This is a genomic window from Chryseobacterium sp. MYb264 (assembly GCF_035974275.1).
Taxonomy (GTDB): Bacteria; Bacteroidota; Bacteroidia; order Flavobacteriales; family Weeksellaceae; genus Chryseobacterium.
Map to the genome: position 1 here is coordinate 5186368 of NZ_CP142422.1, position 48000 is coordinate 5234367.

The following is a 48000-nucleotide window of genomic DNA, read 5'->3' on the forward strand; positions in this document are numbered from 1 at the left end:
GTGGGCGATCATGGCTGTGAATATATGACCGGTGGTACAGTGCTTGTTCTCGGAAGTGTAGGACGAAATTTCGGAGCTGGAATGAGCGGTGGAATAGCATATGTATGGGATATTGATAAAGCGCTGGAGGCTAACTTTAATTCCGATATGGCTGATCTTGAGGAAATAACAAAAGATGATGAAGCTATAATTGCAGATTTAATTAGTGAGCATTTTGAAAATACGGGAAGTGCAGTGGCAAAATACCTCTTAAGTGATCGTGAAAATGTCTTTAAATATTTTATTAAAGTGTATCCCCGAGAGTATAAAAAAGTAATTGAAACAAATGCAAATGTTATTAAATAATGGGTAAGACAGACGGCTTTTTATTATATGGCAGAGTGCTTCCTTCAAAACTGAAAACGGAGGATAGAATAAAAAATTTTGAAGAGTTTGTTCACAGGCCTTCAGAAGAACAGCTCAATTGCCAGGCGGCAAGGTGTATGGACTGCGGGATTCCTTTTTGTCAGAATGGATGTCCGTTGGGAAATGTTATTCCTGAATTTAATGATGCTGTTTATCATAAGCATTGGGAGCGGGCTTACCGTATTCTGATATCGACAAATAATTTTCCGGAATTCACAGGCCGTGTTTGTCCGGCACCGTGTGAGAGTGCCTGCGTGCTGGGGATCAACAGTGAGCCGGTTACTATTGAGGAGGTAGAAAAAAATATCATGGAAATCGCATTTGAGCTTGGATTTGTACAGCCCAAAATTCCGCATTACAGAACAGGGAAAAAGGTGGCGGTGGTAGGTTCCGGTCCTGCGGGCTTGGCGGCAGCCTGTCAGCTTAATCAGGAGGGGCATTCAGTGACAGTTTTTGAGAAAGATGAGAAAATAGGTGGCTTACTGAGATTTGGAATCCCTGATTTTAAACTGGATAAATCTATTGTAGAGCGCCGTGTTGAATGGATGCGTGCTGAAGGTATTGAATTTAGAACCTCCGTTAATGTAGGCGTTAATTATTCTGCAGAACAGCTTCACCGAAGTTTTGATGCGATTGTTCTGGCAATGGGAAGTACAGTTCCTAAAAAGCTGCGGATTCCTAACTCTGATGCTAAAGGAATTTATTATGCTATGGATTTTCTTAAGCAAAGCAATAAAAAAGTAAGTGGAATTCCATTCAGTGAAGAAGAGATTGATGTTAAAGGGAAGAAGGTTGTTGTTATTGGTGGTGGAGATACGGGATCTGATTGTATTGGAAACAGCAATCGTCAGGGAGCCTCGGTTATCCATCAGATTTATTACAAACCTATGCAGCCTACGGCAAGAGATAAAACAATGCCCTGGCCCGATTATCCTGCTTTGTTGCAGATTACTTCGTCTCATGAAGAGGGGTGCGATCGCAGATGGTCTGTCAATTCAAAAGAGTTTATAAAAGATGCAGAAGGCAATCTGAAAGGGGTTCGATTGGTAGAAGCAGAATGGACTAAAAATGAAGATTCAGGAGCATGGGAGCTGTATACGGAAAAGCCTGGTTCCGAATTTGTAATTGAATGTGATATTGCATTTATAGCACTGGGATACACGCATGTAGAGCACCGCGGACTGGTAGAGGCTCTTGATATTCATCTGGATCCTAAAGGAAACTTAATAGGAACCAATAAAGAATACAAAACAAACCAAACCAAAATTTTTTCATGCGGTGATGCCAGAAAAGGACAAAGTCTGGTGGTTTGGGCTATTGCAGAAGGGAGAGAGTGTGCTGAAAAGGTTGATGAATTCTTAAAACAGATTTAAAATTAAAACAGAATTCTGATCAGGAAAAAATATTTATAATGATAAACAAATTATTACTCATTATAAAGATCTTATCAATAGAGGCGGACCTGAGTCCGCCTTATTCATATCTCTATTTAGTTAGGTTCTAGCCAAAACATACAATATTCTCTCGCTGATTTTGCCGGTAGCGAAGATTTTTTATAGAAAAATAACAATATTTAAAATTCATGTATTTGTGGCATAAAATAGATGTTTTTATATTTTACGGCAGATAAAATCTTTGCGTCTTTGTGATTAACCAACAATACCAATTATTTGCCTAAGTTATTTTCTCTGTTTGCTAAATGATGCCATTAAATAAAACAGAAACGGCAATATAAACAAAGATCCCAATAGTAGAGCCCATCCCAGTGCTGAAATGGTTTTAGGGGCTGCCACGTGTTCTAATAATGAAAGATGCTGGCCGTTACCGAATAATATAATATTCGGATTATGCTGATAAGTAGCTGCTACCAAAATCATAATCACCTGAAATCCAGCTAATGCTCTTACAGGAAGTAGTTTTCGGGTATTCATCGCTTTTAAAATAAGAAATAGACAAATAGTTGCAAAAACCGTAGCCATAATTCCTAAAGGTTTCGAGAAAACCCACATTAACAAAGGAATATCTGAAATATAAGCGGTTAAAAATACCAAAAGACCAGTGATTACAACGAAAATCATCGTTTGTTTTGATTTTTTGATCATTAAACCTAATTCCAAGCGGTCGGTTGTTTCTCTCAAAGCAAATACAGAAGCGAGATAGGCACAAATTGAAATGGTAAATAATCCTACGGCAACGCCGAACCAATTCAGCCAGCTGAAAATATATAAGTCTAAAAATCCAGTAGCATCCGGATTGATGGAATGAGAAACCGTTGCGGCCGCAATTAATCCCAAGAAAAATGGAGTCAGCAAACTTGAAAAATAGAAGATCTGTGCATAAACATGTTGCCAGTCGTCTTTCACCGCATCATAATGTCTGAAAGTGAAAGCGGTTCCTCTGGCAATAATTCCAACTAACATTAAAACCAAAGGAATATGTAAATAGGTTGAAAGAGTCGTATAAATCTCAGGAAAACCGACAAACAGAATGACGATCGCTATGATCAGCCACATGTGATTAGCCTCCCAAACCGGGGCAATGGATTCGTACATAATCTCCTTTGTCTTGTCACGGGCCCTTTTTTTCGTAAAAAGTTCCACAATTCCTGCTCCGAAATCTGCTCCGCCCAAGATCACATAAAGACAAATGGATAACCAGAGAAAACCTATAACTACGTAAATCATGATTTTTTGTTTTTAGGGTTAAACTGAGAGTCCGTAGGATCGTATAATCTCGGAACCATCTGGATCTGTCGTCTTAGTAAGAAAATAATAACGATTGATAAGGAAACGAAAATAGCCGTGAAAAAGTAAAATGAATACTGAATTCCCGGCATTGGAGTTACCGCGTCTGCCGTTCTCATAATTCCGTAAATAATCCAGGGCTGTCTTCCCACCTCTGTGACGGTCCAGCCTGCTTCCAGTGCAATATATCCAAATGGGGTTGCGATTAAAAAGGTTTTCAGCAACCAGTTTTTTGTGAGCCATTCTTTCTTAAAATAGGTGGCATATAAGAAAATAGCACCTATCATGATCATAACAACACCAAAAAAGATCATGATCTGAAAAGCGTAATGTACCACAGGCACCGGTGGCCATTCATCTTTTGGAAAATCATTCAGCCCCTTTACTTCATGGTCAAAATCATTGGCCACTAAGAAACTCAGCACTTTTGGAATTTTTAGTGCGTATTTTATTTCCCCTTTTTCTTCGTCAGGAATTCCGCCGATTACAAAAGAAGCGCCTTTTTCGGTTTCGAAATGGGCTTCCATGGCCGCTAGTTTAATCGGTTGTCTTTCCGCCACAGATTTTGCCGCAACATCACCGCTCAAAGGAGCCCCAAACGCTCCGATTAAAGCAAATCCGGCTGCTATTTTAAATGCTTTGGTGTGAAATTCTACATTCTTTTTTCTCATAATTAGATAAGCGTGAACTCCTGCAACGGCAAAACCGGTCGCACAAAATGCAGCAACGGTCATGTGCAGGGCCTGTGGAAACCAGGCCTCATTAAACATCGCTTTCATAGGATCTATATTTAAGTATTGCCCATCTGCATAATCAAATCCGGCAGGGGAATTCATCCACGCATTGGCGGCAACCACTAAAATCCCGGAAGCCAAACCGCTTAAACCCACTAAAAAACCACAAAACCAGTGGAACCATTTATTAAATCTGTCCCATCCGTATAGAAAAAAGCCGATGGCGATGGCTTCAATAAAGAAAGCGGTGCCTTCCAAAGAAAAAGGCATTCCGAAAATCGGACCGGCATGTTTCATAAATTCCGGCCAGAGAAGTCCGAGTTCAAAAGAAAGCATCGTTCCTGAAACAGCTCCCACGGCGAAGAGAATAGCAACACCTTTGCTCCAGGCTTTGGTAAGCCCCTTGTAGACTTCATTGTTTGTTTTTAAGTATTTCCAGTGTGCAAACGCCATTAGAAAGGGCATTACCATCCCTACACACGAAAATATGATATGAAACCCCAACGACATTGCCATCTGCGCGCGGGCTGCTAGAAAATCATCCATAATATCAACTTTTGAGTAAATAAATGTAAGCATAAATTAGAGATTTCAGCATGATTTACAACAGTTATGATTTAAATAATAGGTTTTAACTTTGTTATCTTTTAAAATGAATGGCTTCACTTTTTTGCCTGAAAAAACACTGTTTTTTTGACATATTTTAACTTTCATACCTCGAAAAAAATCACGATATTTGTGAGTCTTTGCTTTACGCAGGATTTTTAATATTTGATATGAGTCAGAAACAATATACAGCTAGTAGTATTCAGGCATTGGAAGGAATGGAGCACGTTCGTATGCGTCCTTCAATGTACATTGGTGATGTGGGAGTTAGAGGTCTCCATCATTTGGTTTATGAAGTAGTAGATAACTCTATTGACGAGGCGTTGGCAGGATACTGCGACACGATCTTTGTCAGCATTAAAGAAGGAAACGGAATCGAGGTTAGCGATAACGGTAGAGGTATCCCGGTTGACTTCCACGAAAAGGAACAAAAATCTGCTCTTGAGGTTGTCATGACAAAAATCGGAGCCGGAGGTAAGTTCGATAAAGATTCTTATAAGGTTTCCGGTGGTCTTCACGGAGTTGGGGTATCGTGTGTGAACGCGCTTTCCAATGAAATGATCACTACGGTTTACAGAGACGGTAACGTTTATCAGCAGATATATTCAAAAGGTAAAGCACAAACAGGTGTTGAAGAGATTGGCCACAGCGAGAACAGAGGAACCAAGCAGTTTTTCCAGCCGGATGATACAATCTTCACAGAGTTGGTGTATAATTATGATACATTGGCAAACCGTTTAAGAGAGCTTTCTTACCTTAATAAAGGAATTACAATTACACTTACAGACGAAAGAGAAAAATTGGAAGATGATACTTTCAAAACAGAAGTTTTCCATTCTGAAGGTGGTTTAAAAGAATTCGTTGCTTATATCGACGGAAACCGTGAATCGATCATGGAACACGTAATTTTCATGGAAGGTGAAAGAGACGATATTCCGGTTGAGGTGGCGATGCGTTACAACACATCATTCAACGAAAATCTTCACTCTTACGTTAATAATATCAATACTCACGAAGGAGGTACTCACCTGGCAGGTTTCAGACGTGCTTTAACGAGAACGCTTAAGAAATACGCAGATGAACTAGGACTTCCTGCAAAAGAAAAAGTGGAAATTACCGGGGATGACTTCCGTGAAGGTTTAACAGCAGTAGTTTCTGTAAAAGTAATGGAACCTCAGTTTGAAGGACAGACCAAAACAAAATTAGGAAACTCTGAAGTTTCTGGTGCTGTAGATAAGATTGTAGGGGAGATGCTGACGAACTTCTTAGAAGAAAACCCTAACGAAGCGAAGCTGATTGTACAAAAGGTTGTGTTGGCTGCAAAGGCTAGACAGGCTGCGAAAAAAGCTCGTGAAATGGTTCAGAGAAAATCTCCGCTGGGAGGTTCCGGGCTTCCGGGAAAATTGTCTGACTGTTCATCAAAAAATCCGGCAGAATCTGAGATATTCCTTGTAGAGGGAGATTCCGCGGGTGGAACGGCAAAACAAGGTCGTGACCGATTTTTCCAGGCAATTCTTCCGTTAAGAGGTAAAATTTTGAACGTTGAGAAATCAATGCTTCACAAAGTTTATGACAACGAAGAGATCAAGAATATTTATACTGCTTTAGGTGTTTCTGTTGGTACAGAAGAAGATAGCAAAGCATTGAATATGGCGAAGTTGAGATATCACAAGATCGTAATCATGACCGATGCTGATATTGATGGTTCTCACATTTCTACGTTGATCTTAACATTCTTCTTCAGATATATGAAGGAATTGATTGAGAACGGATATATCTATATCGCTCAACCGCCTTTATATCTATTGAAAAGAGGTAATAAAAAACAATATGCTTACAACGAAAAAGAACGTGAGCAATTTACTTTAGAGATGTCTCCGGATGGAAAAGGTGTTGAAATTCAACGTTATAAAGGTCTTGGAGAGATGAACCCGGAGCAGCTTTGGGAAACTACTCTAAACCCTGAACACAGAATTTTGAAGCAGGTTACCATTGATAATGCTGTAGAAGCAGACAGTGTATTCTCTATGTTGATGGGGGATGAGGTTCCACCAAGAAGAGAGTTTATCGAGAAAAATGCTAAATATGCTAAGATTGATGCATAATTAAAATGCTTTCAATATAAAATTAAAAAGACTTCAGAAATGGAGTCTTTTTTTATGGGATTTGTTGAACAATTAATTTTAAACATATCATAAATTTATTATTTTTGTCCAATTATATTAACCATGATGAAAATGTTTTTTCTCGGGGCACTTTCTACAGCCTCACTTTATTTCGCTCAGACTTATCCTGCATCAGCCATTCCGGAAAATTTAAAGAAAAATGCTAATGTTGTGGTCAGAAAAGATTTTACCACCATTAATATTAATAAAATTGATGAAGTAAAATATCAGATCAATACCGTAACAACCGTTTTAAATAAAGATGGAAACTCCAAGGCCATTGCGTATATTCCTTATGAAAAAGGCGATCATATTTCTGATATTAAAGCCACTGTCTATGATGAGCAGGGGAAAAAAGTAAAGAGTTTTTCGAAGTCCGATTTTGGTGATTTTGCCAATAATACACAAGGTGTTTTTTATTCGAACAGTAGAGTGTTAGCTTTGTCTTACACACCGACTCAATATCCTTATACTATTGATTTTTCGTATCAGATAACGAATGAAAATACGGTTTTCATACCTGATTTTGTACCTTTTTCATCTACCAATACTTCGTTGGAAGATGCTCAGTTTAAAATTATTAATAAATCAGGAATTGAACTGAAAACGAAAACCTATCCTTCAAAATATAATTACACTTCGGTAACAGAAAGTGATAATGCAGGAGAAAAAACTTTCAGTTATAAAAATGTACCTGCGATCGTTGATGCTTTGATGTTGCCAAAGCCTGTAAAAATTTTACCTAAAGTAAGTTTTGCTTTAACGAAATTCAACCTAGAAGGAAAACAGGGAAATGTCAGCAGCTGGAAAGATTTCGGATCTTGGTATTACAACAGTATTTTACAGCCGGTATCGGTCTCCACTCCTGCAATTAAGGCGGAAGTAGCAGCTTTAAATCTACAGGGAACTACAGAAGAGAAAGTAAAGAAGATTTACCAACACATGCAGGCAAAAACACGATATATTTTTGTGGCATTAGGAATTGGCGGATGGCAGCCGATGCTTCCAGATGAGGTTCAGAAAAAGGGTTATGGAGATTGTAAAGGTCTTACCAATTATATGAAAACTTTGTTAGATGAAGCGGGAATTCCATCAAATTATTGTGTCATCAATTCGAATGCTTCAGAAGTTTCTTTTGATCCTGAATTTCCGAAAATGGGTGGAAATCACGTTATTTTGATGGTTCCGACCGATAAAGGAAGTATTTGGCTGGAAAATACGTCTCAGCAAATGGCTTTCAATCATTTAAGTTACAGCACGACAGATCGAAACGTGCTTTCGGTGACTAAAAACGGAATTGATATTATCGAAACACCTTCTTATAAAGCCGAGCAAAATAAAGAATCTCAGAAACTGAATATTAAGCTGAATGAAGATAACAGCATAAATGGTGACGGAAAATTTGCTTATACCGGAAGTCAGTATGATTATAGTTTAGGCTTTGCTTATATGTCTCCGAAGGAAAAAAATGACGCTTTTAAAGACAGAATAGATATTCTGAATTTTGAAAAAGTGGAGATGAAAAACTACACGAACGACAGGGATAAAGCCGTTTCGAATTTTGATATTGATTTTAAAGCAAATAATTATTCAAAAAGTATGGGAAGTAGTTTGATGTTCAGAGCGGTTCCTATTTATGCGAATAATTTTTATAAATCTGATGAAAGCCGCGAACTTCCTTTTGAGATCCGTCAGTCATTTAACGATGAATATGAAATTAATTATGCGCTTCCAAAAAACTATAAAGTTGATGAAGTTCCTGAAGATGTGATGATTAATTCTGAATTCGGAACTTATAAATTAAGTTTTGTAAAAAATGATGAAGGAGTAAAAGTCACAAGAAGCATTAAAGTAAATAAAGGAATTTTCCCTAAAGAAAAATATAATGACTATGTGAGCTTCAGAAAGAAGACTTTAAACAACGATAACTCGAAAATTTTAATTACGAAAATATAAAGATGAAAAAAATAATAGTAGGTGCTTTCTGTTCATTAAATGTATTATTGGTGGAGGCTCAGAAGCATGAATTCTTAGATTTTCCGAAGTTCAATGAGGCAGATCTTTCAAAAACCAAATCGGAACTTGATGAAAATGCTCCAGCTGAGATTTTATATAAATCTGTTCATTTTAATGTTGATACCAATACCGGAAATCTTAGAAAAACAGCTTTTTACCGAGTTAAAATTTATGATAAAGACAAGGTTGAGGACTGGTTGAACCTTGAAATTCCTTTATATCAGAACAAAAGCAATAGAGAAACTTTGGAAAAAGTGAAAGCTTTTACCTATAACCTCGAAAACGGAGCCGCAGTTTCCACAAAAGTAGATAGAAGCTCCAAATATAAAAGCCGGGAAAGTAAGAACGTTACGGTAACCAAATTTGCTTTTCCTAATGTGAAAAACGGATCGGTAATTGAGTACCAATACGAGGTTGTTTCCCCCTTTTTATATGCCATTCCGCAGATCTTGATAGAATCTGATACACCGTCTCTTTACACTGAATATGTTCTGGATGCACCAACTAATATTTCTTATAACGTAAATTACACAGGTTCTTTGAATCCGAAATACAGAATGGTGGAAGAAAAAATGCTGTATGGGATGAGCCACAGAACCTACCGGTTCGGCTATGAGAATCTGAAAGGCTTTAAAACGGAAAGGTTTGTAAAAAACGACAGGAATTTCAGGACTAAGATCAGTGCTGAGCTTCATTCCACCAATTTCAGAGAGCTTAAACTGTACTCTTCTTCGTGGGAAAAGATCAAGGATAAATTATATGAAGATGAAGATTTCGGTGGTGAGCTGAAGAAGACTAAACTGGCAAAGGAAAATATGCCGACTCTTTCAGGACTGACTACCGATATTGAAAAAGCAAATGCTATTTTTAAATATGTAAAAAATACCTTCACCTGGAATAAAGACCGAGGAATTTATACCGAGGACGGAATAAAAAAACTATTGGAAACAAAAACAGGAAATGCCGCAGAAATCAATCTTTTTCTGGTGATGTTGCTAAGGGAAGCTGGCTTGAAAGCGGATCCGGTCATTATTTCTACCGTAGATAATGGGTTGATCAATCTGGTATCTCCAAGTGTTACCAGCACTAACTTTGTGATTGCTGCCATCAATACAAATGAAGGTATTCACGTATTTGATGCTACCTCGAAGCAGTCGAATATCGATGATCTGCCTCCGAGAGACTGGAATGAATACGGAATTCTGATCGCGAAAGACAAAGTACAGCAAATGCAGCTGGTGAATGCTACGTCAAGCTTTACACATCTTACAACAAAGGCAAAGATTAATGAGGATGGAAGCATTTCGGGAACTTATGCAGATCGTGATACGGGAGCTTTTGCGATGTTTGCCAAAGAAAGCTACGATGAAAATACGGATAAATACAAAAAGCAGTATAAAGAAAATTTTTCCATTGATTTTAATAATATTGATTCAAAAGTACTTGAAAACGGAGATTTTGAAAGTACCATGACTTTTTCTTCAGATCATCTGATTGATAGAGTCGGAAAGAAAATGATTATTAATCCGATGCTTTTCATGAATAAAAACTCCAATGAGTTTGACCAGGCCGACGCCCGTAAATTTAAGATTGATTTTATCGCACCTTACACAAAAGTGAAAAAGGTGATTCTCGAAATTCCTGAGGGATATGCGATTGAAGAAATGCCTAAAAGCAAAAAAATAGTAACCGATGATAAAGAAATAGAGTACAGCTATGTGGCGGAGCAGAAAGGTAATACACTGGAAGTTATTTCTACGGTGAAAGTGGCGAGTGCAGATTATCCGAAAGAATATTATCCTGCATTCAAACAGATCTGGGGAGTAGCTTCGAAAAGTGAAAACCAGGTGATCAGTCTTGTTAAAAAATAAGTTGGGAACCTACTTTTTTAATATAATTTAGAAAATATTTCAAAACCATTCATTTTTTGAATGGTTTTTGCTTATGTAATGAAAATTAAAAATTATGAAAAATACAGTTGCGGTTATCGCACTATCTTCCTTCTTTATTTTTTCAGCTTGTAAGAAAACGGAAAACCAAAATACCGCTATTGAAACGGCCGAAGCAAAACCGGAGCAATTTGTAGTAGATTCTGTAAGCATCAATGATTCTATCAATATAAGTGATTCCCTTCAATTGAAGTTCAGTTCTAAAATGTTGGTTTTTCCTTCAATTAATGATAAAAGTTTGTTAGACAGTATTTATATGAAGAAAAATGTGAGTGATTTTTCCAAAACTGGACTTCAAAACTTACTTCAGGGAGAGAAAAACAGTTATTTTGAAAGTGTAAGAAAAGATTCTAAAGATTGGCTTTCAGATATTACTTTTCGGGAGGAGTGGTATGAAGATAACAGGATGAAACTTGTTTCTCATGCTAATGATTATCTTCATATCCGGTATTATGGAGGTTCTTATTCAGGTGGTGCACATGATAATTACGCCTATATGGAAAGGGTTTTTGATTTAAAAAATTCTAAAAAACTGGAATTAAAAGATATTACCTCAATGCCTTCAGTTAAAATTGAAGAATTATTAAAGAAAAATATCAATAAGATAAACAGTGGAACGACTGATGAAAATGGAGGAGTCAATAATTCTGAGATGTTGTTAGTAGATAAAATTCCGGCGACGGCGAATTTTTATTTTGATGATAAAAATCTGTATTTCCATTACAGTCCTTATGAAATTGCGGCTTTTGCAGCAGGTGATATCGAAATTCCTATTTCATGGGAAGAGCTGAAAGGTACGCTGAATACTGAATTTAAAGAAAGAATGAAAATTAAATAAACTTTAATGCTTCCAATCAGGGAGCATTTTTTATTTTTGTGGCAATGGAAAAAGTAGCTTTTATCATCAATCCTTTTTCGGCGAAAAAAAACTATCAGCCGTTTTTAAACGAACTTAAAAACAAGGTTGATCGTCCTTTATATTATATCTCAGAATCGATTCCCGGAACGGATGAGTTTATTAAAGAACATTTTGATCATACCGATATTTTTGTGGCGATTGGAGGCGATGGAACGATTTCTACCGTAGCGAAAAGTTTAATTAATACCGATAAAATTCTGGCTATTTTTCCGGCAGGTTCAGGAAACGGATTTTCTAATGAAACCCAGTTCAGTAAAAACCTGGATGAACTTTTAGAAAAGTTAAAGGCAAAAAAATCCAGAAAGATCGATACGTTTACGGTAAATCACCGACTTTCGATCAATGTTTCAGGCACCGGATTTGACGGAAAAGTGGTCAAAGAGTTTGAAAAAACAAACCGTGGATTTAAAAATTATATTAAAGTTTCCCTGAAAACATTTTTCAATTATAAACCCATTAAGCTTAAGTTTTTTGATGAAGCTTATCAGAAGTACAACGGAAAATACCTGATGGTCAATATTGCGAACACCCGCCAGTTCGGGAATAACGCCTATATTGCGCCTCATGCAAGCAAAAGTGATGGCTTGGTAGATATGGTTTTGGTGAAAAAATTTCCGTTGACTTATTCACCGCTTTTTGCCTTCAGAATGTTCACAAAAAAACTGAAAGAGGATGATTATATCACTTATCTTCCGGTTTCAGAGGTTGAGTTTAAGGTCAATACCAAAAACTGGCATCTCGACGGCGAATTTAATAAAATAAAATCTCCGGTTCATGTGAAAGTGCAGCCTTCGAGTTTGAATATTTTGATTTGATTACAGTAATATTTATTTAATTTAAACTGAAAATAAAGAAGTTACTCTTTGATTTAATCCAATAAAATAAAACATACAATTTGTCATTGCATAGGAATCTAAGCTCTATTTTTATCAAGAAAATTTAATATACATCACAAATCAAAAAACGTTATATACTTTGAAGTTTATAACGTTTTTGATTTTGTAATTATTTAAAGGCTAAACCTCCAACTTCTTTTCCACCTCATAAGGATGATCCAGACAATAATGCAGCTGGTCTTTATCCAATTGTTTTTCCCAGTTGGCAACCACAACAGTCGCTACAGAATTGCCAATAACGTTGGTTAAGGCACGGCATTCACTCATAAATTTATCGATTCCCAAAATTAAAGTCATTCCGGCAATCGGAATTTCAGGAACTACCGCGAGTGTTGCAGCTAAGGTTACAAAACCGGCGCCTGTAACGCCTGCCGCTCCTTTAGAACTTAACATCGCTACTAAAAGCAGCATGATCTGTTTCTCAATCGGAAGATGAATATTTAGTCATTCCTTAAAAACCAAGTAATATTTTGATTATCAGTTTTATGCACTTATATTTCGTAAAAAATCGTTGTAAAAAATTGCAATAAATTGTATTTTTAGGATATAAAAAGTGGCAAAATGTTAGGCAAAATAAGAGAGGATTTACAGCAGAATTTATTCAAGACCAGGCTTACGGAGCTTATTAATATGGAGCATCCGGTGGTAAAATTAGCTGGGGAGATTTCCTGGGATAAAATGGAGTCAGAGTTTGAGAAATTATTTTCAGAAAACGGAAGACCTTCTATTGCTATCCGTAAAATAGCAGGAATGCTTTTGCTCAAGGAAATGTTTAAAGAAAGTGATGAAAGTGTAATAGAGAGATGGATTGAGAATGCGTATTGGCAATATTTTACCGGAGAAACCTTTTTCCAGACAGAGCAGCCTTTCGATCCGAGCAATTTTGTACACTTCAGAAAAAGAATTGGAGATAAGGGTTTGGAATTTCTTTTGGGACAAAGCGTTTCTCTCCATCCCAAAGCCAAAACAGAAGATGAAGTTCAGGTAGATACGACGGTTCAGGAGAAGAACATTACCTTTCCTACCGATGCCAAATTAGCAAAAAAAGTAATCGACAATTGTAGAAAAATAGCAGAAAAAGAGAGCGTTGTACAAAGACAAAGCTACAGAAGAGTGAGCAAACAATTATTGCGGGACGCTTTTTTTGGACATCATCCCAGAAGACAGAAGAAGGCAAAAATGGCGAGGAAAAAGCTCAGGACGATTGGTAAAAGAGTTCTTCGGGAATTGGAAAGAAAACTTCCTAAAGATGTTTTGAAAGGCTACGAAGACGTTTTTAAAATTTACCTTAAAGCACTCACCCAAGAACGTACCACGAAAGATAAAATTTACAGTCTTCACGAGCCACAAGTTGCGTGTATTGCGAAAGGAAAATCGGGAAAAGCATACGAGTTTGGGACAAAAGTAGCAGTAGTAAGAGGTCGGAAAACAGGGATCATCAGCTCGGTAAAGAGATTTTCTGGCAATCCTCACGATAGTAAAACTCTTGAAGAATCATTGGCACAGAGTGAGAGGGTAAGAAAATCCGTTGGCGGAACAAGACCTACGAAAGCCACTACAGACAGAGGATTTAAAGGAATCAAAGAAGTGGAAGGAACAGCAATTTTGCTTCCCGCAAAAAAAGAAAAAACAAAATATGGGCAACAAGTAGCCAGATTAAGATTCCGGGCAAGAGCAGCCATAGAACCTTGTATCTCTCATTTAAAAAGAAACCACTCCTTAGGATTAAACTTCCTGAAAGGAGTGGCTGGAGATATTAATAATGCATTATTAGCAGGGATTGGATACAATTTGAAGATGAGATTGAATCAAATCAAACAACAAATTCTTCTTTGGCTCGAACTTGTTCTCCGAATCTTTTTAGGCAAATATAATTTTCAAAGTCAAAAAACAGCTTTTTAAGGAGCGACTATTTAATGCCTGTGCGATAAAAAGTGAAGCCAGCGTCATGTAGATATTGGTGCCGTCAAGGTTAAAAGAATATCCGGTAGGAATTACTAGACCTACGATTGCTCTTTAGCATCCCGCTTTCTCAAGCTTTTCCATAATTCCGGGAAGGGCAGATTCTGAAGAACTGGTTCCCAATACCAAAAGAAGTTCTTCTTTGAGATAATACATCAGTTTGAAAATATTGAAACCGTTGTACCAGGCAACTGCGCCTAAGACCAAAACAACAAAGAGGGCAGAGGTAATATAAAATGTTCCGACCAAATAGATGAGATTCAGTACAGAATGAAGTCCGTATTTTCCGATGGTAAACGCCATTGCTCCGAATGCTCCGATGGGAGCCAGCTTCATCAGCATGTGAACGATTTTAAAAACGGGGGTGGAAAGATCCTGAAGAAAATCAGTCACTTTCTGGCTTTTTTCTTTGGTTAAAACTAAAGCAGTTCCCATTAATATAGCTACCAGAAGAACCTGTAGAATATTTTCACCGACCAGCGGACTGAACAGAGTTTCAGGGATAATATTCATGATAAATCCTGTCAATGTAGATTCATGCGCCTTTTGCTGATATTGGGAAACATCTCCTGATAACGTTGAAGGATCAATATTTAAACCATGCCCAGGCTGCAGAATATTTCCGACGACTAATCCTATAATTAAAGCCAGTGTCGAAAAGGTAATGAAGTAGATCATGGCTTTGATGGCAATTCTTCCTACCTTTTTAAGGTCGGTCATGTGGGCAATTCCCAATGTCAGAGTAATGAAGATGACCGGGGCGATGATCATTTTAACGAGTTTAATGAAGCCGTCCCCCAAAGGTTTCATTTTTTCGCCAAGTTCAGGATAAAATTTGCCTAAAAGAATTCCGGCTACAATAGCAATAATAACCTGAAAGTAAAGTTGTTGATAGATTTTTTTTGCCTTCAAAATGAAAGTTTTTATTTTTTGAAGGGCGAAAATTAAGAAAATTAACTTTAAAATATGACAAAAGTCATAAAAAGTTTCGGCGGAGCTGAAAGCTCCGCCGAAACGTATATTTTTTATTACACCTAAAAGGTTTTAGCTATTCTACCGCCACAGAATCATCACCACGCCCGTCGGCAACGGCATGAATCGTTCCGTTTTCATCGATGGTAATGACTTCCGTTTTCCCGATATGGTCTACACGTTCAGGTTTATACCCTAGTTTTTCAAGATCTTTAATGATGTTTTCAGGGAAATTCTTTTCATAGGTTACCGTTTCCGGCAGCCATTGATGATGAAATTTCGGAGCGTTCACCGTAATATTGGCATTCAGTTTAAAATCAACAACATTGACGATGGACTGATATACAGAGGTGGGAATGGTTGTTCCTCCCGGAGTTCCCACGACCATATAAGGTTTTCCGTTTTTCAAAAGGATGGTCGGTGTCATGGAAGAAAGCATTCTTTTGTTGGGTTGAATAGAATTGGCTTCACCTCCAACAGCCCCGAACATGTTCGGAACACCGGGTTTGATCGAAAAGTCATCCATTTCATTGTTCAGGAAAAATCCGGCACCCGAAACGAGAACTTTACTTCCGTAATATCCGTTTAAGGTCGTCGTTACAGAAGCTGCATTTCCATCTTTATCCAATACAGAAATATGAGTGGTTTGCGTAGATTCGTTAGGTTGTTTGATAATTTTTCCCACTTCAGCACTTGGTGTTGCTTTATTGAAGCTGAAGCTTTTCCACCGGTTTTTTAAATATTCATCAGAAATCAAATAGGATGTTTTGTCTTTAATAAAGTCGGGATCTCCCATATATTCAGCACGATCGGCATAGGCTCTTCTTTCCGCTTCCACCATTATCTGAACCGCTTCTTTGGAATTTTGCTGATATTTTTCAAGGTTTTCAAAACTCGCCATTCTCAACATTTGAGCCAAAAGAACTCCGCCGCTTGAAGGCAAAGGCATCGAAACGACATTGCTTCCTTTATATTCAAATTCCAGTGCTTTTCTTTCCGCTACCTTATAGTTTTTAAGGTCTTCCAGCGTAATAATTCCGTTTCCTCTTTTCATTTCAGCCACTAAAAGGTTGGCTGTTTTTCCTTCATAAAATCCTTTGGCGCCCTGTTTTTGAATTAATTTTAAGGTTTCAGCCAAATCTTTCTGCACCAGAATATCACCTCCTTTCCAAGGGGTATCCTTCACAAAAATAATAGGAGACTGATTGTGCTTAACAAATTTTTCCCTTTGAGAATTAAGCATATTCGCTTCAAGATCAGTAATAGCAAACCCTTTTTCAGCCAAATCAATAGCTGGCTGAATAATTTTTTCCATAGGAAGCTTACAGTATTTTAAGGTTGCATAAAATCCCGCAATACTTCCCGGAATTCCCACTGCCAGTCTTCCATTTTGAGAAAGATCGGTGTTGGCTTTCCCGTTTTTATCGATATACATATCATGGGAAGCTTTCTTCGGAGCTGTTTCCCGGTAATCAATCGTGAATTTTTCACCATTATTTTTCACCCCAACTAAAAATCCTCCACCTCCAATATTTCCGGCTTGAGGATACACCACCGCCAGTGCATATTGGGTCGCAACGATGGCATCATAGGCATTTCCGCCCATTTTCATCACTTTTGCTCCGGCTTCACTTGCCAGAGGATGCGCTGATACTACCACGCCTTTATTTTTTACCTTAACTTCCTTTACAATATTGATGTCTGTGTACTGTGCTGATACCGATTGGGTTGCAAGTACCAATAGAAATATATACTTCTTCATGATAAAAATTATACCCGAATTTACAATTTTGTTTTAAGATAGGAGGTAAAATATTTATTTTTGCTCAGATCAAATAAATAGAATAAAATGGAATCTTATACGGAAAGAATACTGATTACAGGTGCACTGGGCCAGATTGGCACCGAACTTACGAACAGACTTGTGGAGATGCACGGCGCTGAAAATGTGGTTGCTTCAGGTCTTGACAGATGGCAGAAAGGGATAACTGCGGCAGGTCATTACGAAAGAATGGACGTTACCAATACTCAACTGGTAAGACAGGTGATTAAAGACTATGAGATCACGACAGTGTATCATTTGGCTTCATTATTGTCCGGAACTTCAGAGAAGCAGCCAATTTTCGCTTGGAAATTAAATCTTGAACCTCTGCTTCATTTTTGTGAAATGGCAAAAGAAGGGCTTCTTAAAAAGATTTTCTGGCCAAGTTCAATTGCGGTTTTTGGGAAAGGAATTCCAAAGCATGATGTAGCTCAGGATGTTGTTTTAAATCCTACAACGGTGTATGGTATTTCTAAAATGGCAGGCGAGAAGTGGTGCGAATATTATTTCGACAAGCATGGAGTAGATGTAAGAAGTATCAGATATCCTGGTTTGATTTCATGGAAGACTCCGGCAGGTGGTGGAACTACCGACTACGCGGTTGAGATTTTTTATGAAGCCATTGAGGAAGGAAAGTATACAAGTTTCATTTCCGAAGATACAGGAATGCCGATGTTGTATATGGATGATGCCATCAACGCAACGTTGAAATTAATGGAGGCTCCGGCAGAAAATCTTACGGTTCGTTCATCTTATAATTTGGGTGGAATGTCATTTACTCCAAAAGAACTGGCGGAAGAAATAAAGAAAGAAATTCCTGAATTTACGATCGATTATAAACCAGATTTCAGACAGCAGATTGCGGATTCCTGGCCAGCTTCAATTGATGATTCTGTGGCTAAAAAAGATTGGGGACTGTCTTACGATTTCGGAATTTCTGAAATGTCTAAAGATATGATCAAGAATTTGAGAGTAAAATTAGGTAAGGATTAATTATATAAAGTAAAGATTTAAGCATTTGCATTTTTAACATCTGATTATTAATTAAATATAAATTTTATTTAAACTTTAATTTAAATGATATTATTAACTTTTAACATCGCAAATATCGAAGCCGAAACTAAAAATGGTTTTGAAATTTCTGGTGCGCAAAGGTTAAGCATCACAGAAAATAATACGAAGGCGATTCTTAGAATCTTAGATCTTCACGAAACAAAAGCCAGTTTTTTTATAGAGATTTCTATTGTCGAAAAACTGCAAAACTTAATAAAAGCAATTTCATCCAAAGGGCATGAAATTGCTTTTTATAATAAAAACTCCAGCCTTCAGGAAATTGAAACGGCAAAGAAACTGACTCAGGATTTTTTAGAAAAACAAATTCGGGGAATTCGCCAAAAAGATTGTAAACTTCCTTTTGAAGAATTGAAATCGTTAGAATTTAATTACGTTTCCAATATCGATAATGCGAATATTCTTTTTCCTTTTAAACGTTTAAAAAGAGATACGGAAATCAGTGAAGAAAACGGATTGAGTATTGTCCCGGAAAGTATTTCGCCATACAGTCAGTTGCCATATAATGATTTTGTGTTTCAGGTTTTGCCGACGAAGTATTATGAGAATATGGTTTTTGAAACTTTGAAAAATGACGGCTTTGTTTTGATTTATCTTAATGTCTGGCAATTCACAGATTTCAGCACGTATCCATTTGATATTCCTTTTTACCGAAGACGAAATTCAGGCAAAAAAATGGAGGACAAATTAGATGCCCTCCTTGCTTGGTTCAACGAGAAGGAGATGGCTACTTCGCGTATGAAAGATTATATTTTTTAGGTTGCAGGAATTAGGTTTTAGTTCGTAGGTTAGAAACTTTAAACTTTAAATCAAAAACTCTGAACCTTGAATTTTTTAAGCCAATTCAAAAAGCGTAATTTCCGGTAAAACACCAACTCTTCCCGGATATCCAAGAACCCCAAAACCTCGGTTTACATAAAGCATTTTTCCTTCGCTTTCATAAAGATCTGCCCACTTCGGGTAACGGTACTGAACGGGTGACCATTTCACGTTTTTCAGATCCAGGCCAAACTGCATTCCGTGAGTGTGCCCTGATAATGTCAAATGAATATCTACAGGATGTTTCTTCACCACATAATCGAAGTGAGTAGGGTCGTGGCTCATTAAAATTTTGGTGGCATCTTCAGGAACTCCTTTTAAAGCATCATCGATTCTTCCAAATTGTGGAAAGGGTTTCAATCCCCAGTTTTCAACGCCTAAAATGTATATTTTCTCACCGTTTTTCTCAATGACGCGGTGTTCGTTTCTCAGCATATCAAATCCTGCCTGTTTTTCATAATCAATCAGCGTATCAAGATTTTTCTTTTTAGCATCTGGCGAAGCCCATTCAACATAATCAGCGTAATCGTGATTTCCGAGAACCGCAAACTTGCCGTCTTTTGCTTTGATTTGAGAAAATAAAGGGATGAATGGTTTAAACTCATCCGCCACGTTATTGACCATGTCTCCGGTGAATAAAACCAAGTCTGGCTTTTGTTCGTTGATTAAATCTATAGCGTGCTGCAGTTTGGTCGGATCGGAGAAACTTCCGCTGTGCACATCGGAGATCTGAACAATTTTATAACCTTTAAAGCTTTTTGGAAGGTTGTTGAAATTGATTCTCACTCTTCTCACCTTGTGACGGTATTTTCCAAAGGTAATTCCATCAATAAACAAAGCGGAAAGAACGCCGCCCATTCCCAACCCAACCAGACTTAAAAACTTTCTTCTTTCAGGAAAGAAGTTGTTCGTCGGTCGCGTTAATCCCACTAAATAAGTTCCTGTTCTGAAAATATCGTCAATCAATAAAAACAGAACAATGAAGACCTTTGGTAAAATAAAGATCAAAAATAAAGAGATCATGATCTGGGCTCTTACCATGCTTCGGTCGGCTCTGCTGAAATGGGAAACTTCGTACGCGAAAAATCCGTAAATAGCCAGCGAAATAACCCAATAGCCGGTTCTTATCCAGAAATTATCCGTTAAGGTGCGTATCGCCTGATAAATGTAAATTTCCAGAAGGAGAAATAATCCGGCAATGATTAAAAAATTTCTTTGCATAACTTTATTTACAAAAAAGCACAAAAGAAGACTTCCTTTGTGCTTTTATATTTTTATTATTAAAACTAATTTTAAGGAAATCTGTAAACAATAGCATTGATGTTCATTCCGGCACCTACCGAAGTCATCACAATGTTACCTTTTTCTTTAAACGTTTGACCCTCCATTTTTCCTTTAATTATTAAATCAAACATGGTAGGAATTGTCGCAACAGACGAATTTCCAAAGTCCTGGATCGTCATCGGAGAGATCGAATGGTCATAATCTTTCACGTCATATAATTTATGAAGTCTTTCGATCATGGCATAATCCATCTTAGCATTCGCCTGGTGAATCAGAATTTTGTTGATATCTTCAATAGAAAGACCTGCATCTTCAATAGTTTCTTTAATCGCTGCAGGCACATTTTTAAGTGCGTACTCATAGATTTTTCTGCCCTGCATTCTTACGAATAAACGGGTCTGGTCAGAATCTTTATTGATTGAAGGTCCGTTGGCTAAATAATCCAGTTCCGGTCCGTTATCACAGATGGTGTTGTGAGCAATGATTCCTACGTTTTCCTGATCGGTAGCCTGTACCACAACCGCTCCGGCTCCGTCTGCAAAGATCATTCTGTTTCTGTCGTGCGGGTCTGTTACTCTGCTTAATGTTTCAGCACCAATTACCAGTATTGTTTTTGCTACTTTCGCTTTAATTAAATTATCAGCCAAAATCATAGCTTCCACCCAACCCGGACATCCGAAAAGCATATCATAAGTGATACATTTTCTGTTTCTGATGCCTAATTTATTCTTTACTCTCGCCGCCATCGTCGGCATAAAGTCTGCATATCCGTTTACGGTCACTTCACCGAAATTACTTGCGTAGATAATATAATCAAGTTCTTCCTGATCTACATTTGCATCTGCAATAGCCAATTTTGCAGCTTCGTAACCGATTTGTGAGTTTGAAAGATCATCTTCTATGAATCTCCTGTTCTCTATTTCTGTGATCTCAACAAATTTTGAAATAGTTTCCTCAGCAGGTTTGTCAATCTTCACTCCGTCTTCTGTATAAAACTCTGAATCTAAGAAAAAGTCTCTACCTATTATTCTGTTGGGAAGGTAAGATCCAGAACCAATAATGATCGTATTCGGCATTCGTTTAAATGATTTTTTTAAAGTTGCAAAGTTAATAATTAATATTAATAACGAAGAATTAAAAATATTATTAAATTTGCAAAAAATGTACTTTACCGTCTATGAAAAATAATCCGTCTTTGAAAGGTTTAATTATTGCAGTTGTGGTATTTTTCGTTGCCTTTGGAATCTACTTCTTTTTTTTAGCCAAAAAGAATTATTATGTAGTAGATAATCCTACTCCCAATACATATTACTATAAAATCAACAATGGTTCCGAGGGGGTTGTCTCTGCCGGACAGTTTGTAGATGTAGATCTGAAGATGGGAAAAAATTCAATTAAAGTATTCGATGAGCATAAGAAATTATTGTACGATTCCGCGTTTGAAGTGAACAAGATCCGCGGTCTTTTGAATATTGCGCATCAGGATTATTATATTAATGATCAGTATTACGGGTACAATCTTAAAAAAGATTCATTACTTTTGGCACTTGATAAAACCACAATCGACGGAAAAACGTATTTCGGAGGTGCAAAACACTTCAACAAATTATACAGTGAAGATTTTTATTATAATGTCAATGAGGATTATGATAAAGTGATCAAGAATATTCAGCAGGTGGAGTCTCGATCAAAAATCTTCAGAAAACAGGATTACCTTAATTATTATAAAGAATATTACAAGTTTTAAGTTTTGACAAAAGATATTACCAAAGTTACTCCCTACAATTCTGATGCTACTAAGAAGAGCCAGGTAGAGGATATGTTCGACAATATTGCACCAAAATATGATCTTCTGAATCGTGTTTTATCTCTGAAAATTGATGTTTTATGGAGAAATAAATTGGTGAAAATGATGAAAAATGATAACCCTCAGGAAGTGCTGGATGTGGCTACTGGAACGGGAGATCTTGCCATCACCATTGAAAAAGGAACCAACGCAAAAGTAATTGGTTTAGATTTATCGCAACAAATGTTAAATGTTGGCGTTATTAAAATAAAAAAACTTAATTTAGACGGCAAAATTTCCATGCAAAAGGGCGATGCAGAAAATTTACCTTTCGAGGACAATAGATTTGATGCTGTTTCCGTTGCATTTGGAGTAAGGAATTTTGAAAATCTTAAAAAAGGTTTAGCAGAGTTAAGAAGAGTAGTTAAAGATAACAAGAGTGTTTATATACTGGAGTTTTCAAAGGTTGAGGGGTTGATGGGGCCATTGTATATGTTTTATTTCAAAAACATTCTGCCGGCAATAGGCAGGCTGGTTTCCAAAGATAATAGGGCGTATACATACCTTCCGGATTCTGTAAATGCATTTCCTTTCGGGGAAAAGATGAAGCAAATTCTTTTGGATACAGGATTTAAAAAAGTTGAATATAAAAAACTAAGTTTAGGTATAGCCACAATTTATAAAGCAACAAAGTAACCTATGAATAAATTTTTATTAAGAGCACTGGTTTTAGCCTCAGTAAATATTGCAATGTTTGCCAACGCGCAATTCAGAACCCGAAACAGAATGGACAAATTGGAAGAATTTGATGAGCAGAAGTTCAGTTGGGGTTTTTATCTGAATGGTAATAAACTAGACTACCGTATTGTTCTTAACCCTACATACGGTATGAAGGATAACCAAAATCTTGTGACATCTAAAGAAAGCTACAGCTTCGGGGCGGGTCTTATCGCTAAGTGGAGACTGAACGATTATCTGGATGTAAGATTGGAACCGGGCTTACAATTTGGTCAGAGAGAGCTGCACTTTAATACGCAGTCTAATGACTTTTATCAAAATGGTACTTTGACTACTCCTGCATTCACACCGATTGCGTTAACAGAAAAAGATAAAATCAGACAGATCAAATCCACATTGGTGGATATCCCTGTCATGCTGGAACTGCACGGTCACCGATGGTATAACTCAAGACCTTACGTAGCGGCAGGGGTAAATTATATTGTCAATCTTCAGTCGAATGCGGATTCTACGGATGACAATCTTCAGCAGGTTTTCAGATCTACGACACATAACTTTGCCTGGTCTGCAGAATTGGGGATCCAGCTTTACTTTAATAAGTTTAAGTTGACACCGGCCATCAGAGGTACATTCATTATGAATAATGAGATTGTAGCAGATAATGCTGCGACTCCTCCGTACTGGACTTCAGCGATGTCGACCCTTCAGACAAGAGCGGTTATGTTCGTCCTGAAATTTGAATAAAAAAAGTAGACTTAAAAATACAGAGGAGGTGCGAAAAGCATCTCCTTTTTTATTGTTGTGCAAAATATAAGGCTTTTTATTTTTGTTAGTATTTTTATTTTGTTATTTTTGCTAATAGTTAGAATATACAAACCTGAAATGCTTCAAGATTTAGAAAACAATTTTTCAGAATTAGAGAAAAAGATTTTGATTTTACAGAAAAACTACAAAAATCTTACTGAAAAATTTTCAGAATTAAGTATTGAGCATGAAGACCTGAAGAAAAGATATGATGAAGAGAGAAAAAAAGGTCAGGTATTAGCAGAAGAGCAAAAAAATATAAAACTTTACTCAGCAATATCAGGAAATCCTGAGCATAACCGATTGATGAAGAGTCATATCAACCGGTTGGTGAAAGAGATTGATTTCTGTATTGCACAGCTTCAAAACAGTGGATTATAATGGAGGTAAGAAGAATAACCGTCAACATTGCAGGAAGGGTATATCCGCTGAACGTACCGGCAGCAGAGGAGGAAACTTTGCGTAAGGTAGGGAAGCAAATTGAAAGTATGATTAAAGATTTTGAACAGAATTTCGATGTGAGAGACAAACAGGATGCTTTGGCCATGTGTGCCCTGAAACTGGGAACCAATGCCGAAGTGGTGTCTGCGAACTACGATAAAACAATACATGCTACCAACGACAGATTAGAAAAAATAAATCAGTCGCTGAATGAAAAATAGCGGAAATAGATTTTTTTTCCGTAACAAGCTGCCTACAATAATTCTAACACATTAAAGGTAAACTCAACGCTAAACAATTACCGAACAAATGTCCATTGAATGGCGTGCCGATTTATCGGATTACAGACAATGGAAATCAGTTCAAATCGTGTTGATTAGGAGTTTACTCTCAATCTCTGGATTATTGTGGGCTTTTTTATTTATTAGAAGGATATAAAGACAATTAAAACTCAATATAGATTATGACAACAGCCATTATAGTCGGCGTTATTTGTTTGGTAATCGGAGCCGTAATCGGGATTCTTTTCTCGAAAAGCTCACTGAATACCAAAGCAAAATTTATAATAGATGATGCAAAGAAGAATGCCGAAAACCTTATAGAAAAAGCTAATGTACAAGCTGAATCCATAAAAAAAGAAAAGAATCTGCAGGCAAAAGAAAAATTTCTTGAGCTGAAATCTCAGCATGACTCAGACATTCAGTCTCGTGAAAAGAAAATGCAGGAGGTGGAGAAGAGAATCAAGGATAAGGAACATAAGCTGAATGATGAACTCAGTAAAACCGGAAAACTTGAAAGAGATCTGGATAAACAAATTGCTGATTACGCTAAAAAAACAGAGGTTTTAGGAAAAAAACAGCATGATTTGGATTTGGCAACTGCTAAAAAGGTTGAGATTTTAGAAAAAATCTCCAATTATTCTGCCGAGGAAGCAAAAGCCGAGCTGGTAGAGTCTTTAAAAGCAGAAGCTAAAACAAGAGCTCAGGCACACGTTCAGAGCATTATGGAAGAAGCGCAACTGAATGCTAAAGGAGAAGCGAGAAAAATCGTTATTCAGACGATTCAGAGAATTGGAACCGAGCAGGCGATTGAAAATTCAGTATCGGTATTTAATATCGAATCTGATGAGGTTAAAGGTAGAATTATCGGTAGAGAAGGTAGAAATATCCGTGCTTTGGAAGCGGTTACCGGTGTTGAGATCATCGTTGATGATACCCCGGAAGCTATTCTTCTTTCATGTTTCGATCCGGTAAGAAGGGAGATCGCGAGATTGTCTCTTCACAGACTGGTTACAGACGGTAGAATCCACCCTGCGAGAATTGAAGAAGTTGTTGAAAAAACAAGAAAACAAATCGAGGAGGAAATCATCGAGGTGGGTAAAAGAACGATCATCGATTTGGGAATCCACGGATTACACCCGGAATTGATCAAAATCGTAGGTAGAATGAAGTATCGTTCTTCATACGGACAAAACCTACTACAGCACTCAAGAGAAGTAGCAAATATTGCGGCAACAATGGCTGCAGAACTAGGCTTAAACGTAAAATTAGCGAAAAGAGCAGGTTTATTACACGATATCGGTAAAGTTCCTGAGCAGGAATCTGAACTTCCTCACGCTTTATTAGGTATGCAGTGGGCTGAAAAATATGGTGAAAATCCTGAGGTTATCAATGCTATTGGAGCTCACCACGACGAGGTAGAAATGACCTCTCTATTGTCTCCGATCATTCAGGTGGCTGATGCCATCTCAGGAGCGAGACCGGGAGCAAGAAGACAGGTTCTGGAATCATATATCCAAAGATTAAAAGATCTTGAATCGGCTGCTTTAAGCTTCGAAGGAGTATCTTCAGCGTATGCCATTCAGGCGGGTAGAGAATTAAGGGTTATGGTTGAAAGCGGAAAGGTGAATGATGAAGTAGCTTCTCAGTTATCTTACGATATTTCAGAAAAGATCCAAAACGAACTGACGTATCCTGGACAGGTAAAAGTAACAGTAATCAGAGAGACAAGAGCGGTAAACATCGCAAGATAATCTCAACTAAAATAATAAAAGCCTTTCAAGAAATTGGAAGGCTTTTTTTGTGGTTAAAATGGTAAGATGAAATAACCGGAATTGGGGATAATAGGCTGGTCTATGTAATGGATGCTGGAGGTTATATAGGATCAAGCGCAAAACTTGGGGACTAAGCAAAAAGTTTAACTCATCAGAACGTTTTTTGTTACTCTCGCAGATTTTGCAAATGATACAGATTTTTCCTTACCCTTTACATATTGAACACCAAGGCTCCCCAAGCAGTTTGACTCCGTTGAAATATCATTCATCGACTGAAAGAAGATAATCTTCGATTTCACTTATAAAAGACCGGGAAGGTGAAGCAAAGAAAATCAACAATATCATCTGGGAAATCCGTGAGAAATAGAAATAAACCCCCTATTTTAATTTCCTAGCGATCTAAATTTTTTGCCAAATCCCAAAGTTTTGGAGTTGATCCGATAAAAAATCAAAATTCCCGCGTTTTCTTAGAACGTATTTGTTGTCATAAAAAATAAAGAACCTATTGAGCTTCCAGCTCGATTCTTTTCCCGAACTCTATTTAAATAACCATTTTGGGAATAAATATGATTTGTTTAAGAAATATTTAGCATTCTTTTTCCGTTATAGAGTTAATAAGTACAACATAATAAATTAATTATATAATTTAATATTAAATTATGTGTTGAATAATTAATATTTGTTTAACTTTGAAATGTAACCAAACTATATTGTTTAATCTCAAAACCAAATCACATGTCACAAAACATTTTGAACAATGCTAAGAAATTAGGCAAAAGCGATTTAAAAGAAATCACGGGAGGGGTTATCACTCCGGATCTTTCGCTTTGCGGATGCAGTTGTACAGGAGCCGTTACAGGTCCGAAATACTGCACACAATACATCGGATGTCCGGGAGTAATTACCTGCTAAGTCTGATGCTTAAACAGAATTATTTCGATTAGAAATAAACATTTCCACATTTAATACGCAAAAACCTTCCGGAATTCCAGAAGGTTTTTGCAATTGTCAATATTTTTCAGAAATGCTTTAATCGGTTTCGTGTCAAAATTTAATTCATAATAAAAAGAAGACTTCCTACGCTGATAAATACCCAAAGAAAAATAGCAATTCCTAAAGGTTTTAATCCAATTGCTTTCAAAGTTTGAAGTGATAGTGTGGAACCGATAAAAAATAAGGTCAGGTTTAATCCTGACTTCGCCAGAACGGTTATTACAGAGCTGAACTGATCAAAAAACGGGAAGTACGTATTCAGCAAGATTGCCATGATAAAATATCCGATAAACCATGGGATTTTAATTTTGGACTCTTTGTTTTTAAAAATAAACATGGTTAATAGAGAAACCGGAATAATCCACAGCGCTCTCGCTAATTTTACCGTTGTCGCCACTTTTAAGGCCTCATTTCCGTACTTACTTGCCGCGCCGACCACAGAACTCGTATCATGAATTCCAATGGCACACCATAGCCCGAATTGCTCCTGCGAAAGGTGCAGCCAATGGCCAATAGCAGGATATACAAACAAAGCGATGGAATTAAGTGTAAAAATGATTGCTAAGGCTAAAGAAATCTGTTTTGTACTTGGTTTGATGATCGGAGAAGTGGCTGCAATGGCGCTTCCGCCACAAATTGCTGTCCCGACGGAGATCAAATAGGATAAAGGTCTTTCGAGTTTGAAAAACTTTCCAAGAAAATAACCTAAGATCATAATGGTCGAAATACTAATGATGGTTAATATAAATCCGGTTTTACCCGCCTGTAATGCTTCATTGAGTTTTAAACCAAAACCTAACCCCACAATAGAGATTTGTAACAGGAGGTGAATATAATGATGCAGGTACTTCTCAAATGGATTTCCAATGATCAGAGCCAATCCGAATCCTAATAACAGAGCAATAGGAGAGGAAACGAATGGGGTAAGACATACGATACTCATTGCAATGAAAAAGAACTTTTGTAATGTCGTATTATGATTAAAAATTTTCATGTGTGGAATTTTAATTGATGAGTTCAAAATTCCGTAAATTATTATTACAAAGTAAATTGTATTTTGTTATTTGTAATAACTTTTAGTTATGATTAGGTGGTTTTACTTCTAAATCCTGCTGATGAATTGTAAGAATAGCCGTATCAATTCGGATTGCTCTCCTTTTGGAAGGATACAATGAAAATCCCTTTCTATACTGAAGTTTTTGATATCTATGATGCTGAGTGTTTTGTTTTTCAGCTCATTTAAAATGGTGGAAATGGATAAAAAGGCCATGCAATCAGAATGTAGGAGGTAGTTTTTAATACTTTCGCTGCTTCCCAGTTGCATCACGATATTCAGTTTTTCAATGTCAATTCCGCTGTCTTTTAATCTGTTTTGAATAAATTCCAAAGATCCGGAGCCCTGTTCTCTGAAAATCAACTCTAAATTGTATACATCTTTTATGCTTACATTTTTATTGATCATTTGATGATGAGCCCTGGCTACCAATACAATTTCGTCAGGTTTGAAAGGCTTGTATTCAAATAAAGAAGATTGAGATTCTCCTTCAGTAAATCCAAGGTCTATTTTACCATTTTGTAAAAGTGACGAAATATTTTCAGTATTGTTCGTGATCAGTTCGATCTTAATATCTTTATAATACGAATGAAATTTGGCTAAGATTTCAGGTAAAATATATTGGGCAACAGTCGTACTCGCACCGATAATTAATTTGCCTTTATGTTGCTTATTCACCTGATTGATTTCAAATTCCAGATCGCGATAAACGTTCCTTATTTTTTCAGCGTAGCCCAATAGAATTGTACCGCTTTGGGTAAGCTGTATAGAAGTTCCTTTTCGATCAAATAATTTGGTGTTCAGCTGATTTTCAATTTCCTTGATATGTTTGGTTACGGCCGGCTGACTGATGCTCAATTCATCCGCCGCTTTGGTAAAACTCAGTCTCGAAGCTACCGTGTGAAAAACTTTTAATCTATAATCGAACATATTTCTGGTTGATGGTTGATAGTTCTTAGTTTTCATAAAATTACGAATCTTACATTAACAACCAGCAACTATCAACCAATAACTAGGGTAAACTGATGAAAATAGTAAACGCAAAGGTTTTATACCCTCTGTATTTTATTGTAAGGGAGCAAAGAAAAGTGGCAATTGAAAAGCTGCATGGCTAGTGCGATCGCTTCATCAAATCAACTTGTTGATTCTTCTTTGCTCACTTAATATTCGAATAATTAAAATAAAACTTGGCGTCAAAATAAATATTCAGGATAATTAAGACCTCTTGGCTTCATTTACTTCACAAATAAATGGAATATCCTTGAATTAGTAGTAAAGTTTTAAGTTTTGGCTGAAGCCAATCGGTATCTACTTTATTGAAAACGGACTAAAGTCCGTTTCTATTGAAAATCTCAACTATAATAAATCATTGTTTCATGCGTTTGACCTAACCAACAACCGGTTTTTACAGATCAGAAAAACTTTTATCATTAAGATGATCAAATCTACGATTTTTTGCCTGACCGATTTTCTGTCGAGTGTAAATACTGTTATTTCCCGAAAGCAAATAAGAAACAATACAGGCAATGGCAATATAAACGCCACTTTCGGAACCGAATAATTCAATGCCCATCAGCATACAGGCGAGGGGAGTGTTGGTGGCTCCCGCGAAAACAGCCACAAAACCCATTCCTGCCAATAGTCCAAACGGAAGTGGAATAATTAAGGATAAAGCGCTTCCCAAAGTAGCTCCAATAAAGAATAGCGGCGTTACCTCGCCACCTTTAAATCCTGCGGCGAGCGTTACGATGGTAAAGATCATTTTTAAGGCAAAATCAGATAAAGGAAGTTGTGTATCAAAAGATTCCACAATCGTTGGAATTCCCAGGCCGATATATCTTGTGGTTCCCATCGCAAAAACAGCAAGTGCAACGAGCGTTCCGCCAATAACGGGGCGCAGGGGAGGATATTTAATTTTAGATTTAAAAACAGAACCGGCCCAATGAATGCCTCTGCTGAAAGCTGCAGCACAGACTCCGAAGGCAATTCCCGCCAGAATACTGTAAATTATTGGCAAAAATTCAAGCTTAGGAATAAAATCAATGTGATAATGGGTGTGTTTTACATTCCACAGGTTGGTCGCCCAATTGGCTAAAATAGCAGAGGCAAAAGCCGGAAAAATGGCATTGTAACGGATTTTACCGATCAGAAAAACTTCAAGTCCGAAAACAGCTCCCGCTAACGGAGTTCCGAAAACAGAGCCAAATCCGGCAGCAATCGCTGAAATGATTAAAATCCTTCTTTCATTTTGATCTAATCTGAAAGGCTTGGTCAGCTGATCAGCAATTGCGCCAGCCATTTGTAATGCCGTCCCTTCACGACCGGCAGAACCTCCAAAAAGGTGAGTAATAATGGTCCCCAAGTAAACAAAAGGAGCCATTTTGAAAGGAATAATTTCCTTTGGTTCGTGAATATTTTCAATCAAAAGATTATTTCCGGCTTCCACATTTTTCCCGAAATAATAATAGAGAAGTCCAACGAGAAATCCGGCAACCGGTAAAAAAGCAATGATCCAGATATGGTTTTCCCGAAACTGAGTTGCCCATTCCAATGACTGTAAAAAGCCTGCCGAAGCCGTTCCTACCAAAGCGCCAATAATAAAACTGATGCAAAGCCATTTCGCAATATAAGGCAGCGCGGGATATTTTCTGAAAAAAAATTGAGTATAAAAAACCGTTTTTGCTCTAAGGGTTCGTTGATGTTTAGGCATAATTCTCCTGATTAGTTATTTGTTAATAATCTATTAATCAGGCGTCATCAGTCTCGTTTTGAAACGAGGCGGTTGGGTAAGGAAGAACACCATTTCCTTTTACAGCACAAATATAGGGATAATTTTAAATCAAATCATCCGTAATCCCGTATTAAATACCTGCATTTTTGAATAATAGAAAAACAATAACAACAACCCATCCATCTATCTATCTATCTATCTATCTATCTATCTATCTATCTATCTATCCGTCTATTATCTATCATCTCTCAGTCAATCATCTTATCATCTCTCAACTAAAAATCCACCAAATTCACAACAGTATGTCTTCACACTATAAAAAAGGTTTCATTTCATCTTCAATCTGGGTACGAAGTTCCATCAGGCGAATGGCATATTTCTCTTTTTGTCGGTCTTCCTCGGTATCAGGAATCCATTTTGGAACGGGAAGTTTTTTTCCATTTTCATCAACTGCTACAAAAACAATGATACAATGGGTTTTCTTATCGAATTTCGGTTGTTTCAGATTTCTGGAAAATACATTGATGGAAATATGCATACTCGAAGACCCCGTATAAATTACCTGAGCTTCTACCTTTACAATTTCCCCGATTTTAATGGGTTCGTAGAAACGTATTCCGCCAACATAAACGGTTACGGAATAATTTCCACTCCAAGTAGTCGCACACGCATAACCTGCCTGATCGATCCATTTCATTACGCTTCCTCCATGTACATTTCCTCCGTAGTTCACATCGGAAGGCTCTGAAATAAACTGAAAAGTGATAGGTTTATTCTCCATTTTTTTTAAATTTCAATAAAGATATTTAATAATTTTCAGAATCTCTTATTTAGCCTTAATTTTGAGGTTTAAAATTTAATTATGAAGAAAGTTTTTCACCTAAATACCTGCGATACTTGCAGAAAGATTTTAGCACAATTCGATTTATCAGATTGGGAAAAGAGAGAAATCAGAAAAGAACCGATCACGGAAGAGGAACTGGCTGAAATGTATGATAAAACAAAATCTTATGAAGCCTTATTTAGTAAGAAATCGACTCAGATAAAATTAAGAGAACTGGATGTGAAATCTTTGACAGAAAAAGATTTTAAAGAATTATTATTAGATCATTACACATTTTTGAAGCGTCCTGTTTTTATTACTGATAAAGAAATTTTCGTAGGAAATGATAAAAAGAATGTTGAGGCTTTGAGGGAGTTTTTTGGAGTTTAGTTAATTATCACCAGTTTTGAAATATAAATAAAACCTCATAGATTTTAAAACTAATGAGGTTTTTTCTTTTATGGTTCAATAATTTTACCAGTGGATATAAGTTCTGTAATGTCTGAGAAAGGACTATAATGATCAGCCGTCCATTCTCCATTTTTAAAAATAAATGAAATGTAGAAAGATAGTTCAACATTTTGGGTTATATACAAATTATCGCCTTCAGTAGGAGTGTATTCAAAATCAAAACAGTTCTCACAATTTAAGTTTAAGGTGATCCATTCAGCATTTAGACCATTGCCAATATCTTCGGTTGGAAAGATATACTGACCAATCATTGAATTGCTTTTGTCAACACCTATATGTTTCCACAAATGCCAAATATAAATTAAAGGAATACTGTCATTTTTTTTGTTAGGAATTTTAATAAGCTCTCCTTTTACTTTTTTATAAGTATCTTGTTGTCTATATTTTATCTTATCTCCATTACAAATACACAATTTTATACCTTTCGTAAAGTCGCACATTACATCTTTATTTTCAAATCAAATTTATAATTTTTCATAATATAAAAAAACCGTCTCGTAAAATTGACAAGACGGTTTTTCTATTTTAAGCAATATTCAATTATACAAAAGGAGCTTTCACCACTTTTGCAGGAATATTTTTATTTCTTACCTGGATAAAGATCTCAGAACCCAATTTGAAGTGAGGCTTGTCTACATAAGCAAGACCTAAACCTACTTTTTTCATCGGAGACTGAGTTCCTGAAGTTACTTTTCCGATCACGTTTCCTTCTGAATCCACAACAGGATAATCGTGTCTTGGAACTCCTTTATCTGTCAATTCAAACGCAACCAGTTTTCTGGTAACGCCTTCTTCTTTCTGTTTTGCGAAAGTATCTTTAGATACAAAATCTTTATCGAATTTTGTGATCCAGCCTAATCCGGCTTCAATCGGAGAAGTGGTATCGTCGATATCGTTTCCGTAAAGACAGAATCCTTTTTCAAGTCTCAAAGTATCTCTGGCAGCCAATCCGCAAGGAATAATTCCTTCTTCAGCACCCGCTTCGATGATGGCATCCCACAATTTTTCTGCAGCATCATTGTTAAAATAAATCTCAAAACCACCGCTTCCTGTGTAGCCAGTGTTTGAAATAATAATATCGCTCACTCCCGCAACAGAACCTACTGTAAAGTGATAGTAAGGGATCTCAGAAAGGTTAGTTTCTGTTAATTTCTGAAGAATTTCAGTTGCTTTCGGACCCTGAACAGCCAATAAAGACATATCGTCGGACGCATTCGTCATTTTTGCTCCAAAAGTGTTGTATTTTGAAATATGATTCCAGTCTTTATCAATATTTGAAGCGTTTACCACCACAAAATATTTTTCGTCTGCCATTTTATAAACGATCAAATCATCTACAATTCCTCCGTTTTCGTTGGGTAGACAAGAATATTGTGCCTTTCCGTTTTCCAGAGCATCTACATTGTTGGTTGTAACCAACTGTAAAAGCTCTTTAGAACCGGGACCTTCAATAAAAAACTGTCCCATGTGAGAAACATCGAACAATCCTGCTTTTTCTCTTACGGCAAAATGTTCTTCAGTCACTCCGGAATACTGCACAGGCATTTCAAAACCTGCAAAAGGTACGATTTTAGCTCCCAAAGAAACGTGTTTGTCGTACAAGGCTGTTTTCTTCATATTTAAATTTATTTCTATTTCTTTATTTTAAAACTGTTAAAGGCTTCGTTGAAAAGCATCATATAATGACCATTCCAGTATTTTGGGTTACAATTAATGGAAATTAAATACAGGTCTTTATCTTTTTGGAAAACTTTGGTGACCCAAAAGAGTTTTTCTTTTTCATCGAGGTATTCATAAAAATATTCGGTATACCCTTTTTTTCCTTTGCTGCTTTTCACTTTATTTTCGTCATCAGTGGATTTATAAAGGGCGAGAATGAATTTTTTGGTCTCCTCTTTAGGAAGGGCAAGATCGTGATATTCAGAAATGGTAATAGCGCCCATTTCACCGGAAGGGAAAATATTGATGATATCACTGTCATTAGTCGTTTTCCAGCCATCCGGAACGTTGATAGAGTAGTTGGCTGTATCAAATACCGTAGATTTTTGAGCAAATGAAAAAGATGCTAACAAAAATGCAAAAGCGACTAATAATTTCTTCATTATCCTAAAAATGATGTTTATATTCAGCTAAAATAATCTTAAACCATTCGGTGAAGTTATCAGGATTTTCTGTAAGTTCTTTGTCAAGATCTTCAAAGGAAATATATCTTACGGCTGCCACTTCATTTTTGTTTAAATTAAATTCAGCATTAAAATTTCCTGTAAAAACATGATCCAGTTCGTGTTCCCAAAGTCCGCCCCCGACATCGGTTTTATAAATAAAATGGAACTTTTCTGAAAGCTCTGTTTCAATTCCCAATTCCTCTTTTAATCTTCGGTTGGCAGCATCGAGATAGGTTTCCCCGTTTCTGGGATGCGAGCAGACGGCATTGGTCCATTTCAATGGTGAGTGATATTTTTCATCGGCTCTTTGCTGTAAAAGCATTTCGCCTCTTTCATTAAACAAAAAAATAGAAAAAGCACGGTGTAATAAGCCGTTAATGTGTGCCTGCTGTTTTTCCATTACGCCTAAAACGCTGTCCTGAGGGTTCACTAAAACTACGAATTCTTCCATTTCTACAAATGTAAGTTTAATAAATGTATTTTGGAAATTTTTGGTGAAACATCATTGTTTTAGTCTTCCAATTGCAGTGTTTGTTTTAAGGGTAGACAAGTCGTGCTGTTTTTTTTGACGAAAAGATCTAAAGTATATTTTCAACTAAAATTATAAAAATGACAAGCATCAACATGATTTTATTCTTTAAATAATAAGTTTTAGTTTAAAAATTAAATTAATAGAAAGTTTTCGACCATCTTTTAATGTAAAAACTGTAACTTTGCTGTTCAATTTTTAACGATGGAATTAGAGTACATAGAACACATTAGTCCAATTCTTAAGGACGGAGTAAAGAACTACTTGATCGATATTGACGGAACCATTACTGAAGACGTTCCGAACGAAGAACCTGAAAGAATGGTTACCTGTGAACCTTTTCCGGATGCGTTGGAAACCATCAACAGATGGTATGACGAAGGCCACCAGATTTGTTTTTTCACTTCCAGAACTGAAAATTTAAAACAAGTTACAATTGATTGGTTGGATAAGCATGGCTTCAAATACCACAGCGTATTATGCGGAAAGCCAAGAGGCGGAAATTATCACTGGATTGATAATCATTTGGTAAGAGCCACAAGATACAAAGGCAAATTTACAGATCTTGTAGAAAAGCAGGTTACTATTGAAGTATTTAAAGAAGAATAAAAAATTTAGTGTAAAGATTAAACGATTAAATTTTACCGTGAGTAATATTTAATTGTTTAATCTTTTTAATTTTTAAATCGATAAAAAATTTTATGAAAGTTTTAGCAAACGACGGCTTAGATCAATCTGGAATTGATGCATTAACGGAGAAAGGATTTGAGGTAATTACCACGAAGGTTCCTCAGGAATCTTTGGTAGATTACATTAATGAGCACAAAATCCGTACTATTTTGGTGCGCAGTGCGACAAAGGTGAGAAAAGATATTATTGATAATTGCCCTTCTATCGAGATCATCGGCAGAGGAGGTGTTGGGATGGATAATATTGATGTAGATTATGCAAGAGAAAAAGGGATCCATGTGATCAATACGCCGTCTGCTTCTTCGGAATCGGTTGCTGAGCTGGTATTTGCCCATTTATTTTCAGGGGCAAGATTTTTACAGGATTCGAACAGAAAAATGCCTTTGGTAGGTGATACTGAATTTGCAGGCTTGAAAAAAGCGTATGCTGCAGGTATCGAATTGAAAGGTAAAACGATCGGTATTGTTGGAATGGGAAGAATAGGGCAGGAAGTCGCAAAAATCGCTTTAGGCCTTGGTATGCGGGTGATTGCCGCTGATAATAATGTGGGAAGAGCAAGCATTAAAGTGACTTTCTACAATAACCAGTTCATCAATGTTGATATCGAAACAGAACCGCTTCAGGAGGTATTGAAGCATTCTGATTTTATCACGCTTCACGTTCCGGCTCAGAAAGACGGATATATGATCGGAAAGAATGAATTCGATATCATGAAGGATGGCGTGGCGATCGTTAACTGCTCAAGAGGTGGTGTGATAGATGAAGCTGCATTAATTGAAGCGTTGGACTCAGGAAAAGTGAAATTTGCAGGGTTGGATGTTTTCATTAACGAACCAACGCCTTCAAAAGAAATTCTGAACCATTCTAAAATCTCTCTAACGCCCCACACAGGAGCATCTACACTGGAAGCGCAGGACAGAATCGGGCTTTCCTTGGCAGAACAGATCACGAGTATTTTACAGATCAGCTAATGCAGATCAGGTTAATATAAAATAAAAACCATCTCAGAGCGAGGTGGTTTTATTATTTTAGATAGTATTTTTATTTTTAAGCAAATCTCTGATTTCCATTAATAATTTTTGGTCTTCAGTAGGTCCGGCAGGAGCAGCAGGTGCTTCCTCTTTCTTAATAACTTTGCTCGCCCCCTTTACAAGCCAGAAAAGAACCATGGCGATACATAAAAAACTGATAACGGCAGAGAGAAAATTTCCGTAGGTCACCCCATTCCATGATAATTTTGAAATGTTTTCCGCGCCGGCAGCTTTCAAAGCAGGGTTCAGTAGTAATGGAGTAATAACATCCTCCACCAAAGAAGAAACAATTTTTCCAAATGCGCCCCCGATGATCACAGCAACAGCCAGATCAAGCACATTGCCTTTAAAAGCAAACTCTTTAAATTCTTTTACAAATCCCATAATTTATATTTTTTTAATTAGTATATACACAAAAGTAGGAATTTCAATTTTTAAAATTCAACATTTTATGAGTTTTTTAGATTGAAAATTTAAATGGGCTCTTAGTAATTGAATAATTATAATTAAATTTAGTAAAATAATTAATAATGAAAATTTTCACAGCAGAACAAATTCATCAGGGTGATTTGTATACTATTAATAATGAGCCTATTCCTTCCATTCTTTTAATGGAGAGAGCAGCGGCATCCTGCGTCGACTGGATTTCTGAGAACTGTAAAAATCATAGAAATTTTGCGGTGTTTTGCGGAAACGGGAATAACGGGGGGGATGGTTTTGCGATCGCAAGAATGCTTTACCAGAAAGGTTTCGATGTAGATGTTTTTATTAATCCCAAATCTAAATATTCAAGCAATGCCAATGAAAATCTGAAAGAGCTAAGGGATCTTTCGGGGATTTTAATTAAGAGCTTCAAGGATGCTGAAAACTACCGCTTTGACAGCAGAACTATTATTATTGATGCCCTTTTCGGGATTGGTCTTTCAAGAAATATTGAAGATGAATTAAAGGATCTGATTGATCTTTTAAATCAAAAGAAAAATGTGAAAATTGCGGTTGATGTTCCTTCAGGGCTTTTTATTGATCAGATCACAGATGAAAATTCGACTATTTTACGGGCTGATTATACTTTAAGTTTTCAGCTGTGGAAGAAGAGTTTTTTACATCCCGAAACGGGAAAATATACCGGAAAAGTTGAGGTTTTAAATATTAATTTAAGTGAAGAATATATTTCTCAGACTGAAACAAATGATTTTGTGATCAGCGATGATGAGATAAAAGATCTATTTAAAGTAAGAAGCGATTTTTCACATAAAGGTACGTATGGAAAAGCAACCATCATAGCCGGAAGTTACGGGAAAATGGGAGCGGCTGTTTTGTCAGCGAAAGCAGCTTTAAAAACCGGCTCGGGACTGACATTTGTTCTGGCTCCGAAATGTGGTTACGACATTCTTCAGACGTCATGTCCGGAGGCGATGTTTGTTGAAGGAGGTAATCAGCACATAGAAGTGATAGAGGAAGATGAAAATTCGGTCTATGGAATCGGCCCGGGAATCGGAACCGATGAACAGACGAAAAAGGCTTTGCTGAAATTTTTGAAAGATCATTCCAGGCCTGTGGTATTGGATGCGGATGCTTTAAACTGTATTGCTGAAACTAAAAATGGTTTACAGTTAATTCCGGAAAAATCAATCATTACACCACATCCGAAGGAATTTGCACGGTTATTCGGAGCGACAAAAGATTCTTTTGAAAGAACTGAATTAGCCCTAAAAAAGGCGAAAGAACACGATATTATTATTGTGTTGAAAGATCATCATAGCCAGATCGTGACACCTGAAGGAAAGATTTTTTATAATATTACCGGAAATTCAGGGCTGGCGAAAGGAGGAAGCGGGGATATTCTGACCGGGATTATCACTTCATTTTTGGCTCAGAAATATACTGAGCAGGAAGCTGCCGTTTTAGGGGTCTGGTTTCATGGAAAAGCCGCTGATTATGCTGCCGAAAAGTATTCTAAAGAAGCAATGGTCTCAACGGATATTATCAATGAATTTGGGAAGGTCTTCGGGGAGCTTAATGAAAAAGCAGAAGTGAAACTGTAAAGTTGTAATTGATATAAAAAAAATCAGATCATAAACACTATGATCTGATTTTTTTTATATTCTGATAATCACTAGTCAGGTTTTTCATTTTCTGCCTGAGTGATTTTAAACTTTTTAGAAATAGCCATGATCACAAATCCGGCGATCATAAAAGGAATAGAAAGCACCTGCCCTGTATTTAATCCTCCGAACTGGATAAACTCATCTCCCTGTGGCTCTTTTAAGAATTCCACGAAGAATCTGATGGCCCAAAGGATAATAAAGAATAACCCGAATAGCCATCCCTGCTGATATTTTTTATTGGTTTTTCTATAAAGAATCCAAAGAATTACGAATAAACAGATGTATCCGAAAGCCTCGAATAATTGTGACGGATAACGGGGAACTGTAATTCCGTATTCGCTGCTCTGCTGTGGGAAAAGTAACGCGAATGGAGAATTAGGATCTACCTGCTTCCCGATGATCTCAGAGTTGAAGAAATTTCCTAATCGAACAAATGCACCGCCCAAAGACACTACAATTCCCAATCGGTCGTATACCCAAAACGGATTTTTCTTAATGATCTTAAATGAATAATAAAGCGTCGTGAAGATCAATGCGATGGTTGCACCGTGGCTCGCTAATCCTGAAAAACCAGTGAATTTGAGCCCGTTCTTCGTACTGATCGGTAAAAAAACACTCCAGAAATCTTCTTTAAACAATTCAGGCTGATAGAAAATAACGTGTCCCATTCTCGCGCCTAAGATCGTACCGATTAATGTCCATGTGAAAAGAGGCTCTAAATATTTTTGGTTGACATTGTCGATTTTGAATATCTTCGTCATTAAAATGTATCCGAAACCAAAGGCAAAAACAAACATTAAGCTGTAAAAATGCAGGGTTAACCCGAACAGATTGATTCCTTTGGAGGGATCCCATATTTTGAAAGAGGTTTCCAGCTCTACATTGTCAGAAGCAGTGATGGGTTTGCCGGATTTTACGGCATATTTAAATGTATCAATATTTTCCTGACTTACAGGAGCCGTAATCAATTTAAAATTTTTGTCTAAAAACTGGTACTGTGCAGTCTTAAATTTTTCCAGTGTTAAGACGCTGAAATTATAGTAATTCGGTTCAAAATTAGATTCATTCAGGATTACCAAAACATTTCCATCCACTTTTCTGTCCGGAAAAACATTCAGATCTCCCAACTCTGTTGTTGCATAAATCTTTACCGGAACATCCGCTGAATTTACTTTTAAAGTTCCGTCCGATAACCCTCCGGGATAATTTTGTGCAAACATAGTCTGCGTAATCAACGCAAAAACAGCGAGGTAGATTCTGAAAAAAATATTGTTCATTTCTATTTTTTTTGTCATTTTTTATTCGATTGATTTTGTTTTTCTGGGTGGAACAGGATCGTAGCCGCTTCCTCCCCAGGGATGACATTTTGCTATTCTTTTGACCCCCATCCAAAATCCTTTAAACACACCATGCACTTGCAGAGATTCTACCATATAATGTGAGCAGGTAGGCTCATAACGGCAGTTTTTGGGAAGTAAAGGCGAGATAAACCATTGGTAAAATTTGATCAGAATTACCAAAGGAAAAGTGATTATTTTATTGAATGTAAGTTTCAAAACATTGCAAAAATAGGGTAAAAATTTGAAAATTAGTTTAAATTTGTTAGAAGTTTCAGGCATGTAAACCACGTTTCATCGGATAAATCCGGGTGTTCGTCGATTTGTTATCTCTTTGGATTTTAAATCGTGATTTTTACTGCATTTCTGAAAAGTTTAATTGAAAATTTACTTTAAATCAAACAATAATTTTGAGTCAGAATAGTCCATTAGCCGAAAGAATGAGACCAAAAACTCTGGATGAGGTGCTGGGGCAGGAGCATCTTACCGGAGAGAAGGGAACCATCAGAAAAATGATTGATAATAATAATCTGAATTCATTAATTTTCTGGGGACCTCCGGGAACGGGGAAAACAACATTAGCAGAGATTCTTTCTGAAAAGTCCGGACGGAAATTTTATAAATTATCGGCCGTGTCTTCAGGGGTGAAAGATGTACGCGATGTGATTGAAGATGCCAAAAAACAGAATCTGTTTTCCGGAAAGTCACCGATATTATTTATCGATGAAATTCACCGTTTTAATAAATCCCAACAGGATTCCCTGCTTCATGCCGTTGAAAAAGGCTGGATCGTCCTCATTGGAGCCACCACCGAAAATCCAAGTTTTGAAGTGGTTTCTGCTTTGCTCTCAAGAAGCCAGGTGTATATTTTGAAAGCATTAACGTATGAAAAACTGGAAGAGCTTATCGATATTGCCTTAAAACGATATAATCAGGATGAAAAAACAGATTTTGAAATTGCAGACAAGCAGGCTTTTATACAATATTCCGGTGGGGACGGGAGAAAACTGATCAATTCTGTGGAACTTGTTTTGAATCAGTACGTCAATTCTAAAAAGAAGAAAATCACCAATGAAGATGTGCTGGAAGTTCTACAGGAAACCATGGCACTTTATGATAAAAACGGAGAACAGCATTATGATATAATCTCTGCCTTCATTAAATCGATGCGGGGAAGCGACCCGAATGGCACGGTTTATTGGTTAGCCAGAATGATTGCCGGAGGTGAAGATATTAAATTCATTGCCAGAAGAATGTTGATTTTGGCTTCCGAAGATATTGGGTTAGCGAATCCGAATGCACTGGTGATTGCCAATAATTGCTTCCAGGCGGTCAATGTTATCGGGAATCCTGAAGCACGTATTATTTTAAGTGAGACCGCAGTTTATCTTGCTGTTTCTCCAAAGAGTAACTCCACCTACAATGCGATTAATGAAGCATTGGCCTTGGTGAAACAAACAGGAAATCTGCCTGTGCCTCTGCATTTGAGAAATGCCCCGACAAAACTGATGAAAGAGTTGGATTACGGTAAAGAGTATAAATATGCGCATTCTTATGAGGGAAATTTTGTAGATCAGGATTTTTTACCGGAAGAAATTAAAAATGTAAAATTGTACCAACCGGGAAATAATGCAACCGAGAAAAAGATCTATGAAGAACTCAAGAAAAAATGGAACAACAAGTATTAGAGGTTTTAAAAGTTAAAAGTAAAATGTAAAAAGAGCCAAGTGGAGAACTGTCATTGTACACCGAATTTTTTTTAATAAATGATATCATTTGACCTTAAAGGCTTTTCGTATTTGCATTGACAGGATAAACTTCCAACATGCAATTTCCTCCTTCTTCCAGTCAAATTAATACTATTTTCTTTTTGAATTTACCTTAATAAACCCTGAAGGGGTTAAATATTAGTAGCGTCGGGTGAAGCCTGACGAAGAAGTATTTAATGATGGTATAACCCCGCAGGGGTTGAATGATTTAAAGGGAATTTCAAAGACAAAATGGTATGAAATAAAAAAAAAGATACTCGGTTGAGTATCTTTTTTATGAAATATGCTTGATTAATTATCTCTGAGTACTGATGAATAGTGTTTTCCTGCCATTATCATCTTTAACTTCCATTTTTCCTAAAACGTCTCCGTAAACAGCGGTTTCCGGATTGCTAAATTCATAGCCGTCGATAAGAACAGGCTGACCTTTTGGCAACTGATACTGTTCATTGAGCTGGGAAATCGTCAGTCGGTCCAAGGTTTCATAACCAGCTTTAATTTTCACTTCTGTAAGCCCTTTGTCTGCAATAAAGCTGTATTTTTTTAGATTTTGAGGAAGAGTTGCTGCCGTTTTGTAAATACTTTTGCTTTGAACAATATCTTTTCTGATGGTAAACATGTCAACGGTTCCGACAATATCATTGGCAACGGCAAACCTTGTGGAAGGATTTTTCTGCGCAAAAAGGACAGTTGAGGAACATAACAAAAAGGAATATAAAATTTTTTTCATAATCTGAAGAATGTATAAAGATTAAAAACAGGATAAATATAGTTATTTTTTGCAAAGTCTGAATAATATTTATCTTTAAAATGAAAATTAATCACGTATTGATGATTTTATTGCGATTCTGTATTTGCTGTTTCTTTCTCTTTTTTATCGACCAGGTTTTTAATGATGTTCTTAAGCCTCTGAAAAGTGAAAGAGCTTAATAATAAAATGATTCCCAGAATGATAAATGCAATAATTCTTGAAACATTGTCCATTTGCCATACATCGTAAGCATAGAGTTTTAAAACCACAATTCCGATCAATGCAAATCCGGCTTTGCTAAGGTCTGCAATCGAATTTTTTAAACCTATATAAATAAATATACTCGAAAGGACAGCCCAGATGATAGGCAGATAAAGAATGCTGAAATGTTTTTCCAGCTGATAAGATTCTGCAATACTGTTTGAATAGGTGATATTATATAAATGATACAATTCAAAACTGACAACAAATGTTAAGGCGAGAGAAAGTACCCAGTAGGAAATGCCGGATCTGAAAAATTTTGTTTTAGGCAGTATTTGCCAACCCGTTATCATAAAGGGAATAAGGTAAAGCAGATGGAGCGCGTAGAAATAGCTTGCAATTTTTTTTGATATAATAGATTCTATAATACTCAAACCTGAAACGGAAGAATTGATCACAATAAGAAACAGAAAAAGATAGATGAGCCCGATTCTGAATTCTTTGCTGATATCAAAAATTCGGCGAAGTAGAAGTAAGGTGAAAATATAATAAATACTGTATAAAACGGCGGAACCGAAAATAATGCTGAACGGTTGATCTGAAATATGATAAATAAGTTCAAATAATAAGGCAAAATAAATGATTCCGTAGCTCGCAATAATAAAAAGGTTTTCAAAGAAACTGTTTTCCTTTTCGTCATTTTCCAATAATTTTCTTAACAAAAATAAATTTGAGAGTGTGGTGATAACAGTTACTGTGCTGGTCAGGAATACAGGATTGAACACGATGTTTAATTTGTTCGATGTAAAATATTCACCCCAGGTGATGATCTGAGCAATAATGACCATTGGAAACAAGACATAAAAACATATTTTAAAGATATTGTGTCCGGTTCTTTTCCAGATGAATAACAGGAGGGTGGCTTCAATAGCCCAGACACTGGTAATGAGATGGGTTTTAAACTGGAGAGCAATCGCTATCGTTATTAAACTCACGGTAATAGCCGAAAAAGTAGAGTAGTAGATTCCGAAATTCTTTTTACCATATTCTTTACACAGTAAAATAGAATTTACTAAAGCAAAGATAACAGGGAAAATAATGACAGGTTCATATTTAAGCTCATTAAAAGTATATACTAATCCGATGATGCTGGAAAAATTGATGAGAAGTAACATCAGAATATCTGAGACCGACAATGTTTTTTCCTTGAAATAATCCTGCAATGCAAAAGCGTAAAAGACCATGTAGCTGATAATATAAAAATAGACACTCAGGATTTCCGTCTTTTCAGCTGTCCAGTAAAAAAGGTAGATATTGGTAAATACAAAAGCAATCCATCCTGCACTTTTCCAATTTTTAAGAAGAGCGATGATTAGCATTCCTACATTTAAAACCATTAAGTACGTAAAAAGAAATGGATAATTACTTTGTCCTGAACTGATCATCAATGGGGCAAGGAAACCACCAAAAAGTGAAAAAATAATTAAAATTTCACTTTTATAAAAATAAGCAAGCCCAATAGAAAGGAATGTGATCAGGCAGGTGATGATAAATGCGGTGTTCTGAGTGAACAGATGATATTCCCTGAATGCAATTGTAGTCGTAAAGTATAATACCGCAATTCCGCCGCCAGTAATAATGGATGAAAAGACACTGTAATTTTTCTTTAGAAAATGTCCTACAATCATAATAATGGCTCCCGTTGCAATTCCGATTCCCACTCTTGGGGTTTCACCAATCCAGTTTTTATCTATTGCATATTTTACAAAATATCCGATTCCTAAAACAAGGGTAAAAATACCGATAATGGTTAAAGCATTTTGTTTCAGAAATTCAAAAACAGGAGTCATCCGATCCTTCTGAGAGGGCAGGGGCTTTTCGTGAACGGGTGCCTGCTTTTGCGGATTGATGTCCGGTATGTTACTTTCAGATCGTATTTTCTCTGTGGAAGATACGTCAGACGAAGTGTCCTGATGAAGTTGATGCTGATTTGCAGTATCGTTTTTCTCCCGCAGCAAACCATCTACTTTCCTTTCCAGATCGGTGATCCTGCTTAAAAGCCTCGCATATATGAAAATAATAATGATGACAGCTATGATGATGAGGATATTGATCATTATTTCGTTTTTAGTAATCAAATATAAATATTTGTACCGAATTGCTTGTTAAAAACCCGTGGTTTTATAAGTGATTCAAACTGATACGAACATCACAGGGAGATGTTTTTTTATGTTTTTTGACACGGTTTTGAATGTGTTTTTAAGGTTCTTATTGCGTGAATTCGCCTTATCTCGGAATAGAAAACCATCAAGCAATACAATATCAGTACGCTATAAACAAGAAAGTCCATCCTCTCGGGATGGACTAAAAGGTAGAGGTTGTCTTTTCTAGTTTGAAACTTTATAAATATAAAAAGACGAGATACTGGATCCGATTAAACCAACAGCCAACGCAGTCGATCCGGTTAGCCCGAATGATAACTTATCTCCCGCCTGCAGAGTATAAAGGGAGTTAATACTGGTTTCGGAAATGGTTAGGCTTAAAAGAACGAGATTGGCACCACTGAAGGGACGATTGTCGATCAATGTAGCGACTCCGCCCCTGTTTCTTACAATTCCTATTCCAGGGGCATTAGAGAGGATCTCAGCCTGCAGACCACTGCCGTAACGAAAGCTGAATCCTATCGCATAGGTACCGTTGGAAGGAACGGTATACGTGTAATCGGTGTCCGAGAATAGAGATGCTGTACCAACTGTTCTTTCCGTAGATAAAAAGTTTACTGATCTGAAGCCGGTGGGGAACAGTGACAGGTTCAGCAAGCTTATTCCGGAAGTCTTCCGGGCAGCATACACAGAGGTATTAGTGATCCCGGAGGTGGAAATTGAACTGCTTACCGCATCAACAATGAGTTGTGGACTCACCTGTGCTACCTGAAAATCACCTCCTGTATTCTGATTGAGTGCCAGGATCTGGTATCCTGGAAGAGCCGGGGCGGCAGGGGTTTGTCTGATTTTTAAGGTGCCATTGATGTCCAATGTGGCCGTGGGATTGGGTGTGTTAATTCCAACTTGACCAAAAATACTGCCTGAAACTGTAGCAAACATGAGGGTAAAGGTTGTTGCTTTCATGAGTAAATTTTTTAATTAGTTTTCAAATAATTCACCATCAAAAATTATGCCTGTATGTTGTTGGTATGTTAATGATTAATATAATGTGGTAAGATTATTTTAATTATAAATACATTATTTTTTTAATAAAATTCTATAATTCGTGTATTTTTATTAATAGTTTAAAACGAAATCCCTTTCCTGTATTGAATCTGTAAACGATTATAAATCTTTATGTGGTGAATAATTGTTCTATTTCTGGTCAAAAAAAATAAAAATAAGATAAGAGTTGTCAAAAAAATAATGAATAGAGTAAGAAAAGAATCGGCGTGGGGATAAAAATGTCAAGAATTTCAACGCATTTTCATCATTGATGCCGGGGGAATGTCGGGAATTTGGTATGGGCTTTGTGTATTCGGAGCAAACCGTTTCTCGTTTTTATCGAAGTTATTCATGCTCCCAATCGTTCAGTTTCAGCTTGAATTGCAGATCTTAACGGGGGGTGAATCCGCTAAGATCTGTTTTCTGTTTTTAGCTGTCTAGAAGATACTCTTTATAATTACCAAGAAAATCTACTTTCGCATGGATGGATTTCAATTCTTCCAGAGCATTTTTGAATAGTATCTCATGACCTTTTCCAACTACGTTGATAAAGAAAAAATAATTCCCAAGTCCGGTCTTCAGGGTACGGGATTCGATTTTACTGAGATTCATTTTCCGCCAAGCAAAGACCGAAAGAACCTGATGTAGCCCCCCCGCATGATCTTCGGGAAGGGTAATCAATAGGCTTGATTTTTCACCAAGAACTTGTAGGCTTTCGTTGTCGAAAGCAGCATCCATCTTTGATATAATGATAAAACGAGTATGGTTTTGTTCAAAATCCTGAATATTTCTGTTAATAATTTTTAAGCCATATAAATTGGCTGCAAACTGATTGGCTACTGCTGCTCTTTTCAGTTCAGGATGTTCTGAAACATATTTTGCCGCTGCCGCTGTAGATGAAAACTCTTGTTTTTGAACGTCTTTATAATGGGTATCTAAAAAGTGAAAACTCTGAGCCAGAGCCTGAGGATGAGAATAAATTTTTTCTAATTCGCCGGCTTCATTATGGGGATGAATCATCAAATGATGGGCAATAGGCATTACCGCTTCAGCGTTAATTTTTATCGCAGCTGTCTTGTATAAATAATCCAACGTCATGGAAACTGTTCCTTCAATTGAATTTTCCAGAGGAACCACTGCCTTGTCAACATCTCCGTTCTCAACCGATTTAAAACAGTCCAGAATATTGGTTTGGGGAATAAGCTCCTCACCGGGGAAAAGCTGTGTAGCTGCCAGCTGGGTAAAACTCGCCTGCGGGCCTAAAAATGCAATCTTCATTATATCTCTGTTATATTATTTGAATTTTAAATGTAGTGAAAAAAGTGCTTATTATTCAATGTTAACCATTCGAGGTTTAAATTTTGAGGTTTAAACGTCTTGATGGAGATCAAACCGTCCGCATCTGTTACTTGTTCCAGCTCTTCTCTATAAGCTCCATTAAAAAGTCTGGGCATTTGATCACTTTATTGGTTTTGGCGTCCAAAAAGAAAAGTGTGGTAGAGGCTTCCGTGATTTTTATCATATCTTCATTGTAAATTTCATACTCAAATTCAATTTTTACCCCTGGAATTTTTTTCACATAAGTATGGATTTCTAATTGCTGATCGTATAAAGCAGGACGCAAATACTTAATTTTATACTCTGATACAGGAAGCCAAATTCCTTGATTTTCAATCTCATTATAAGACATTCCTATGCTGCGGAAAAGCTCGACGCGAGCTACTTCAAAATACTCTGCATAATTTCCGTAGTATACATATTTCATTGGATCTGTTTCTCCGTAACGTACTCGTAATGAGTGTTTTGTGCTTATCATTATTAGGCGTATTATAGACATACAAATATATTTTTAAATAATCAATACCCGCAATATTTTTTTTTAAAAAGAAAATATAAGACCTTTGTCCTCCTTCTAAAAATGTAATAATCAAGAGTTAATCGGGGCATAAATT

The 48000-nt window shown here is 36.7% G+C and carries 46 protein-coding genes and 1 riboswitch (1 of these 47 only partly in view); of the genes, 22 read left to right on the forward strand and 24 right to left on the reverse strand.

All coding sequences use genetic code 11. From position 1 onward, the window contains the following. Together gltB and VUJ46_RS22720 are read left to right on the forward strand one after the other, a co-directional pair. Positions 1–345, forward strand: partial view of a glutamate synthase large subunit gene (gene gltB, locus VUJ46_RS22715; protein WP_326982928.1) — the final stretch only. 4188 nt of this gene lie to the left of the window's left edge; the window shows 345 of its 4533 coding nt (coding positions 4189–4533); the start codon falls outside the window, past its left edge; the stop codon is at positions 343–345. Then, positions 345–1778 (forward strand): glutamate synthase subunit beta, encoded by a 1434-nt coding sequence (locus tag VUJ46_RS22720; protein ID WP_326982929.1) that lies wholly within the window; start codon positions 345–347, stop codon positions 1776–1778. The genes gltB and VUJ46_RS22720 overlap by 1 nt, the downstream gene beginning before the upstream one ends. Before the next feature lie 306 nt (positions 1779–2084). Here the strand turns inward: VUJ46_RS22720 and VUJ46_RS22725 are convergent, their stop codons facing one another. Together VUJ46_RS22725 and VUJ46_RS22730 are read right to left on the reverse strand one after the other, a co-directional pair. Further along, positions 2085–3089, reverse strand: coding sequence for a cytochrome d ubiquinol oxidase subunit II (locus VUJ46_RS22725; RefSeq protein WP_326982930.1), 1005 nt, complete (start codon positions 3087–3089; stop codon positions 2085–2087). Next, positions 3086–4429 (reverse strand): cytochrome ubiquinol oxidase subunit I, encoded by a 1344-nt coding sequence (locus VUJ46_RS22730; protein WP_326985125.1) that lies wholly within the window; start codon positions 4427–4429, stop codon positions 3086–3088. The genes VUJ46_RS22725 and VUJ46_RS22730 overlap by 4 nt, the downstream gene beginning before the upstream one ends. Positions 4430–4659: 230 nt before the next feature. Here VUJ46_RS22730 and gyrB point away from each other — a divergent pair, with 230 nt between their 5' ends. From gyrB to VUJ46_RS22755, 5 genes are all read left to right on the forward strand, one after another. Beyond that, on the forward strand, positions 4660–6594 hold the full coding sequence (gene gyrB / locus VUJ46_RS22735) for a DNA topoisomerase (ATP-hydrolyzing) subunit B (protein WP_326982931.1): 1935 nt from the start codon (positions 4660–4662) through the stop codon (positions 6592–6594). A gap of 123 nt (positions 6595–6717) precedes the next feature. Beyond that, positions 6718–8610, forward strand: a complete 1893-nt coding sequence (locus tag VUJ46_RS22740; protein ID WP_326982932.1) for a DUF3857 domain-containing protein — start codon at positions 6718–6720, stop codon at positions 8608–8610. Positions 8611–8612: 2 nt separating this feature from the next. After that, positions 8613–10541, forward strand: coding sequence for a DUF3857 domain-containing protein (locus VUJ46_RS22745; protein WP_326982933.1), 1929 nt, complete (start codon positions 8613–8615; stop codon positions 10539–10541). 94 nt (positions 10542–10635) lie between these two features. Then, positions 10636–11457, forward strand: a complete 822-nt coding sequence (locus VUJ46_RS22750; RefSeq protein WP_326982934.1) for an RsiV family protein — start codon at positions 10636–10638, stop codon at positions 11455–11457. Positions 11458–11501: 44 nt separating this feature from the next. Then, positions 11502–12353, forward strand: a complete 852-nt coding sequence (locus VUJ46_RS22755) for a diacylglycerol/lipid kinase family protein (RefSeq protein WP_326982935.1) — start codon at positions 11502–11504, stop codon at positions 12351–12353. 201 nt (positions 12354–12554) lie between these two features. Here the strand turns inward: VUJ46_RS22755 and VUJ46_RS22760 are convergent, their stop codons facing one another. After that, a complete protein-coding gene (locus tag VUJ46_RS22760) occupies positions 12555–12872 on the reverse strand; it encodes a cation:dicarboxylate symporter family transporter (protein ID WP_326985126.1) in 318 nt (105 codons plus the stop codon). Between the two features lie 123 nt (positions 12873–12995). Here VUJ46_RS22760 and VUJ46_RS22765 point away from each other — a divergent pair, with 123 nt between their 5' ends. Continuing rightward, a complete protein-coding gene (locus tag VUJ46_RS22765) occupies positions 12996–14336 on the forward strand; it encodes an IS5 family transposase (protein ID WP_326981209.1) in 1341 nt (446 codons plus the stop codon). On the opposite strand, the gene VUJ46_RS22770 is transcribed toward VUJ46_RS22765, so the two are convergent. The 3 genes from VUJ46_RS22770 to ggt form a co-directional block, all read right to left on the reverse strand. Next, a complete protein-coding gene (locus VUJ46_RS22770; RefSeq protein ID WP_326985127.1) occupies positions 14295–14444 on the reverse strand; it encodes a cation:dicarboxylate symporter family transporter in 150 nt (49 codons plus the stop codon). The genes VUJ46_RS22765 and VUJ46_RS22770 overlap by 42 nt on opposite strands. 6 nt (positions 14445–14450) lie before the next feature. Next, positions 14451–15308 carry a cation:dicarboxylate symporter family transporter gene (locus VUJ46_RS22775; RefSeq protein WP_326982936.1) on the reverse strand — a complete coding sequence of 286 codons (858 nt, stop codon included), beginning with the start codon at positions 15306–15308 and terminating at the stop codon, positions 14451–14453. 136 nt (positions 15309–15444) lie between these two features. Next, positions 15445–17130: a gamma-glutamyltransferase gene (gene ggt / locus VUJ46_RS22780; protein WP_326982937.1), complete on the reverse strand. Its 1686-nt coding sequence runs from the start codon at positions 17128–17130 to the stop codon at positions 15445–15447. Positions 17131–17217: 87 nt separating this feature from the next. Between ggt and VUJ46_RS22785 the strand changes: the two genes are divergently transcribed. After that, positions 17218–18183, forward strand: coding sequence for an NAD-dependent epimerase/dehydratase family protein (locus VUJ46_RS22785; protein ID WP_326982938.1), 966 nt, complete (start codon positions 17218–17220; stop codon positions 18181–18183). Between the two features lie 84 nt (positions 18184–18267). Further along, positions 18268–19020, forward strand: a complete 753-nt coding sequence (locus VUJ46_RS22790; protein ID WP_326982939.1) for a polysaccharide deacetylase — start codon at positions 18268–18270, stop codon at positions 19018–19020. A gap of 75 nt (positions 19021–19095) precedes the next feature. Here VUJ46_RS22790 and VUJ46_RS22795 read toward each other — a convergent pair whose 3' ends face one another. Then, positions 19096–20301 (reverse strand): metallophosphoesterase, encoded by a 1206-nt coding sequence (locus VUJ46_RS22795; protein ID WP_326982940.1) that lies wholly within the window; start codon positions 20299–20301, stop codon positions 19096–19098. A gap of 71 nt (positions 20302–20372) precedes the next feature. Beyond that, positions 20373–21440 (reverse strand): 3-oxoacyl-ACP synthase III family protein, encoded by a 1068-nt coding sequence (locus VUJ46_RS22800; protein ID WP_326982941.1) that lies wholly within the window; start codon positions 21438–21440, stop codon positions 20373–20375. Positions 21441–21541: 101 nt separating this feature from the next. Between VUJ46_RS22800 and VUJ46_RS22805 the strand changes: the two genes are divergently transcribed. From VUJ46_RS22805 to VUJ46_RS22835, 7 genes are all read left to right on the forward strand, one after another. Further along, a complete protein-coding gene (locus VUJ46_RS22805) occupies positions 21542–22111 on the forward strand; it encodes a hypothetical protein (protein WP_326982942.1) in 570 nt (189 codons plus the stop codon). Positions 22112–22114: 3 nt separating this feature from the next. Beyond that, positions 22115–22846, forward strand: coding sequence for a bifunctional demethylmenaquinone methyltransferase/2-methoxy-6-polyprenyl-1,4-benzoquinol methylase UbiE (gene ubiE / locus VUJ46_RS22810; protein ID WP_267405465.1), 732 nt, complete (start codon positions 22115–22117; stop codon positions 22844–22846). Between the two features lie 3 nt (positions 22847–22849). After that, positions 22850–23632, forward strand: a complete 783-nt coding sequence (gene porT, locus VUJ46_RS22815) for a type IX secretion/gliding motility protein PorT/SprT (protein WP_326982943.1) — start codon at positions 22850–22852, stop codon at positions 23630–23632. A 138-nt stretch (positions 23633–23770) separates the two neighbouring features. Then, positions 23771–24073, forward strand: a complete 303-nt coding sequence (locus VUJ46_RS22820) for a hypothetical protein (RefSeq protein ID WP_326982944.1) — start codon at positions 23771–23773, stop codon at positions 24071–24073. Further along, positions 24073–24354: a cell division protein ZapA gene (locus VUJ46_RS22825; protein ID WP_326982945.1), complete on the forward strand. Its 282-nt coding sequence runs from the start codon at positions 24073–24075 to the stop codon at positions 24352–24354. The genes VUJ46_RS22820 and VUJ46_RS22825 overlap by 1 nt, the downstream gene beginning before the upstream one ends. A gap of 242 nt (positions 24355–24596) precedes the next feature. Further along, on the forward strand, positions 24597–26165 hold the full coding sequence (gene rny / locus VUJ46_RS22830) for a ribonuclease Y (protein WP_326982946.1): 1569 nt from the start codon (positions 24597–24599) through the stop codon (positions 26163–26165). Between the two features lie 756 nt (positions 26166–26921). Next, the gene (locus VUJ46_RS22835; RefSeq protein ID WP_326982947.1) at positions 26922–27098 is read left to right on the forward strand and encodes a hypothetical protein; all 177 of its coding nucleotides are present in this window, start codon (positions 26922–26924) and stop codon (positions 27096–27098) included. 139 nt (positions 27099–27237) lie between these two features. Here the strand turns inward: VUJ46_RS22835 and VUJ46_RS22840 are convergent, their stop codons facing one another. From VUJ46_RS22840 to VUJ46_RS22855, 4 genes are all read right to left on the reverse strand, one after another. Beyond that, positions 27238–28173, reverse strand: a complete 936-nt coding sequence (locus VUJ46_RS22840) for a YeiH family protein (protein ID WP_326982948.1) — start codon at positions 28171–28173, stop codon at positions 27238–27240. A gap of 108 nt (positions 28174–28281) precedes the next feature. Then, on the reverse strand, positions 28282–29199 hold the full coding sequence (locus VUJ46_RS22845) for a LysR substrate-binding domain-containing protein (RefSeq protein WP_326982949.1): 918 nt from the start codon (positions 29197–29199) through the stop codon (positions 28282–28284). 439 nt (positions 29200–29638) lie between these two features. Then, entirely contained in the window at positions 29639–30943 is a 1305-nt protein-coding gene (locus VUJ46_RS22850; RefSeq protein ID WP_326982950.1) for a voltage-gated chloride channel family protein, read from the reverse strand. A 31-nt stretch (positions 30944–30974) separates the two neighbouring features. Then, positions 30975–31049, reverse strand: a riboswitch (Fluoride riboswitch). Between the two features lie 228 nt (positions 31050–31277). Next, complete coding sequence (locus VUJ46_RS22855; RefSeq protein WP_326982951.1) at positions 31278–31745, reverse strand: acyl-CoA thioesterase; 468 nt, start codon at positions 31743–31745, stop codon at positions 31278–31280. 81 nt (positions 31746–31826) lie between these two features. On the opposite strand from VUJ46_RS22855, the gene VUJ46_RS22860 reads away from it, so the two are divergent. Next, a complete protein-coding gene (locus tag VUJ46_RS22860) occupies positions 31827–32177 on the forward strand; it encodes an arsenate reductase family protein (protein WP_326982952.1) in 351 nt (116 codons plus the stop codon). A gap of 68 nt (positions 32178–32245) precedes the next feature. On the opposite strand, the gene VUJ46_RS22865 is transcribed toward VUJ46_RS22860, so the two are convergent. The 4 genes from VUJ46_RS22865 to idi all read right to left on the reverse strand — a co-directional run bounded on the left by VUJ46_RS22865 (position 32246) and on the right by idi (position 34874). Continuing rightward, positions 32246–32698 (reverse strand): hypothetical protein, encoded by a 453-nt coding sequence (locus VUJ46_RS22865; protein ID WP_326982953.1) that lies wholly within the window; start codon positions 32696–32698, stop codon positions 32246–32248. Between the two features lie 100 nt (positions 32699–32798). Beyond that, positions 32799–33875: a glycine cleavage system aminomethyltransferase GcvT gene (gene gcvT / locus VUJ46_RS22870; RefSeq protein WP_326982954.1), complete on the reverse strand. Its 1077-nt coding sequence runs from the start codon at positions 33873–33875 to the stop codon at positions 32799–32801. Positions 33876–33889: 14 nt separating this feature from the next. After that, positions 33890–34360, reverse strand: coding sequence for a hypothetical protein (locus tag VUJ46_RS22875; RefSeq protein ID WP_326982955.1), 471 nt, complete (start codon positions 34358–34360; stop codon positions 33890–33892). Positions 34361–34364: 4 nt separating this feature from the next. Next, positions 34365–34874 carry an isopentenyl-diphosphate Delta-isomerase gene (gene idi / locus VUJ46_RS22880; RefSeq protein ID WP_326982956.1) on the reverse strand — a complete coding sequence of 170 codons (510 nt, stop codon included), beginning with the start codon at positions 34872–34874 and terminating at the stop codon, positions 34365–34367. 282 nt (positions 34875–35156) lie between these two features. Between idi and VUJ46_RS22885 the strand changes: the two genes are divergently transcribed. Together VUJ46_RS22885 and VUJ46_RS22890 are read left to right on the forward strand one after the other, a co-directional pair. After that, on the forward strand, positions 35157–35561 hold the full coding sequence (locus VUJ46_RS22885; RefSeq protein WP_326982957.1) for an LNS2 domain-containing protein: 405 nt from the start codon (positions 35157–35159) through the stop codon (positions 35559–35561). Positions 35562–35653: 92 nt separating this feature from the next. Beyond that, the gene (locus tag VUJ46_RS22890; RefSeq protein WP_326982958.1) at positions 35654–36613 is read left to right on the forward strand and encodes a D-2-hydroxyacid dehydrogenase; all 960 of its coding nucleotides are present in this window, start codon (positions 35654–35656) and stop codon (positions 36611–36613) included. A 57-nt stretch (positions 36614–36670) separates the two neighbouring features. Here the strand turns inward: VUJ46_RS22890 and mscL are convergent, their stop codons facing one another. Continuing rightward, a complete protein-coding gene (gene mscL, locus VUJ46_RS22895; RefSeq protein WP_326982959.1) occupies positions 36671–37057 on the reverse strand; it encodes a large conductance mechanosensitive channel protein MscL in 387 nt (128 codons plus the stop codon). A 146-nt stretch (positions 37058–37203) separates the two neighbouring features. Between mscL and VUJ46_RS22900 the strand changes: the two genes are divergently transcribed. Next, complete coding sequence (locus tag VUJ46_RS22900) at positions 37204–38718, forward strand: NAD(P)H-hydrate dehydratase (RefSeq protein ID WP_326982960.1); 1515 nt, start codon at positions 37204–37206, stop codon at positions 38716–38718. A gap of 71 nt (positions 38719–38789) precedes the next feature. On the opposite strand, the gene lgt is transcribed toward VUJ46_RS22900, so the two are convergent. Both lgt and yidD read right to left on the reverse strand, forming a co-directional pair. After that, positions 38790–39656, reverse strand: a complete 867-nt coding sequence (lgt, locus tag VUJ46_RS22905; protein ID WP_442784962.1) for a prolipoprotein diacylglyceryl transferase — start codon at positions 39654–39656, stop codon at positions 38790–38792. Between the two features lie 423 nt (positions 39657–40079). After that, positions 40080–40337, reverse strand: a complete 258-nt coding sequence (gene yidD, locus VUJ46_RS22910; protein WP_326982961.1) for a membrane protein insertion efficiency factor YidD — start codon at positions 40335–40337, stop codon at positions 40080–40082. 191 nt (positions 40338–40528) lie between these two features. Between yidD and VUJ46_RS22915 the strand changes: the two genes are divergently transcribed. Continuing rightward, positions 40529–41806 (forward strand): replication-associated recombination protein A, encoded by a 1278-nt coding sequence (locus VUJ46_RS22915; RefSeq protein WP_326982962.1) that lies wholly within the window; start codon positions 40529–40531, stop codon positions 41804–41806. A gap of 376 nt (positions 41807–42182) precedes the next feature. On the opposite strand, the gene VUJ46_RS22920 is transcribed toward VUJ46_RS22915, so the two are convergent. From VUJ46_RS22920 to VUJ46_RS22940, 5 genes are all read right to left on the reverse strand, one after another. Continuing rightward, on the reverse strand, positions 42183–42617 hold the full coding sequence (locus VUJ46_RS22920) for a hypothetical protein (protein ID WP_326982963.1): 435 nt from the start codon (positions 42615–42617) through the stop codon (positions 42183–42185). Between the two features lie 107 nt (positions 42618–42724). Then, the gene (locus tag VUJ46_RS22925) at positions 42725–44956 is read right to left on the reverse strand and encodes a DUF2339 domain-containing protein (protein WP_326982964.1); all 2232 of its coding nucleotides are present in this window, start codon (positions 44954–44956) and stop codon (positions 42725–42727) included. 270 nt (positions 44957–45226) lie between these two features. Then, a complete protein-coding gene (locus tag VUJ46_RS22930; protein ID WP_326982965.1) occupies positions 45227–45874 on the reverse strand; it encodes a hypothetical protein in 648 nt (215 codons plus the stop codon). Positions 45875–46477: 603 nt separating this feature from the next. Continuing rightward, complete coding sequence (gene pheA / locus VUJ46_RS22935) at positions 46478–47326, reverse strand: prephenate dehydratase (protein WP_326982966.1); 849 nt, start codon at positions 47324–47326, stop codon at positions 46478–46480. A 127-nt stretch (positions 47327–47453) separates the two neighbouring features. Further along, positions 47454–47864 carry an acyl-CoA thioesterase gene (locus VUJ46_RS22940; protein WP_326982967.1) on the reverse strand — a complete coding sequence of 137 codons (411 nt, stop codon included), beginning with the start codon at positions 47862–47864 and terminating at the stop codon, positions 47454–47456. Positions 47865–48000 lie beyond the last annotated feature (136 nt).

What these genes read in the sequence shown, in the direction of transcription:
- VUJ46_RS22860 (WP_326982952.1), top strand. Translation starts at nt 31,827, where the DNA reads ATGAAGAAAGTTTTTCACCTAAATACCTGCGATACTTGCAGAAAGATT.
- VUJ46_RS22725 (WP_326982930.1), bottom strand. Translation starts at nt 3,089, where the DNA reads ATGATTTACGTAGTTATAGGTTTTCTCTGGTTATCCATTTGTCTTTAT.
- porT (WP_326982943.1), top strand. Translation starts at nt 22,850, where the DNA reads ATGAATAAATTTTTATTAAGAGCACTGGTTTTAGCCTCAGTAAATATT.
- VUJ46_RS22855 (WP_326982951.1), bottom strand. Translation starts at nt 31,745, where the DNA reads ATGGAGAATAAACCTATCACTTTTCAGTTTATTTCAGAGCCTTCCGAT.
- VUJ46_RS22755 (WP_326982935.1), top strand. Translation starts at nt 11,502, where the DNA reads ATGGAAAAAGTAGCTTTTATCATCAATCCTTTTTCGGCGAAAAAAAAC.
- VUJ46_RS22925 (WP_326982964.1), bottom strand. Translation starts at nt 44,956, where the DNA reads ATGATCAATATCCTCATCATCATAGCTGTCATCATTATTATTTTCATA.
- VUJ46_RS22805 (WP_326982942.1), top strand. Translation starts at nt 21,542, where the DNA reads ATGAAAAATAATCCGTCTTTGAAAGGTTTAATTATTGCAGTTGTGGTA.
- VUJ46_RS22840 (WP_326982948.1), bottom strand. Translation starts at nt 28,173, where the DNA reads ATGAAAATTTTTAATCATAATACGACATTACAAAAGTTCTTTTTCATT.
- VUJ46_RS22875 (WP_326982955.1), bottom strand. Translation starts at nt 34,360, where the DNA reads ATGAAGAAATTATTAGTCGCTTTTGCATTTTTGTTAGCATCTTTTTCA.
- VUJ46_RS22795 (WP_326982940.1), bottom strand. Translation starts at nt 20,301, where the DNA reads ATGCAAAGAAATTTTTTAATCATTGCCGGATTATTTCTCCTTCTGGAA.
- VUJ46_RS22740 (WP_326982932.1), top strand. Translation starts at nt 6,718, where the DNA reads ATGATGAAAATGTTTTTTCTCGGGGCACTTTCTACAGCCTCACTTTAT.
- rny (WP_326982946.1), top strand. Translation starts at nt 24,597, where the DNA reads ATGACAACAGCCATTATAGTCGGCGTTATTTGTTTGGTAATCGGAGCC.
- VUJ46_RS22865 (WP_326982953.1), bottom strand. Translation starts at nt 32,698, where the DNA reads ATGTGCGACTTTACGAAAGGTATAAAATTGTGTATTTGTAATGGAGAT.
- VUJ46_RS22730 (WP_326985125.1), bottom strand. Translation starts at nt 4,429, where the DNA reads ATGGATGATTTTCTAGCAGCCCGCGCGCAGATGGCAATGTCGTTGGGG.
- gcvT (WP_326982954.1), bottom strand. Translation starts at nt 33,875, where the DNA reads ATGAAGAAAACAGCCTTGTACGACAAACACGTTTCTTTGGGAGCTAAA.
- ggt (WP_326982937.1), bottom strand. Translation starts at nt 17,130, where the DNA reads ATGAAGAAGTATATATTTCTATTGGTACTTGCAACCCAATCGGTATCA.
- VUJ46_RS22890 (WP_326982958.1), top strand. Translation starts at nt 35,654, where the DNA reads ATGAAAGTTTTAGCAAACGACGGCTTAGATCAATCTGGAATTGATGCA.
- VUJ46_RS22825 (WP_326982945.1), top strand. Translation starts at nt 24,073, where the DNA reads ATGGAGGTAAGAAGAATAACCGTCAACATTGCAGGAAGGGTATATCCG.
- VUJ46_RS22900 (WP_326982960.1), top strand. Translation starts at nt 37,204, where the DNA reads ATGAAAATTTTCACAGCAGAACAAATTCATCAGGGTGATTTGTATACT.
- VUJ46_RS22845 (WP_326982949.1), bottom strand. Translation starts at nt 29,199, where the DNA reads ATGAAAACTAAGAACTATCAACCATCAACCAGAAATATGTTCGATTAT.
- VUJ46_RS22765 (WP_326981209.1), top strand. Translation starts at nt 12,996, where the DNA reads ATGTTAGGCAAAATAAGAGAGGATTTACAGCAGAATTTATTCAAGACC.
- idi (WP_326982956.1), bottom strand. Translation starts at nt 34,874, where the DNA reads ATGGAAGAATTCGTAGTTTTAGTGAACCCTCAGGACAGCGTTTTAGGC.
- mscL (WP_326982959.1), bottom strand. Translation starts at nt 37,057, where the DNA reads ATGGGATTTGTAAAAGAATTTAAAGAGTTTGCTTTTAAAGGCAATGTG.
- VUJ46_RS22750 (WP_326982934.1), top strand. Translation starts at nt 10,636, where the DNA reads ATGAAAAATACAGTTGCGGTTATCGCACTATCTTCCTTCTTTATTTTT.
- VUJ46_RS22790 (WP_326982939.1), top strand. Translation starts at nt 18,268, where the DNA reads ATGATATTATTAACTTTTAACATCGCAAATATCGAAGCCGAAACTAAA.
- VUJ46_RS22885 (WP_326982957.1), top strand. Translation starts at nt 35,157, where the DNA reads ATGGAATTAGAGTACATAGAACACATTAGTCCAATTCTTAAGGACGGA.
- VUJ46_RS22850 (WP_326982950.1), bottom strand. Translation starts at nt 30,943, where the DNA reads ATGCCTAAACATCAACGAACCCTTAGAGCAAAAACGGTTTTTTATACT.
- VUJ46_RS22720 (WP_326982929.1), top strand. Translation starts at nt 345, where the DNA reads ATGGGTAAGACAGACGGCTTTTTATTATATGGCAGAGTGCTTCCTTCA.
- VUJ46_RS22920 (WP_326982963.1), bottom strand. Translation starts at nt 42,617, where the DNA reads ATGAAAAAAATTTTATATTCCTTTTTGTTATGTTCCTCAACTGTCCTT.
- VUJ46_RS22785 (WP_326982938.1), top strand. Translation starts at nt 17,218, where the DNA reads ATGGAATCTTATACGGAAAGAATACTGATTACAGGTGCACTGGGCCAG.
- VUJ46_RS22940 (WP_326982967.1), bottom strand. Translation starts at nt 47,864, where the DNA reads ATGATAAGCACAAAACACTCATTACGAGTACGTTACGGAGAAACAGAT.
- VUJ46_RS22835 (WP_326982947.1), top strand. Translation starts at nt 26,922, where the DNA reads ATGTCACAAAACATTTTGAACAATGCTAAGAAATTAGGCAAAAGCGAT.
- gyrB (WP_326982931.1), top strand. Translation starts at nt 4,660, where the DNA reads ATGAGTCAGAAACAATATACAGCTAGTAGTATTCAGGCATTGGAAGGA.
- VUJ46_RS22820 (WP_326982944.1), top strand. Translation starts at nt 23,771, where the DNA reads ATGCTTCAAGATTTAGAAAACAATTTTTCAGAATTAGAGAAAAAGATT.
- pheA (WP_326982966.1), bottom strand. Translation starts at nt 47,326, where the DNA reads ATGAAGATTGCATTTTTAGGCCCGCAGGCGAGTTTTACCCAGCTGGCA.
- VUJ46_RS22800 (WP_326982941.1), bottom strand. Translation starts at nt 21,440, where the DNA reads ATGCCGAATACGATCATTATTGGTTCTGGATCTTACCTTCCCAACAGA.
- VUJ46_RS22745 (WP_326982933.1), top strand. Translation starts at nt 8,613, where the DNA reads ATGAAAAAAATAATAGTAGGTGCTTTCTGTTCATTAAATGTATTATTG.